The organism is Streptomyces sp. NPDC021749 (assembly GCF_040640655.1).
In the GTDB taxonomy this organism is placed as follows: Bacteria; Actinomycetota; Actinomycetes; order Streptomycetales; family Streptomycetaceae; genus Streptomyces.
Map to the genome: position 1 here is coordinate 1 of NZ_JBFACE010000052.1, position 45027 is coordinate 45027.

The 45027-nt window shown below is 74.6% G+C and carries 33 protein-coding genes and 1 pseudogene; 16 read left to right on the top strand and 18 right to left on the bottom strand.

The window, feature by feature from the left end; all coding sequences use genetic code 11:
- Window positions 1-897 precede the first annotated feature (897 nt).
- The 3 genes from AB0G35_RS33160 (at window position 898) to AB0G35_RS33170 (ending at window position 3568) form a co-directional block, all read left to right on the top strand.
- A complete protein-coding gene (locus AB0G35_RS33160; RefSeq protein WP_360957219.1) occupies window positions 898-1365 on the top strand; it encodes a radical SAM protein in 468 nt (155 codons plus the stop codon).
- The gene (locus tag AB0G35_RS33165; protein WP_360957222.1) at window positions 1362-1802 is read left to right on the top strand and encodes an SPASM domain-containing protein; all 441 of its coding nucleotides are present in this window, start codon (window positions 1362-1364) and stop codon (window positions 1800-1802) included. Before AB0G35_RS33160 ends, AB0G35_RS33165 begins: the two co-directional genes overlap by 4 nt.
- Window positions 1803-2320: 518 nt before the next feature.
- Window positions 2321-3568, top strand: coding sequence for an IS256 family transposase (locus tag AB0G35_RS33170; RefSeq protein WP_360957225.1), 1248 nt, complete (start codon window positions 2321-2323; stop codon window positions 3566-3568).
- 13 nt (window positions 3569-3581) lie between these two features.
- Here the strand turns inward: AB0G35_RS33170 and AB0G35_RS33175 are convergent, their stop codons facing one another.
- The 3 genes from AB0G35_RS33175 to AB0G35_RS33185 form a co-directional block, all read right to left on the bottom strand.
- Window positions 3582-4319: an SDR family oxidoreductase gene (locus tag AB0G35_RS33175; protein WP_360957228.1), complete on the bottom strand. Its 738-nt coding sequence runs from the start codon at window positions 4317-4319 to the stop codon at window positions 3582-3584.
- 290 nt (window positions 4320-4609) lie between these two features.
- The gene (locus tag AB0G35_RS33180; RefSeq protein WP_360957230.1) at window positions 4610-5017 is read right to left on the bottom strand and encodes a CoA-binding protein; all 408 of its coding nucleotides are present in this window, start codon (window positions 5015-5017) and stop codon (window positions 4610-4612) included.
- Between the two features lie 158 nt (window positions 5018-5175).
- Entirely contained in the window at window positions 5176-5967 is a 792-nt protein-coding gene (locus tag AB0G35_RS33185) for a type VII secretion system-associated protein (RefSeq protein WP_360957233.1), read from the bottom strand.
- 263 nt (window positions 5968-6230) lie between these two features.
- On the opposite strand from AB0G35_RS33185, the gene AB0G35_RS33190 reads away from it, so the two are divergent.
- From AB0G35_RS33190 to AB0G35_RS33210, 5 genes are all read left to right on the top strand, one after another.
- Window positions 6231-6875 (top strand): YigZ family protein, encoded by a 645-nt coding sequence (locus AB0G35_RS33190; protein WP_360957235.1) that lies wholly within the window; start codon window positions 6231-6233, stop codon window positions 6873-6875.
- 201 nt (window positions 6876-7076) lie between these two features.
- Window positions 7077-8555, top strand: a complete 1479-nt coding sequence (locus AB0G35_RS33195) for an APC family permease (RefSeq protein WP_360957238.1) — start codon at window positions 7077-7079, stop codon at window positions 8553-8555.
- A 63-nt stretch (window positions 8556-8618) separates the two neighbouring features.
- Window positions 8619-10151, top strand: coding sequence for an alpha/beta hydrolase (locus AB0G35_RS33200; RefSeq protein WP_360957241.1), 1533 nt, complete (start codon window positions 8619-8621; stop codon window positions 10149-10151).
- A 106-nt stretch (window positions 10152-10257) separates the two neighbouring features.
- Window positions 10258-11424 (top strand): exonuclease SbcCD subunit D, encoded by a 1167-nt coding sequence (locus tag AB0G35_RS33205; RefSeq protein ID WP_360957244.1) that lies wholly within the window; start codon window positions 10258-10260, stop codon window positions 11422-11424.
- Complete coding sequence (locus AB0G35_RS33210) at window positions 11421-14603, top strand: SMC family ATPase (RefSeq protein ID WP_360957247.1); 3183 nt, start codon at window positions 11421-11423, stop codon at window positions 14601-14603. The genes AB0G35_RS33205 and AB0G35_RS33210 overlap by 4 nt, the downstream gene beginning before the upstream one ends.
- A gap of 27 nt (window positions 14604-14630) precedes the next feature.
- On the opposite strand, the gene AB0G35_RS33215 is transcribed toward AB0G35_RS33210, so the two are convergent.
- Window positions 14631-15077, bottom strand: a complete 447-nt coding sequence (locus AB0G35_RS33215) for an Lrp/AsnC family transcriptional regulator (RefSeq protein WP_360957250.1) — start codon at window positions 15075-15077, stop codon at window positions 14631-14633.
- 94 nt (window positions 15078-15171) lie between these two features.
- Between AB0G35_RS33215 and AB0G35_RS33220 the strand changes: the two genes are divergently transcribed.
- A complete protein-coding gene (locus AB0G35_RS33220) occupies window positions 15172-15693 on the top strand; it encodes a rhodanese-like domain-containing protein (protein WP_360957253.1) in 522 nt (173 codons plus the stop codon).
- 97 nt (window positions 15694-15790) lie between these two features.
- On the opposite strand, the gene AB0G35_RS33225 is transcribed toward AB0G35_RS33220, so the two are convergent.
- From AB0G35_RS33225 to AB0G35_RS33240, 4 genes are all read right to left on the bottom strand, one after another.
- The gene (locus AB0G35_RS33225) at window positions 15791-17485 is read right to left on the bottom strand and encodes a DUF885 domain-containing protein (protein WP_360957256.1); all 1695 of its coding nucleotides are present in this window, start codon (window positions 17483-17485) and stop codon (window positions 15791-15793) included.
- A gap of 155 nt (window positions 17486-17640) precedes the next feature.
- On the bottom strand, window positions 17641-19038 hold the full coding sequence (locus AB0G35_RS33230) for a GNAT family N-acetyltransferase (protein WP_360957259.1): 1398 nt from the start codon (window positions 19036-19038) through the stop codon (window positions 17641-17643).
- Window positions 19039-19121: 83 nt separating this feature from the next.
- Entirely contained in the window at window positions 19122-20696 is a 1575-nt protein-coding gene (locus AB0G35_RS33235; protein ID WP_360957262.1) for an alkaline phosphatase D family protein, read from the bottom strand.
- Between the two features lie 92 nt (window positions 20697-20788).
- The gene (locus AB0G35_RS33240) at window positions 20789-22042 is read right to left on the bottom strand and encodes a PLP-dependent aminotransferase family protein (RefSeq protein WP_360957265.1); all 1254 of its coding nucleotides are present in this window, start codon (window positions 22040-22042) and stop codon (window positions 20789-20791) included.
- Between the two features lie 94 nt (window positions 22043-22136).
- Between AB0G35_RS33240 and AB0G35_RS33245 the strand changes: the two are divergent.
- From AB0G35_RS33245 to AB0G35_RS33255, 3 genes and pseudogenes are all read left to right on the top strand, one after another.
- Window positions 22137-22532 (top strand): annotated as a pseudogene (locus AB0G35_RS33245) (EamA family transporter); the annotation flags it as partial.
- Between the two features lie 543 nt (window positions 22533-23075).
- A complete protein-coding gene (locus AB0G35_RS33250) occupies window positions 23076-23960 on the top strand; it encodes an RNA polymerase sigma-70 factor (protein WP_360957306.1) in 885 nt (294 codons plus the stop codon).
- A gap of 238 nt (window positions 23961-24198) precedes the next feature.
- Window positions 24199-24945 (top strand): GntR family transcriptional regulator, encoded by a 747-nt coding sequence (locus AB0G35_RS33255; RefSeq protein ID WP_360957268.1) that lies wholly within the window; start codon window positions 24199-24201, stop codon window positions 24943-24945.
- 27 nt (window positions 24946-24972) lie between these two features.
- Here AB0G35_RS33255 and AB0G35_RS33260 read toward each other — a convergent pair whose 3' ends face one another.
- The 3 genes from AB0G35_RS33260 to AB0G35_RS33270 form a co-directional block, all read right to left on the bottom strand.
- Window positions 24973-26130, bottom strand: coding sequence for an ROK family transcriptional regulator (locus tag AB0G35_RS33260; RefSeq protein WP_360957271.1), 1158 nt, complete (start codon window positions 26128-26130; stop codon window positions 24973-24975).
- A gap of 97 nt (window positions 26131-26227) precedes the next feature.
- Complete coding sequence (locus AB0G35_RS33265) at window positions 26228-26887, bottom strand: response regulator transcription factor (protein WP_360957274.1); 660 nt, start codon at window positions 26885-26887, stop codon at window positions 26228-26230.
- Window positions 26888-26914: 27 nt separating this feature from the next.
- Window positions 26915-28141 carry a histidine kinase gene (locus tag AB0G35_RS33270; protein ID WP_360957277.1) on the bottom strand — a complete coding sequence of 409 codons (1227 nt, stop codon included), beginning with the start codon at window positions 28139-28141 and terminating at the stop codon, window positions 26915-26917.
- Window positions 28142-28268: 127 nt separating this feature from the next.
- On the opposite strand from AB0G35_RS33270, the gene AB0G35_RS33275 reads away from it, so the two are divergent.
- Window positions 28269-28724, top strand: a complete 456-nt coding sequence (locus tag AB0G35_RS33275) for a hypothetical protein (protein ID WP_360957280.1) — start codon at window positions 28269-28271, stop codon at window positions 28722-28724.
- On the opposite strand, the gene AB0G35_RS33280 is transcribed toward AB0G35_RS33275, so the two are convergent.
- From AB0G35_RS33280 to AB0G35_RS33310, 7 genes are all read right to left on the bottom strand, one after another.
- Entirely contained in the window at window positions 28718-29734 is a 1017-nt protein-coding gene (locus tag AB0G35_RS33280) for a TolB-like translocation protein (protein WP_360957282.1), read from the bottom strand. The genes AB0G35_RS33275 and AB0G35_RS33280 overlap by 7 nt on opposite strands.
- Window positions 29731-31143 (bottom strand): MFS transporter, encoded by a 1413-nt coding sequence (locus AB0G35_RS33285; RefSeq protein WP_360957285.1) that lies wholly within the window; start codon window positions 31141-31143, stop codon window positions 29731-29733. Before AB0G35_RS33285 ends, AB0G35_RS33280 begins: the two co-directional genes overlap by 4 nt.
- Before the next feature lies 1 nt (window position 31144).
- On the bottom strand, window positions 31145-32089 hold the full coding sequence (locus tag AB0G35_RS33290) for an alkaline phosphatase family protein (protein WP_360957288.1): 945 nt from the start codon (window positions 32087-32089) through the stop codon (window positions 31145-31147).
- A 142-nt stretch (window positions 32090-32231) separates the two neighbouring features.
- Window positions 32232-32789, bottom strand: coding sequence for a G/U mismatch-specific DNA glycosylase (gene mug / locus AB0G35_RS33295; RefSeq protein WP_360957291.1), 558 nt, complete (start codon window positions 32787-32789; stop codon window positions 32232-32234).
- 15 nt (window positions 32790-32804) lie between these two features.
- On the bottom strand, window positions 32805-34238 hold the full coding sequence (purB, locus tag AB0G35_RS33300) for an adenylosuccinate lyase (RefSeq protein ID WP_360957308.1): 1434 nt from the start codon (window positions 34236-34238) through the stop codon (window positions 32805-32807).
- Between the two features lie 87 nt (window positions 34239-34325).
- Window positions 34326-36308 (bottom strand): transporter substrate-binding domain-containing protein, encoded by a 1983-nt coding sequence (locus tag AB0G35_RS33305; protein WP_360957294.1) that lies wholly within the window; start codon window positions 36306-36308, stop codon window positions 34326-34328.
- Window positions 36309-36387: 79 nt separating this feature from the next.
- A complete protein-coding gene (locus AB0G35_RS33310) occupies window positions 36388-37212 on the bottom strand; it encodes an SGNH/GDSL hydrolase family protein (protein ID WP_360957297.1) in 825 nt (274 codons plus the stop codon).
- Window positions 37213-38143: 931 nt separating this feature from the next.
- Between AB0G35_RS33310 and AB0G35_RS33315 the strand changes: the two genes are divergently transcribed.
- The 3 genes from AB0G35_RS33315 to AB0G35_RS33325 all read left to right on the top strand — a co-directional run bounded on the left by AB0G35_RS33315 (window position 38144) and on the right by AB0G35_RS33325 (window position 44937).
- Window positions 38144-38548, top strand: a complete 405-nt coding sequence (locus tag AB0G35_RS33315; RefSeq protein ID WP_360957300.1) for a globin — start codon at window positions 38144-38146, stop codon at window positions 38546-38548.
- A 225-nt stretch (window positions 38549-38773) separates the two neighbouring features.
- Complete coding sequence (locus AB0G35_RS33320) at window positions 38774-42169, top strand: ABC transporter permease (RefSeq protein WP_360957303.1); 3396 nt, start codon at window positions 38774-38776, stop codon at window positions 42167-42169.
- Between the two features lie 56 nt (window positions 42170-42225).
- Window positions 42226-44937: an FtsX-like permease family protein gene (locus AB0G35_RS33325; RefSeq protein ID WP_360957311.1), complete on the top strand. Its 2712-nt coding sequence runs from the start codon at window positions 42226-42228 to the stop codon at window positions 44935-44937.
- The last annotated feature ends 90 nt before the right edge of the window (window positions 44938-45027 follow it).

The following is a 45027-nucleotide window of genomic DNA, read 5'->3' on the forward strand; positions in this document are numbered from 1 at the left end:
TGCGGCATGAGGGCCTTTCTGGTCGCCGGTGCAGATGTCGCAATCCACACCGAGCCAGAAGGCCCTCACCCATTTCAAGATCACACGCCAGTGATTGCTGTCACCAACCTCCGTGGACAGAACAGCTAGTGCGTCCGTACGTCGACCGTGTTCCTGGCGGGTGGCCCCCGGCCCCCACGCGTGCTCGTCCCGGCTACCGCGGCATGATCGTCTATGACCGACTCCCACGGTGCAAGGGTGTCTGCCGCGTGTGCCGGCTGTACGGATACCACCGTGGGTAGGGGCGGTGTCAGTGTGCAAAGCGCGCCCAGCGGCCCGGCAACCGCCCCGCGGACGCACCGAAGTGGATCCGGTGCAGCCTGCCGTACCGGCACGAGCTCTCCCATCACGTCTCCGACCAACCCCGGTGGGGAGTCGTGATCTGGTGGGCGCGATGAAGAAGCAATCCTGAGCACTGCACCTGCCGCCGCAACGATTCTTTTTGTCTGGCGTCGGAGTGTGGCGCTCCTACTAGACCCCCGGCGAACCGAGCGCCGGGAGTGCTCCTCACGGCGGGCCCACACATTCCCACCAGCCCCAGTCCCCTCATTACGAGACGGGGGACGAAGGGGGGAGCACGGCAGCCCCCCGGTCACCCACTGATAAATCCGGGTGGGCGCCAACCCAAGATGCCCAGCTCGGCCAAGAGACCCCCGTCAAGTGGCCTGGAGCTGGGAAACCCACGCCGCCGGAGCCACACGCCGGCGTGTGTGGAAGGGGCCGTCCGGACTCTCCGTCCGGTCCGGACGGTCCACACAAGCCCCCGCCCCGGTCACCTTGAGATCGATCGGTGAGGCACCGGCCGGCGCGGGCTCTCATCGGGCCGTAGGGCCCATCCATCCGCTTCAAGGAGTAGGGATGAGCGCTGTCCAAAATCCCTTACGCTTCGCCTGGCTGGAGGTCACAGGACTCTGCAACGAGCTCTGTGATCACTGCTACGCGGACTCGTCGCCCAAGGGCACACACGGCACGATGACGGTGGCCGACTGGGTACGTGTTATTGACCAGCTAGCTGGAATGGGCGTCGCTGATGTGCAATTCATCGGCGGCGAGCCGACGCTCTACCCGCAGCTGCCCGAGCTGATCGCGCACGCCCACGGGGCCGGGCTCGGCATTGAGGTCTTTTCGAACCTCACCTATGTCCGTGAACCACTGTGGACGACCTTCGTAGAGTGCGGGGTGAGGCTGGCTACGTCGTACTACTCCGATAGGCCGGAGGAGCACGATGCAGTGACGAACCTTCGAGGTTCGCACAGAAAAACCCGAGCGAACATCGAGAAGGCTCGCCGTCTGGGACTTGCCATCCGCGGTGGTGTGGTCGAATGAACGCGCAACAGCGTGTCACGCAGGCCGTGGAGGATCTGACTGCACTCGGTGCGGTGCCAGGGACCGACAGGAACCGGGCTTTCGGGCGAGCCAGCCACGGCGCACGGCCAGCGATCGATGATCTCTGCGGGCACTGCGCACTGGGTCAGGTGGCCATCGGTCCCGATGGGGTCGTGTGGCCCTGTGTCCTTGGGCGGTTCATCACTCTGGGAAACGTCCGCGACACTCGCCTTGCGGAGATCTGGGGCACCGCAGGAACGGCTGAGGCTCGGGCCGAGATTGCCACGACTCACGAGAAGGTGGCTCTTGGACAGGTCTGTACTCCCCCGCAGTTCCTCCCGAGCTGCCAACCGTGCGGCCCCTGCGTCCCCTCGGTGGGGCACTGCGATCCGCGAGAGGCACAGTCTGGCGCCGCTACGATCGGCTCACCCGCGTGAGGCACGGAACTCCTAGGAGCGAGCGCACATGGATCACGGAGACGACTTCGGCCGCTGGATGCAAGAGGGTAGCCCCGAAGCAGTGCAGCGGACCGAAGAGCAGTGGAGCCAGATTGCTCGGTACGTGCGCCATGCGGCAAACAAACTCGGGCCGGCACTGCCCCACTGTCTCCCGGGTGAGCCCCAAGAGTGTGGACGTACCGCGCAGCAGCACGTGTTGGCGTGGTCAGCCCTCATGAAGGCGATGGCACAGAGACTGATCGAGGAGGCTGCGCCATCGCGGGCTCGTGCCGCTCACGGCAGCGGTCCGCTGTACCAGCGGTATCTGTCAGAACTCCGGTAGCACTGAGCAACGCCAGAGAGCCACCTTCGTGAGCCTCCACGGCCCGGGGACGAGCAATGCTCAGGACTTGTGGATCAGCCCCGGGCGGGGACGCGAAGGGCGTACCTTCCCGAATGATCCTGTGATGGTCACCGAGTAGGCCCGCGTTCGCAGCGCGGGTCGGGAAGGCACGTCCGTGCTGAGCGTAGTGAACGCCGACGGCAGTATCGAGTCCGGCTCCCTGATCGATGAGATCGTCCGTGAGGGCGCCCGCCGGATGCTCGCCGCAGCCCTGGAAGCAGAAGTCAACCAGTACATAGCCGAGTTGGCCGCCGAGACCGACGAGCGCGGGCACCGCCTGGTGGTCCGCAACGGCCACCACCGGCCCCGCACTGTGGTCACCGCCGCTGGCCCGGTCGAGGTCACCGCGCCCCGGGTGAACGACCGCCGGGTCGACGAGGCCACCGGCGAGCGCAAGCGGTTCTCCTCGAAGATCCTGGCCCCGTGGTGCCGTAAGTCCCCGAAGGTCTCGGAGGTCCTGCCGCTGCTCTACCTGCACGGACTGTCGTCCGGGGACTTCGTGCCCGCGCTGGAGCAGTTCCTCGGCGGTGCGGCCGGCCTGTCGTCGGCGACGGTGACCCGGCTGACGAAGCAGTGGCAGGACGACCACGCCGCCTTTCAGGAGCGCGACCTCGCGGACCGGGACTTCGTCTACGTGTGGGCCGACGGCGTGCACCCGAAGGTCCGACTCGGGCAGGCGCACTCCTGCGTCCTGGTCCTGCTCGGGGTGCGGATGGACGGCTCCAAGGAGCTGATTGCGCTGGCAGAGGGGCTGCGGGAGTCGACCGAGTCGTGGGCCGACCTGCTGCGTGACTGCCGTCGACGCGGCATGCGCGACCCCGAGCTGGTGGTCGGCGACGGAGCGATGGGGCTGTGGAAGGCCCTGGCCGAGGTGTTTCCTGCTGCCCGTCAGCAGAGGTGCTGGGTTCACAAGGCCCGCAATGTCACGAACTGTCTTCCGAAGTCCGCGCAGCCGGGCGCGACGAAGGCGCTGCAGGAGATCTACAACGCCGAGGACCGCGTGCACGCGGAGAGAGCGATCGAGGCGTTCGCGAAGACCTACGGCGCGAAGTGGCCCAAGGCCGTCGCGAAGATCACCGAGGACCGCGAGGAACTGCTGGCCTTCTACGACTTCCCGGCAGAGCACTGGATCCACCTGCGGACCACGAACCCGATCGAGTCCACGTTCTCCACGGTCAAGCTCCGGACAAAGGTCACCCGCGGTGCCGGCAGCCCGGCCGCAGCCCTGGCGATGGTGTTCAAGCTGGTCGAGTCCGCCCAGGAACGCTGGCGGGCGATCACCGGAGCCTCCCTCGTCGTCCTGGTCCGCTCCGGTGCCACGTTCAAGAACGGCGTCCTGGTCGAGTGCAAGGAAGCCGCGTAGTCAGGACGGCCGATCAGCTTGCGAAACCACCGTTGCTCTTCAGCAGTTGCCCGTTGATCCACTGGCCCTGCGGCGAGCACAGGAACTCTACGAGATGAGCGGTGTCCCGCGGGCTGCCGAGACGCCCCAACGGTGTCTGGCGCAGCACGTGGTCCCGGATGTCGTCGGACATCCAGCCGGTGTCCACCGGTCCCGGGTTGATCACGTTGGCAGTGATCCCGAGGTAGGCGAGTTCGTGGGCAGCGGCCAGGGTGATGCGGTCGAGTGCGCCCTTGCTCGCCCCGTAGGGCAGGTTGCCGACGGTGTGGTCACTGGTGAGGCTGATCACGCGTCCGGTGCCCGGAGTCCCGCGGAAGCGACGGCCGTACTCGCGGATCAGCAGCCAAGTGGCGCGGGCATTGACCGCGAAGTGGCGGTCGAAGCTCTCCAAAGTGGTGTCGAGCAGGCCGGAGTCGACCGACTCACAGTGGCACATCACCAACGCGGTGATGCCCCCGAGGCGACGCTCAGCCTCATCAAAGACCCGCTCCGCTGTCTCTGGGACGGCGAGGTCCGCCTCCACCGCCACCGTGCTGGCGCCCCGTTCCGCCAATTCCTTGGCGATGGCATCCGCAGCACCAGCCTCGACGCCCCAGGGCATGCGAGCGTCGTACGTCGTCCAGTACGTGAAGGCGACGTTCCAGCCCGCCTCGGCCAGTCGGCAGGCGATACCCGCGCCGATCCCGACGGAGCGGCCGACGCCGGTCACCAACGCGACCGGCCTGGCGGCATCAGACAGCGGCTTCTCTCCAACGGTCGTCACAAGGTGCAATCGTTCGGCCTGCTACGTGCGCACCGCAACCTGATTTTCCGATCCACAAGGCTTGACAATTGCTCCCCGGGGGACGGGGCTTGCGCGCTTACCCGTCCCCGACTCGCGCCGGCTGGAGAGGGCCGCCTGAGCCGGCCTGGAGAGCGTGAGAGGGCCCTCCGCGTTGACGACGAGCCAGCCCGCCTTCTGAAGGGGGCCCTGGAGGCGGCGGACGGACCTCGGCGCCCGGCTCAGCCCAAACGCGGTATCTCGATGGCCGGACAACGGTCCATCACCATGTCGAGGCCGGCATCGCGCACGCGGTGCCAGGCTCCCTCGTCGACCACGCCGAGCTGGAACCAGACGGCCTTCGCGCCGGCCGCCACGGCCTCGTCGGCGACCGGCCCCGCCAGCTCGCTGTTGACGAACACGTCGACCACGTCGACCGGGAACGGGACCGCGTCCAGCGAGGGGTAGCCCGGCTCGCCGTGCACCGTCTCGGCCTTCGGGTGCACCGGAACGACGCGCTTGCCGTAGCGCTGCAGCACCTCGGCCACGCCGTACGCGGCACGCCGCTCGTTGTTCGACAGGCCCACGACGGCCCAGGTGTCGCCGAGCTCGGTGAGGATCCTGCGGATCGTACTGGGATCGCCGTACACGCACTGCCTCCTGACCGGGGAAGGTTCTCGTGCGGATCAACGGCCGGCGCCGACGGAAGATTCCCGCGCGCCGCGGCGGGTGCGCCCGTGGACGCAGACGCCCCGCCCGAAGGGGAAGGCGGGCGGGGCGGGTTCTCTGTGGGGCGGGGCGAAGGCGGTCAGCGGCGGCCGCGGGCGACTCCGCTGCCGGCCAGTCCGGCGCCGACGACGGTGCTGCCGTTGGCGGCCCGGGCCGGCTTGCCGATCGCCCGGCCACCGCCCACCGGCTCGGCGCCGCCGGCCCCGGTGCCCGGCCGCAGCGCCCCGTTCGCGGCCGCTTTCCGGGCCTCCTCCGGCGTCTCCGCGGAGGAGGCGGCCAGCGCGGCCCGCAGTTCCTCGGTGTCGACCAGCATGCTCACCGGCCCGGTCGGGTTCAGGTACAGCGCATGGCCTGGAGGAAGCTGGTCGACAAGGTCGGCCACCGGACGGCGGTCGTACAGCAGCCGCCCCACCGACTCCAGGTAGCCCTCCGAGGTGTAGACCGGGATCACCGGGGTGCCCTCGGGCGAGGCGGCGGCCAGCGGCGTGCCGGTCGCGGTGACCAGGACGGACACCTCGGCCCGGGCCAGCGCCTCGGCGACGTCCTGGCCGGGCCCGTAACCGGTCGCGGCCAGCTGCACCGCGCGGTCCACCGGGTCGGCCGGCTCCGACCACTCCAGCATCTGCGGCGACGGCCGGTACTCCGGGTTGTCCCGCCACTCCTCGATCTCGCCGGTCGGCCCGGACCGCCACTGCCCGATCAGCGCCCAGAGAGGCGGCGGCCCCTCGCCCTGCCACGTCAGGTCCACCAGGGCCAGCCAGTGGTCGGGCGCCTCGCGTGCCGCCTCGACGACCTCCGGCGGGGGTTCGGGCATGGCCTCGCCCGTCAGGGGCTCGCCCGCCGTCATCGCCGCCTGTGTGCTCTCTTCCATGCAGCCCTCCGCCAACCCGCCGTTCGGTTCCTGCGCGTACGAGCGGGGCCCCGGAAACACGAGGCTCTCGCACTGGCCTCACAGTGCCCACGGCCGGCCCCGACGTCTCCCCGACGCACCGTGCGGACGGCGCGGATACGCCGCCTGGCCGTGCGGACTGCGCCCGTCCGGCGGACCCCCGTGCCCTTTTGGCGGACGGTCCAGCGCGGCGCGGGCCGCCGGGTCCGGAGCCCGTTGTCACAGGGGCCGCATAGGCTGGAGCGATGCAGGAGCAGTACCGCACGCTCGCGCGCGAGGGTGTCCACGAGATCGAGATCAACAAGTCCCGCTTCCTCTGCGCGCTCGCGCCGGTCGCGAACGAGAGCGAGGCGCAGGACTTCATCGCGCGCATCCGCAAGGAGCACCCCACGGCACGCCACCACTGCTGGGCGTACGTCCTCGGCGCCGACGGCGGCGTGCAGAAGGCCAGCGACGACGGCGAGCCGGGCGGCACCGCGGGCGTACCGATGCTGCAGATGCTGCTCCGCCGCGAGGTGCGCTTCGTCGTCGCGGTCGTCACCCGCTATTTCGGCGGCATCAAGCTCGGCGCCGGCGGGCTGATACGCGCCTACGGCGGCGTCGTCGGCGAGGCCCTGGACGCGCTGGGCACGGTCACCCGGCAGCGCTTCCGGCTGGCCACGGTCACCGTCGACCACCAGCGGGCGGGCCGGGTCGAGAACGACCTGCGGACCACGGGCCGCGCGGTGCGGGAGGTGACGTACGGGGCGGAGGTGCGGATCGAGGTCGGGCTGCCGGAGGCCGAGCTGGAGGCGTTCCGCGCCTGGCTCGCGGATGCGACGGCCGGCACGGCCCGGCTGGAGCTCGGCGGCGAGGTGTACGGGGCGGTCGGGCAGGCCGGGGAGGTCTGACCGGCGGCCGTGCCCCGCGGGGCGGAGGCGGCCGGGCGCGGCGGCCGCGAGGGCAGTTGGGCCCGCGGGCCCGGCGGAAAGTCCGGTCCGCACCGGTGCGCGGCGGCGCCGGGCGTGTCAGCCTGTGGCCCGGGCGGGTGCCGCACCGGTGAGCGGCGGGGGCCGAAGCTCCGCCGTGCCGGCACGAGAAGGGGGCCGCCGATGCCTGAACTCCTCGACGAGCGGGCGGGGTTCGTGCGCCGGATCGGCCTGTTCCAGGCCACCGCCATCAACATGAGCCAGATGTGCGGCATCGGCCCGTTCGTCACCATCCCGCTGATGGTCGCCGCCTTCGGCGGACCGCAGGCGGTCGTCGGATTCCTCGCCGGCGCCGTCCTGGCACTCGCCGACGGGCTGGTCTGGGCCGAGCTGGGCGCCGCGCTGCCCGGCGCCGGCGGCAGCTATGTCTACCTGCGGCAGGCGTTCCAGTACCGCACCGGCAAGCTGATGCCGTTCCTGTTCGTCTGGACGGCCATGCTGTTCATCCCGCTGGGGATGTCCACCGGCGTGATCGGTTTCGTGCAGTACCTCGGCTATCTGTGGCCGGGGATGAGCCGGGGCCAGGGAGACGCCGTCGGGCTGCTGGTCACCGTGGGCATCGTGGTGCTGCTGTGGCGACGGGTGGAGCGCATCGCCCGGCTCGCCGTCGTCCTCTGGGCGGTGATGATCGCCGCCGTCGTCCTCGTCATCGTGGCCGCGTTCACGCACTTCAGCCCGGAGCGCGCCTTCAGCTACCCCGCGCACGCCTTCGACCTGACGGCCGGTCACTTCTGGGTGGGCTTCGCGGCCGGACTGACCATCGGCATCTACGACTACCTCGGCTACCACACCATCGCCTACATGGGCGCCGAGATCCGCCACCCCGGCCGGACCGTCCCGCGCGCGATCATCGCCGCCATCCTCGGCATCATGGCCCTCTACCTGCTGCTGCAGATCGGCACCCTCGGCGTCGTCGACTGGCGGGAGATGCTCGACCCGCACTCCACGGCCTCCTCGTCCGTCGCCTCCGCCGTGCTCGAACGGGCCTGGGGCTCGGCCGCGGCCGGCACCGTCACCGTGCTCATCCTCGTCACCGCCGTCGCCTCCGTCCTCACCGGGCTCCTCGGCGGCTCCCGGGTCCCCTACGACGCCGCCCGCGACCGGGTCTTCTTCCGGCCGTACGGCACCCTCCACCCGCGCCACCGGTTCCCCGTGCTGGGCCTGCTCACCATGGGGGCGGTGATGGCGGGCGGCTTCCTCCTCGGCCGGCACACCGACCTCGCCACCGTCATCCAGCTGCTCACCACCGTCATGGTGCTCGTGCAGTCGCTGGCCCAGGTCGCCGCGGTCACCGTGCTGCGCCGCCGCCAGCCGGCCCTGCACCGCCCGTACCGGATGTGGCTCTACCCGCTCCCCGGACTCGTCGCGCTCGCCGGCTGGCTGGTGATCTACGGCTACGCGGACCGCAACGCGCCCGGCCGGCACCCCATCGAATGGTCGCTGGCCTGGGTGGCCGCGGGCGTGGTGGCGTTCCTCTTCTGGGCCCGCTTCGAGAAGGAGTGGCCGTTCGGGCCGAAGCGGATCGACGAGCGGTACCTGGAAGGGACCGGGGACCGCCACCCGCCCGAAGGGGAGACCAGCGCCGCCGGTGCCGGGGGATAACCCCACCTCGGGTCTCGTGGCTGCCGGATGGGCGCCGGGCCCTGCCTCAACGACCCTTGTCCCATGACCAGTTACCCACGGCGCACCCTCCTCCTCTCCCTCTCCGCCGCAGCGGTCGCGGCCACCCTGACCGGCTTCGCCCCGCCCGCCCCCGCCGCCACCGCAGCGTCCACGCACCTCGCCTGGCGGCCCTGCGACCGGCCCGGCGGCCCCACCGGGCAGGAGTGCGCCGACCTGGCCGTACCGGTCGACTACCGGAACCCGGACGGGCCCCGGCTGACCGTCGCGGTGTCCCGGCTCCGCAGCGACCGGCCCGCCGCCCGGCGCGGGACCCTGCTGCTGATCCCGGGCGGCCCCGGCGGCTCCGGGGTGCAGCGGCTCGCCCAGAAGGGGGAGGCGCTGCGCAAGGCCACGGGCGGGGCGTACGACCTGGTCGGTCTGGACCCGCGCGGGGTGGGCGGCAGCACCACGGCGAGCTGCGGCCTGGCACCCGACGACCGCACTCTGGTGCACCTGCGCTCCTGGCCCGCCCCGGACGGCGGCATCACCGACAACGTCGCCCGCGCCCGGCGCGTCGCCGACGCCTGCCACCGGCACGGCGGGGCCGTCCTGCGCAGCATCTCCACCGCCAACGAGGTCCGCGACATCGACCGCTTCCGGCAGGCCCTCGGCGAGCGGAAACTCTCGGCCTGGGGCGTCTCCTACGGGACGTACGTGGGCGCCGTCTACGCCCAGAAGTACCCGGAGCACACCGACCGTTGGGTGCTCGACAGCAGCGGCGACCCCGACCCGGCGCGGGTCGAGCGGGGCTGGCTGGCGAACATGTCGGCCGCCGCGGACGACCGGTTCCCCGACTTCGCCGCCTGGGCCGCCGACCCGGCCCGCGACAAGGACGGCCTGCGGCTGGCCGCCCGCCCCGAAGACGTCCGCCCGCTCTTCCTCGCACTGGCCGCGAAGCTGGACCGCGCGCCGAGGGAGTCCACCACCCCGTCCGTGCCGCTGACCGGCAACATGCTGCGGCAGGCGCTGCAGAACGCCCTTTACAGCGACACCTTCTTCGCACCGCTGGCCCGGCTCGTCCAGCAGGCCCAGGACCCGGCCGCCCGCCCCGTCCTGCCCGCCGACCTCGCCGGGCCGCTGCCCGACCCCGGCGCCACCGCCATCATGGCGACCCTCTGCAACGACGTGCGCTGGCCCGCGTCGGTCCCCGCCCACCGGCGCGCGGTCGCCGCCGACCGGGCCCGCCACCCGCTCACCGCCGGGATGCCGGCGAACATCACGCCCTGCTCCTTCTGGAAGGACGCGCCGGACGCCCGGCCCACCAGGATCACCGACGACGGCCCCTCCAACGTCCTGATGCTGCAGAACCTCCGGGACCCCTCCACTCCCTACTTCGGCGCCCTGAAGATGCGGCAGGCCCTCGGTTCCCGCGCCCGCCTGGTCACGCTCGACCACGGCGGCCACGGCGCCTACCTCGGCAACGGCACCGCCTGCGGCGACCGCACGGTCACCACCTTCCTCACCACCGGCCACCGCCCGGCACACGACGTGCGCTGCACGGACCGCGCCACGCCGCCCGCGGCCGGAGCCCGGTAGCGGACGGCGGGCCGCCGGCGGCTACCCTGGGCACGGCCGGCCGGCGGACACCGGGCGGCGCAAGAAACGGCCCAGGAGGGGGAAGCGTGCAGGTCGGAGCGGTCGATTGAGGCTTCTGCACACCTCCGACTGGCACCTGGGCCGGTCCTTCCACCGGGTCAGCCTGCTCACCGCCCAACGGGCCTTCCTCGATCACCTGGTCACGACGGTGCGCGACCGGGAGATCGACGCCGTGCTCGTCGCGGGCGACATCTACGACCGGGCGGTGCCGCCGCTCGCCGCCGTCGAGCTGTTCGACGAGGCCCTGCACCGGCTCGCCGAACTGGGCGTCCCGACCGTGATGATCTCCGGCAACCACGACTCCGCCCGCCGGCTGGGCGTCGGCTCGGGCCTCATGGAGCGGGCCGGCATCCACCTGCGCACCGACCCGGCCGGCTGCGGCACGCCCGTACTCCTGCACGACGCGCACGGCCCGGTCGCGCTCTACGGCCTGCCGTACCTCGAACCCGCCATGGTGCGCGACGCCCTCGGCGCGCCCCGGGCCGACCACGCGGCGGTGCTGGGCGCGGCGATGGACACGGTGCGCGCCGACCTCGCCGGCCGGCCGACGGGAACCCGCTCGGTGGTGCTGGCGCACGCCTTCGTCACCGGCGGCGCGGTCAGCGACAGCGAACGCGACATCACCGTCGGCGGCGTCGCCTCCGTCCCCGCGGCCGTGTTCGACGGTGTGGACTACGCCGCGCTCGGCCATCTGCACGGCTGCCAGACCCTCACCGAACGGGTCCGCTACTCGGGCTCCCCGCTGGCGTACTCGTTCTCCGAGGCCACGCACCGCAAATCGATGTGGCTGATCGAGCTGGACGCGGCCGGGGCGGTGCACGCGGAACGGGTGGACTGCCCGGTGCCCCGGCCGCTGGCCCGCATCCGGGGACCGCTGGAGCAGCTCCTCGACGACCCGGCACTGGCCCCGCACGAGGAGTCCTGGGTCGAGGCGACGCTCACCGACAGCGCCCGCCCGCACGAGCCCATGGCCCGGCTCGCCCGCCGCTTCCCCCACCTCGTCAGCCTGGTCTTCGACCCCGACGAAGGACCGGCCCGCTCGCTGGCCTCGTACGCCCAGCGGCTGCGCGGCCGCAGCGACCAGGAGATCGCCGAGGACTTCGTGGCCCACGTACGCTCCGGCCGCGCGGCCGACGCCGGCGAACGGGCCGAACTGCGCTCCGCGATCGACGACGTGCGCGCCCAGGAGACGGCGGCCGAGGGGGCACGATGAGGCTGCACCGGCTGACCGTCACCGCCTTCGGGCCGTTCGGCGCCACCCAGACCGTCGACTTCGACCGGCTCACCCGGGACGGCCTGTTCCTGCTGCACGGGCCGACCGGCGCCGGCAAGACCTCCGTCCTCGACGCGGTGTGCTTCGCGCTCTACGGGTCGGTCCCCGGGGCGCGGCAGAGCGGCCAGGCACTCCGCAGCGACCTGGCCGACCCGCTGACCCCGACCGAGGTCGTCCTCGAACTCACCGTCGCCGAACGGCGGTTGGAGATCACCCGGCTGCCCGAGCAGCCGCGCCCCAAGAAGCGCGGCAGCGGCACGACGAAGGAGAAGGCGCAGAGCCGGCTGCGGGAGTTCGTACCGGCCGGACCGCAGGAGCGGGCGGCCGGCGGCGACGGGCACTGGAAGGCGCTGAGCCGCTCGCACCAGGAGATCGGGGAGGAGATCGGGCAGCTGCTCGGCATGAGCAAGGAGCAGTTCTGCCAGGTCGTGCTGTTGCCGCAGGGCGAGTTCGCGCGCTTTTTGCGGGCCGATGCCGAGGCCCGCGCCCGGCTGCTCGGGCGGCTCTTCGACACCCGCCGGTTCGCCGCCCTCGAAGAACAGCTGACCGCGCGCCGTCGGGCCGCCGCCGAAGAGGTGGCGGCCGGCGACGAGCGGCTGCTGGCGCTGGCGCACCGGATGGCGCAGGCGGCCGGCGGGACCGCGGACGCGGAAACCGGTGACGCCGCCGTCTTCGCGGGGCTGCTGCCCGCCGCGGACCCCGGCCGGCGTACGGCGGCTTCGGTCCCGGCCCAGGGCGGCGCCGCCGGACGGCGTACCGCGGGTGGGGCCGGGCGGACCGGGCGCGGTAGCGGGAAGGCCCCGGCGGAGTCGGCGGACCTGCCCGGGCCGGGCGAGCCGGGATTCGCGGACGCGGTCCTGGCCGGCGCCGCCGTCGCCCGGGTGGCCGCACGGGAGCGGCTGGACATCGCCCGCTCGGCGCTGTACCGCGCCGAAGAAGCGGAACGGACCGCGGCCGGCCGGCTGGCGGAGGCCCGCGAACGGCACCGGCTCCAGCAGCGGTACGCGGACGCCCGCCGCCGGGCCGATGCCCTGGCGGCCCGGGCCGGCGAACGGGACGGGATCCGCGAGCGGCTGGCCCGGGCCCGCGCCGCCGCACAGGTGGCGCCCGCGCTCGCCCTGCGCGACGCCGCCGGACGCGACCTGGACGCCGCCCGGCGCGCCGACGCGGAGTGCCGCAGCCTGCTCCCACCGGAACTCGCCGACGCCGCGGGCGATCAACTCGCCGCCAGGGAACGGGAGTTGCGGGAAGAACTGGGCTCGCTCGGGGCGGCCCGGCGGGCCGAGCGGCGGGCCGCCGAGATCGGCGCGGAGCGGACCGCACTGGACCGCGAGGCGCGCGCCGACGAGCAGACCCTGCTCGACACCGAGGAATGGCTCGCCCAGTGGGACCGGGCCCGCCGCGCCCACCAGCAGCGCATCGAGACCGCACAGGAGGCCGCGACCCGGGCCGAACAGCTCGCCGCCCGCGTCGAACCGGCCGCGGAACGGCTCGCCGCGGCCCGGCGGCGCGACCGGCTCACCGAGGAAGTGCGCACCGCGGAACGGGAGTCGCTCACCGCCCGGGAGCGGTCCGCGGCCGCCCACGAGCACTGGCTCGACCTCAAGGACCGGCGGCTGCGCGGGATCGCCGCCGAGCTCGCGGAGGGGCTCAGCGACGGCGCGGCCTGTGTGGTGTGCGGTGCCACCGAGCACCCGGCCCCGGCCCGGGCCCGGGCCGGACATGTCGACCGCGCCACCGAGGAGGCCGCACTGGCCGCGTACCGGCGGGCCGAGGAGACCCGTCGGCAGGCGGAGCAGCGCTGCCAGTCCGCCAAGGAAGAGCTGGCCGGCGCCGCCGCAGCGGCGGGCGACGCCCCGCTGGCCGAACTGACCGCGCACGTCGAGGAGTTGCGGGCCGACCTGGCCCGCGAGCACACCCGCGGCGCCGATCTGCACGCCGCCCGCGAGGCCCTCGGCCGCGCCGAGCGGGAGTACGAACGGCGCCGCACCGAGCAGCAGCAGGCCGAGCGCCGGGCCGCCGCCCGCACTTCCCGCCGCGAGGCCCTGGATGCCGAACGGGCCGCCCTGGAGCAGGAGTTGGCCCGGGCCCGGGCGGACTGCGCGAGCGTGGCGGAGCGGGCCGGGCGGCTGGAGCGGCAGGTGGCCCGGCTGGCCGCCGCGGCCGAGGCGTCCCGTACGGCGCACGCCTGCGCCGAGCGGCTCAAGGAGGCCGACGCCGCGCTCACCGACGCCGCCTACCGGGCCGGGTTCGACACCCCGCAGGCGGTCGCCGGGGCGCTGCTGCGGGACGACGAGTGGCGGGCCCTGCAGCAGCGGCTCGACGACTGGCAGCGGGAGTCGGCCGCGACCGAGGCGGAGCTGGCCGACCCGGAGGTGTCCGCCGCGGCCGCGCTGCCGCCCGCGGACCCGGACGCCGACCGGGCCGCGCACGAGGAGGCGGCGGCGCGACTGCGCACCGCGGCGACCGCCCACGCCACCGCCCGGGACCGCGCCGCCGAGCTCGACCGGCTCTCCGCGCGGGCGGGGGCCGACGCCCGGGCGCTGGCCCCGCTGCGCGCCGCCCACGAGCGCATCGCCCGGCTCGCCGCCCTGGCCGCCGGCACCTCCGGCGAGAACGAGCGGCGGATGCGGCTGGAGTCGTACGTCCTCGCCGCCCGGCTCGAACAGGTCGCGGCCGCGGCCAGCGCCCGGCTGCACCGGATGTCGGCCGGCCGCTACACCCTCGTGCACTCCGACGAACGGGCCGGCGGCACCCGCCGCTCCGGGCTCGGGCTGCACGTCGTCGACGGCTGGACCGGCCGTGAGCGGGACACCGCCAGCCTCTCCGGCGGGGAGACCTTCTTCGCCTCGCTCGCGCTGGCCCTCGGGCTCGCCGACGTCGTCACCGACGAGGCCGGCGGCACCCGGCTGGACACCCTCTTCATCGACGAGGGCTTCGGCAGCCTCGACGAGCAGACCCTCGACGAGGTGCTGGACGTCCTGGACTCCCTGCGCGAACGCGACCGCAGCGTCGGCATCGTCAGCCATGTCGCGGACCTCAAGGCCCGTATCCCCGCCCAGCTGGAGGTCGTCAAGTCCCGCACGGGCTCGGCGGTACGGCACCACGTACGGCACTGAAGCCCGGGGAGTGCCGGGCGGGGCGGCTCAGTGGCTGACCGGCCGGCGCAGCAGCGGGGACGAATAGACCACGCTGGTGGTCACCGCGCCGAGCGCGCCGATCCGCCCGGACACCTCTTCCAGATGCTTCATGGAACGGGCCGTGACCTTGATCACGAAGCAGTCGTCGCCCGTGACGTGGTGCGCCTCCAGGATCTCCGGCGTCGCCTCCAGCAGATCGTGGAACGGCTTGTAGTTGCCGTTCGGATAGCGGAGCCGTACGAAGGCCAGCACCGGCAGCCCGATGCGCTCCGGGTCGACGACCGCCGCGTACCCCGAGATCACCCCGGCCTCCTCCAGCCGCCGGACCCGCTCGGTGACGGCACTGGCGGACATGTTCACGGCGCGGGCCAGCTCGGCGTAGCCCGCACGGCCGTTGCGTTGCAGGACGTCGAGGATCCGCCAGTCGGTGGCGTCAGGGGAATATCCGGTCATCTGCGCTGTCTAGCAGTGGAATCCCCGGTACGGCAAGGGTTTCGCCGGGGATCGTCACTTCTCGGCCACGGCGGCGGACCATAGATTTACCGCCATGATCACTCAGCAGCCCCGCCCCGCCCCGCAGGCCCCGACCGCCCCCGGCAGCCCCGTACCCGTCAGCCCCGTACTCGCCACCCCGCCGGCCGCACCGGCGGACGCCGCCGCGTACTTCGCCGCCCGGCTCGCCTTCCACACCGACGTCGCCGATGTGCACACCGCCCTCGCGGCCGGAGCCCCGGACTTCGTCGTGGTCGACTCCCGCAGCACGGCCGCCTGGGACCAGGGCCACATCCCCGGCGCCGTCCACCTGCCCACCGCCCGGATCCCCGCGGATGCCCCCCAGCTGCTCGACCCAAAGGTGCCGGTCGTCGTCCACTGCTGGGGTCCCGGCTGCGACGGCGCGACCCGCGCGGCCCTCGCCCTGTCCCGGCTCGGCTACCGCGTCAAGGAAATGCTCGGCGGCATCGAGTACTGGATCCGCGAGGGCTACCCGACCGAGACCCGGCAGGGCACCGAAACCCGCCCCGCCGACCCGCTGACGGCCCCGGTCGGCGAGGGGGAGTGCGGCTGCTGAGCGGGCCGGACGAGAGCCGGGCGGCGGGGCCCGGCGGTCCCGCACCGGGTCCGGCACCTCCCTGCCGGACCCGGCCCCGGTGTACCGCGAACTCCCCTCAGAGCGCCGAGAGTTCGCTCAGCAGGTCGTCCAGGCCCAGGGAGCCCTGGGAGAGAGCGGCCATGTGCCAGGCCTTGAGGTCGAAGTCGGCGCCGTGGCGGGCGCGGGCGGCCTCACGGCCCTGCAGCCAGACGCGTTCGCCGAGCTTGTAGCCGATCGCCTGCCCGGCCATGCCCTGGTAGCGGATGATCTCGCTCTCGACGAAATCGGCCGGGCGGCTGCAGTGGCTCGCCAGGAACTCGTGGGCCAGCTCCGGCGTCCAGCGCTCGCCCGGGTGGAACGGCGAGTCCGCGGGGATCTCCAGCTCCAGATGCATACCGATGTCGATGATGACGCGGATGGCCCGCATCATCTGCGCGTCCAGATAGCCCAGCCGGCGCTCCGGCGTCGTCAGGAAGCCCAGCTCGTCCATGAGGCGTTCGGCGTACAGCGCCCAGCCCTCGGCGTTGGCGCTGACGATGCCCACCGTCGTCTGGTAGCGGGAGAGCGAATCGGCGACGTGCACCCACTGCGCCAGCTGGAGGTGATGGCCGGGCACGCCCTCGTGGTACCACGTCGAGACCAGGTCGTACGCCGGGAAGCGGCTCTCGCCCATGGTCGGGAGCCAGGTGCGGCCGGGGCGGGAGAAGTCCAGCGACGGCTGGGTGTAGTACGGGGCGGCGGCGCTGCCGGGCGGGGCGATCCGGGACTCCACCCGGCGCACCCGCTCGGCGAGTTCGAAGTGCGTGCCGTCCAGGGCGTCGATGGCCTCGTCCATCAGCGACTGCAGCCACTGCCGGGTCTCCTCGACCCCCTCGACCGCCTCGCCGTGCTCATCGCACCAGGCCAGCGCCTCCCACGGGGTCTTCGCGCCGGGCAGCACCCGCTCCGCCTCGGTCTCCATCTCGGCCAGCAGCCGGTGGAACTCCGACCAGCCGTACGCGTACGCCTCGTCCGCGTCCAGGTCGGCGCCGATGTAGTAGCGGGCGAGCCGGGTGTAGCGTTCCCGGCCGACCACGTCCGGTGCGCCCGCGATGGCCGGGGCGTAGACGTCGCGGAACCAGTCGCGCAGCTCCACCAGCGCGCCGGTGGCCACCTCGGCGGCCTCGGTCAGCTCGGCGCGCAGCGTCTCGGGGCCCGGGTCGGTGAAGGCGGCGAACCAGCTGCGGTCGGTGCCGATCCATTCGCCCAACTGGCCGATGACCGTGGCGACCTGCAGCGGGCCGGCGGGCAGGTCGCGCTTGCGGCCGGCGTCCAGTGCGGCACGGTAGCCCTCCAGGGCGGCCGGCACCGCCCGCAGCCGCTGGGCGATCGCCGCCCAGTCCTCCTCGGTCTCGGCGGGGGTGAGCGTGAACGCCTCGCGGACGTGGTGCAGCGGTGAGCTGAGGTTGCTGACCGACCGCAGGCCCTCGCCGGCCTCGTGCACCGCCAGCTCGGCGGTCAGCCGCTCGCGCAGCAGCCGCGCGCAGACCTGCTCGGAGGGGTGCTCCGCACCCGGCCGGGCCTCCGCCTCGGTGAGCTTCTCCAGCGTCGTGCGGGCGAGCTGGGCCACCGCTTCCAGGCCCGTCGGTGAGAAGTCGGGGAGCTTCGAGGAGCTCTCGGGAACGCCGAGGTAGGTGCCGGTGATGGGGTCCAGCTCGACGAGCGCGTCGACATAGGCGTCGGCGACCTGGCGGGGCAGTGGACCGCCGGCGGAAGTAGTGGTGTGGGACATGCGGACCATCCTCGTACGGATCGCCCCGCCGCGTCACCATCAACAGCCCGTACGTTCCTGTCACTTTACGGCGTCATTGCCTTCGCCGGCCCCCGGCGAGCGGCCGGCCGGGCGGCATGCGCCACCCGGCCGGTCCGCGGGCCGTGGCCCCGTCTTCAGTGGCGGCCGGTCGGGTCCTGGAGGCGCACGGCCTCACGGGACTCCCGCCGGGCGGGCAGGCCGGCCGGGCGCGCGGTGATCACCAGCGTGCCCTCCTCGATCTGGTAGTCCAGCGGCAGGCCGAGGCCGCGCATCGCCGCGACCATGCCGGTGTTGGAGGCCTGGGTGATCGCGTACACGCTCTCGCAGCCGGCCTCGGCCGCCATCGCCACCAGCCGGCGCAGCAGCTCGGAGCCGATGCCGCGCTGCTGCCAGGCGTCCTCGACCAGCAGGGCGACCTCGGTCTCCTCGCCGTCCCAGAGCAGATGGCCGAGCGCCACCAGCCGGCCGGACGCCGTCTCCACCGCCAGGGTGCGGCCGAAGCGCGGGCTGAGCAGATGGCCGAGGTAGCGGTCCGCGTCCCCGACCGGGCCGTGGTAGCGCAGCGCGAGGGTCCGCGTCGAGCAGCGGTCGTGCATCTCCCGGGCCGCGGCCAGGTCGGAGGTGCCGGCCCGGCGGACGGTGATCTCGTTGCCCTCGGGCAGGGTCAGTACGTCCCGGCGCGGCGGCACCCGCTGGCCCAGCCGGGCGTCCAGCTCGACCAGTGCCCGCACCCGGGCGAACTCGGTGGGGGTGAACGGCAACTGCGGCCTTTCGATCGTGAGCGAACCCCCGGAGGGGTCGCGGAACTTCATCACATGCTCCTCCAGCACGCCCTCCGCCGGCACCTGCTCGGCGAGCGGCTGACCGGTCAGCGAGCGGGCGGGCACCGAGTGGATCGTGCAGCGCCCCAGCAACTGCCGCAGCACCAGCGGGAGTTCGGCGGAGTCCAGGGCCGTACGGGTGGCCAGGCCGAGCATCCGGGTGGGCGCGTCGACGAGGTCGTGGGCGTCGGCCCGCTCCAGCCAGCCGTGGGTGCCGCCGGCGCCGGCCACCGTGCGGGTGAGCTCCGCGGGCGTCAGCGCCGCCGGCGCCCGCAGCAGGAACTCGTCGACGGTGCCCGCGGACAGCGGGTGGGTCTGCAGGCTGAGGATGTCCACCTGCCGGGCGGCCAGTGCCGTGCACAGCGCGGCCAGACTGCCCGGCTCGTCGCGGACCGTGGTCCGCATCCGCCACAGCGTCGTCTCCTGGCCGGCGGCCCGGGGGGACCCTCCGGCGGGGGACGGCGCCGCGGCGCCGGTATCGGTCGGCGGCGAGGCGTGGTCGTGGCGCCGTGACCACCAGACGTGGAAGCCCGCCGTGGCGAGCAGGGCCACCGCCGCGGCGCACAGCAGCCCGGGGCCGGACGGGCCGTGCGCGACGGTGTTGGCGACCGCGTCGGCCACCGCGACGGCGGTGAACAGGGCGGCCAGCTCGACGAGCTCCCGCCGCCAGTGGTGCCGGCGGGAGGATGTGGCAGAGGTTGCTTCAGTCATGCACACAGCCTCGCCGACAGGTGTTGCCTCGTCGCCAACACATTGTGTCCGACGGGTAAAAGACGCAATCGGGGCATTGGTCCCTACTGTCCTACCCGTCCGGGTTGGAGCACCTTGCTGAACAACACGTCCCCGCCCTCCTGACGCAACCGCACCGTCAGCTCCCCGCTTCCCCCGTCGATGTCGATCTCGCCGAAGTACTGCGGGCTCTCCGCCGGGGAGACGTTCGCACGGTCCGGCGCCTTGAGGAACGCCTGCTCCGGCCCGAACGTTCCATCCAGCTTCAGGGCCTGGAAACCGCCCGCGTTCAGCGGGCCCGACACGAACTCCCAGAACGGTGCGAAATCCTGGAACGCGGCCCGCTCCGGCGCGTAGTGCTGCGCCGAGGTGTAGTGCACGTCCGTGGTGATCCACACCGTGCCGGTCACCCGGGCGTGCTTGATGTGCCGCAGCAGCTCCGCCAGCTGCAGCTCCCGCCCCAGCGGAACACCCGGATCGCCCTGCGCCACCGCCTCGAAGTTCGCCTTGCCGTCCGGGACGACCAGCCCCAGCGGCATGTCCGAGGCGATCACCTTCCACACCGCACGCGAGCGGGACAGCTCGCGCTTGAGCCAGCGCAGCTGCTCCGCCCCGAGGATGCCCTGCGGGTCGTCGGTCTGCCGGTCCGGCGAATTGGCGTTGCGGTAGCGCCGCATGTCCAGCACGAAGACGTCCAGCAGCGGGCCGTGGTGCACCACCCGGTAGACCCGGCCGGTGCCGTCCGGCCGCAGCGTACGGATCGGGAAGTACTCGGCGAAGGCCCGCAGCGACCGCGCGGAGAGCACGTCCGTGCGCTTCTCCGTGTACCGGTCGTCGTCCAGCAGTTGCCCCGGGTACCAGTTGTTGTGCACCTCGTGGTCGTCCCACTGCGTGATCGTCGGCACCTGGGCGTTGAACCGGCGCAGGTTGTCGTCCAGCAGGTTGTAGCGGAACGCGCCGCGGAACTCCGCAAGCGTCTCGGCGACCTTCGCCTTCTCCTCGGTCGTCACGTTCCGCCAGATCCGGCCGTCCGGCAGCGTCACCCGCTCGGTGATCGGGTTGTCGGCGTAGATGTTGTCGCCGCTGCACAGGAAGAAGTCCGGGTTCCGGCGCCGCATGTCCTCGTAGATGCGGTAGCCGCCGCGGTCCGGATTGATGCCCCAGCCCTGCCCGGCCAGATCACCCGACCAGAGGAACCGCACGCCGGCGCGGCGCCCCTCGGGAGCGGTGCGGAAGGTGCCGGTGACCGGCTCGCCGGTGCGCCGCGGATCGTCCGGATCGGCCAGCAGCACCCGGTAGTGGACCTGCTCGCCGGCCGGCAGACCGTGCAGCGGGGTGACGCCGGTGAAGTCCGTGCCCGCACCGAGGACCGGTCCGCGCCACGTCCGGGCGTTGCGGAACGACTCGGTCGCCGCGGTCTGCACCACCATCCGGGCCGGCCGGTCGGAGCGTACCCACACCAGGCCCGAGGAGGTGGTCACATCGCCGACCTGTGCGCCCCAGTCGGCGCTCGGCCGCCCGCCGCGGGCCAGCGCCGGCGCGGCCCCGGCGACCGCGGGCAGCGCCAGCGCCGCGGAACCCGCCGCCGCGCCCCGCAGCACCGCCCGCCGCCCCCAGCCACCGCCGGATCCCTGCGCCATCTCCAACCTCCCTGCTCGACCGACCCACTGACGTCCCGTTCGTATCGCTGTTCGGTGCCCCGCAGTCGAACACCCGTTGAACGCCGGGTGGTTCACGGGTGAGGCACGAGGCACCGACCCGCGAGCACGCCCGGGCCGGGGCCATGGTCGCAAGGCCGGGGTCCGACCGCCAGGACACCGCCGCGACGATGACGGATCCCGTACGCGCCGCCCAAGAACAGCAGCACGCCGCCAGACCGGCACAGCGCATGGTCCAGCTCGGTGGCGAACCGGATCCCGCGGCCCGCAACGGAACGCGGGGCCGGCGGCCCGGCGGCCCGGCCGACGTCGTCGGCCAGCCACTCGGGCACCACCAGCCAGCCCAGCCGCAGCCCCGGCGCCAGCGACTTGCTCACCGAGCCGGTGTACGCCACCCGGCCCGGGTCCAGGCCCTGCAACGCGCCGACCGGCGCCCGGTCGTAGCGGAAGCCGCCGTCGTAGTCGTCCTCGACGAGCAGCCCGCCGGCCGCCCGCGCCCAGCGCAGCAGCTCCGCCCGGCGGGCCGCCGACACGGCCGTCCCGGAGGGGAACTGGTGGGACGGCGTCAGCACCGCGGCCCGCGCCCCGGAAGCCGTCAGCGCCGCCATGACCGGGCCCTCGCCGTCCAGCGGCACCGGTACGGACGCCAGCCCGGCGGCGGCGAACAACCGGGCGTGCTCGGGGCTGCCCGGGTCCTCCACGGCCACCGCCCGGTGCCCGGCCGCGCGCAGCGTGAGGCCCAGCAGCGTCATCGCCTGCGCCACGCCCGAGCACACCACCAGCCGCTCCGGATCGGCGGCCACACCGCGCCGCCGGGTCAGCAACCGGGCCAGCTCCCGCCGCAGTTCGGGCAGACCGCGCGGATCCGGGTAGCCGAGGGCGCGGTGCGGCAGCCGGTGCAGCGCCCGGCGGTGGGCGGCCGACCAGGCGGCCCGGGGGAACAGCGAGAGGTCCGGGGTGCCGGGTGTGAAGTCGACGAGCGGGGCGCCGGAGGCGGGCGCCGCGGTAGGTTTGGGCGGCCCGGCGCCGCGCACCGCACCGCCGACCCAGGTGCCCGCGCCGCGCCGGCTGTGCAGATAGCCCTCGGCGGTCAGCTGCTCGTACGCCTCGGTCACCAGACCGCGGGAGACCCCGAGATCCGCGGCCAGCTCCCGGCCCGACGGCAGCCGGGTGCCGGCCGCCAGGCGCCCGGAGCGGACCGCCTCGCGCAGTGCCTCCTGGAGGGCGCGGCCGACGCGCCGGCGCCGCGGCGCGTCGGCCGTCGGCAGCAGCAACTCCCAGGCGGCGGTCCCACTCCCGCCGCCGGCACGTCCGTTGTCGTCCGGCATCGCACGCCCCCCGTTCCGCCACGCCAAGTGGTCCCTTACACAGCCCCTGAAGTGGACCTTAAGTCGGTCCGCCGCTCTCCCTAGCGTCCGTCCCATGAACCGGACTCCGCTGCACGGCGCGCTCTCCGCCGCCTTCGTGGGCGGCTCCTTCACCGCCAACAGCCTGCTGGGCGACTACCCGTGGGCGGGCGGCCAGGCCCTGCGCTACGGCCTCGCCGCCCTGATCCTGCTCGCCCTCGTCGGCCGCCGGGCCGGCCCGCCGCTGCGCGCCCTCACCCGCCGCCAGTGGGGACGCCTGGCCCTGCTCGCCGCCCTCGGCATGCTCGGCTTCAACCTCGCGATCCTGGCGGCCGAACGCACCGCGGAACCGGCCGTGCCAGGGGTGTTCGTCGGCTGCGCCCCGGTGGTCGTCGCCTTGTTGGTGCCCGCTCTGGCGGGGCGCCGGCCGAGCCCGGCGGTGGTGCGCGGCGCTCTCCTGGTGGCCGCCGGCGCCTGGGTCGTCCAGGGGTGGGGACGCACCGACGCCATGGGGCTGGTCTGGTCGCTGGCCGCACTGTGCGGAGAGGTGGGCTTCGCCGTACTGGCGGTGCCCGTCCTGCCGTCGCTCGGCCCCCGGCTGCTGTCGGCGGTGGTCAGCGCGCTCGCCGCGGTGGAGGCCACCGTCGTCGGCACGGTCACCGGGGGCGCCCACTGGTTGCGGATGCCGGACGCGGTCGAGGCGGCCGCCCTCGGCTGGCAGGCCGTCGTCGTCACCGTCGTCGGCTTCGTCTGCTGGTACGCCGGCATCCAGCGGATCGGCGCCGAACGCGCCACCCTCTTCTCCGGCCTGATACCGGTCTTCGCCGCGCTCACCGCACCACTCGCCGGAACCGGCGGATACGGCCCGGCCCAACTGGGCGGCAGCCTGCTGGTGGGCGCGGGCGTCGGGCTGGGCGCGGGGGTGCGGCCGGGGCCGGCCCGCAGGGGCAGTGGTGTGCCTCGCACCGCGCCGTTTCCGCTGGACAACGGCCGGACCGCCCGGTGGGATGGACGGGTGCGAAGCGATACCGTGACCGATGTCTTCGAAGAACACCGGCCCGTCCTGTTCGGGGTGGCCTACCGGATGCTCGGCCGGGTGGCCGACGCCGAGGACGTGGTGCAGGACGCCTGGCTGCGCTGGGCCGGCGCGGACCGCGCGGAGGTCCGCGAACCGCGCGCCTTCCTCGTACGGATCACCACCCGGCTGGCCATCGACCGGCTGCGCCAGGTCCAGTCGCGGCGCGAGTCGTACGTGGGGCCCTGGCTGCCCGAACCGCTGGCGACGGACGCGGCCGGGAGCCCGCCGGACGGCGCGGAGCGGGCGGTGTTCGCCGAGACCGTCACCCTCGCGGTGCTCGTCGTCATGGAATCGCTCTCCCCTCTGGAGCGCGCGGTGTTCGTGCTGCGTGAGGCGTTCGGCTACCCCTACGCGGAGATCGCCACGGCCCTCGACCGCAGCGAGGCGGCGGTGCGCCAACTGGCGGGCCGGGCCCGGCGCCACGTCGAGGAGGGCAGCCCGCGCTACGAGGTCGATCCGGAGCGGCAGCGCGATCTGACCGAGCGGTTCCTGGCCGCGGCGGCCGGTGACGACCTGGAGGGGCTGCTGAGCCTGCTGGCGGCGGACGCCCGGCTGGTCGGCGACAGCGGCGGCAAGGCCAAGGCGCCGCTGCGGATCATCGAGTCCGCCGACAAGGTCGCCCGTTTCCTCCTCGGCGTCGCCAAGTCCCAGCCGGCCGGCCTGGATTTCCGGCTGTGCGACCTCAACGGCAGGATCGCGGTGCTGCTGCACCTGGACGGCGTACCGGACACCGTGGTCCAGCTCGGCATCCAGGACGGCCGGATCCGGACCGTCTACCTCGTGCGCAACCCGGACAAGCTCGGGGCGCTGGCCGCCGGTTGAGCCGCGGCCGCGGATCCGGCGGTCCAGGGGGCGTGCCCGGCGCGCGGTGCCGTGCCGATCGGTGACGGGATTGGTCTTGACCAAGGGTGGGGGCGGCCATATCGTCGGGATACTGCAACAACCTTTAATAAAGAAGCGCTCATAAAGGGTGCGCGGGCGGGCCTTCGTAAGGCCCGGGCGCGGGCCCGGATCCCATGGGGGCGCTGCCCCGCGGGCAGCCGCCAGTGCGGAGGACAGGGTGGGGACCACGCAACTCGACACGGTGCCGGAACCGAAGTACTGGCACCTCAAGACCGTGCTCAGCGAGGCGCTGGACTCGGAGTTCGCGGTCGGTGAGGTTCTGCCCAACGAGCGTGAGCTGGCGGCCCGGTTCGGGGTCGCCCGGGCCACGCTCCGGCAGGCGCTCGAACAACTGGAACTGGAGGGCAGACTCCAGCGCCGCCGCGGCGTCGGCACCACCGTCGCCCCACCGCGCGCTGACGTCGCCGTCGACCCCGTCCGGCACACCTGGCCCGGCACCCCCGGCGACGACTGGCAGCCGGTCGACGCCGCCGAGAGCGACACCGTCCCAGCCGAGGTGGCGCGGCTGCTGGAGACCGCCCCCGGCGAGCCGGTGCACGTCGTGCGCCGCAGCCGGGTCACCGACGGCCGCCCGGTCGCCGCCGAGCTGCTCTACGTGCCTGCGGCCGCGGTCCCCGGATACGACGCGGAGGCCGCGCTCAGCGCCCCCGGCCGGGCCCGTGCCGTGCTGCGCGCACTCCAGGAGCGGCAACTGGAGGGCCAGGACCGCACGGTGGAGCTGGGTTCCGCCCGGGCCGAGGACGCCAAGCAGCTCGACCGGCTCCCGGGCGCGCCCGTGCTGGTCGTCACGACCCGCTACGTCTCCCAGGGGCGCCCGACCGCGGTCGCGGTGTCGACGTACCGTGCCGACACCTGCCGGCTGGCCTTCGGCGAGCGCGACGCGGTGGCCCTGCTGGCCGGCTGACCCGGCGGCACGGCGACGGGTGACGGCTCACCGACGGGCCGTCACCGTCCCCTGCACCGCGAAGAGTTCCCCCTCGACGTGGTCCAGCGCCAGCCGCAGCGCGCCGGTCGCCACCGCCGCCTCGCCCAGCTGGGACAGCACGACCCGCGGCGGACGCAGACAGTAGCGCGCCAACTCGTCGCGCAGCGGCTCCAGCGCACCGGCCAGCCCGGTCGCCCAGCCGCCGATCACCACCAGCTCCGGATCCAGCGCCAGCACCAGCGCCGCCACGTCGTGCACCAGCCGCCGGACGAACCGGTCCACCGCGTCCCGGGCCCGCGCATCGCCCCGCCCGGCCGCCGCGAACACCGCCGCGACCTGCTCCTCGTCCAGCGGGTGCAGCGGCTTCCCGGTCGTCGACAGCAGCGCCTCCGGGGCCGCCTCCCGCCCGAGCAGATGCAGCGCGCCGATCTCCCCGGCCGCTCCGCCGAACCCGCGGTGCAGCCGCCCGCCGATCAGCGAACCGGCACCCGGGCTCAGCCCCGCCAGCACGAAGACGAGGTCGTCCGAGCCGGCCGCCGCGCCCTGCCAGTGCTCGGCCACCGCCGCGGCGTTGGCGTCGTTCTCGACCAGCACCGGACAGCGGAACGACCGCCGCAGCCGGTCACCCAGCGGCAGACCCGTCCAGCCGGGCAGCGCGGTGCCCAGCCGCACCGTGCCGTCCGCCTCCACGATGCCCGGGCTGGCCACGCCGACGGCCCGCAGGCTGCGGCGCGGCACGCCGGTGCGCCGCAGCAGATCGGCCACCACGGTCCGGACCCGGTCCAGCCGGTCGTCGGCCGGTGCGCCCGCCTCGACGGTGCGTTGCGCGGTGTCCAGCACCCGGCCGCTCAGATCCGACAGCAGCGCCACGATGCGGTGCGGCCCGATCTCGATGCCCAGCAGATGACCGGCCTCGGTACGGAACCGGAAGCGGCGGGCCGGGCGGCCCTGGCGGCGCGCCTCGCCCTCCTCGGCGGGCACCTCGACGACCAGTCCGCCGTCGATGAGCCCCTCGACCACGCCCTCGACGGTGGGCCGCGACAGGCCCGTCACCTGGACGAGATGGGTGAGCGTGGCGGAGTCCGCGGCGCGCAGCGCGTCCAGCACCACCGCGGAGTTGATCCGCCGCAGCAGCGAGGGGTCCCCGCCGGTGAGCCGCCCCAACGTCCGTCTCCCTCGCTTCGCCGTGTGTGGCGGATCGTAGCCGGTCAGACGGTGTGCGGCGAGCCCTGCCCAGGGGCCGCGGCAGCTTCCCGGCCCGCTACCCGACCGTCCCCGGCGTCACGAACCCGGACTCGTAGGCGGCGATCACGGCCTGGGTGCGGTCCCGGGCGCCCAGCTTGGCCAGCACCGCGCTGACGTGCGTCTTGACCGTCTCGGCCCCCACCACCAGCTCCGCGGCGATCTCCGAGTTCGACAGCCCGCGGCACATCAGCCGCAGCACCTCCCGCTCCCGGCCGGTCAGCGCGGCCCGCTCGAACTCCGCCCGCGCCCGGTCGCTGCGGCGGTCCGCGGCGATGGCCCGCAGCGACGCCGGGAACAGCAGCGAGGAGCCCTCCGCGACCAGCCGCACCGCGTGCACGATCTCGGCCGGCCGGGACCGCTTGAGCAGAAAACCGTCCGCGCCCGCCCGCAGCGCCTCGTAGACGTACTCGTCCGCCTCGAAGGTGGTGACGACGAGGATCCGCGGCGGGTCGGCAATCGTCCGGAGCACCGCGCGGGTGGTCTCGATCCCGTCCAGCAGCGGCATCCGCACGTCCATGGCGACCACGTCCGGCCGCAGTCGCCGCACCAGCGGGACCACGGCGGCCCCGTCGGCCGCCTCCCCCGTCACCTCGATATCAGGCTGCGCCTCCAGAATGGCGCGCAGCCCGGCGCGCACCAGCGGCTCGTCGTCGACCAGGAGTACGGATATCGGCACGGGAACAGCCTAGTTGGCGGCCGCGGGTCACGTGGGCAGCGGCAGGCGGACGCTCACTTGCCAGGTGCCGTCCGCCGGGCCGGTGCGGGCCTCGCCGCCGAGCAGCGCGGCGCGTTCGCGGATGCCGCGCAGACCGCGGCCGCCGGTGCCGGGGCCCGAGGGGGCGGCCGATAACGGGTTGCGGACGTCCAGTTCCAGTACGCCGCCGCCGGCCGCGATGCGTACGGACACCGGCACCGGGCCGGCGTGCCGCAGCACGTTCGTCAGGGCCTCCTGCACCATGCGGTACCCCTCCCGGGAGACCGGACCGGGCAGTTCCGCCAGCGGGCCGCTGAGCTCGGCGCTGACCGTGGAGCCGGCGGCACGGGCGGACTCCAGCAGCCGGTCGGCCTGGGTGAGCAGGGGCCGGCCGGCCGGGCGCGGCGCGTCCTCACGCAGCAGCCGCAGCGCCCGCTCCAGTTCGCCGAGCGCCTGCCGACCGGTCTTCTCGATGGCGGCCAGCGCCCGGTCGGTGAACTCCGCCGTACCGGCGGCGCGGGCGGCCCCCGCCTGCACCACGGTCACGGTCAGCGCGTGCCCGATCGAGTCGTGCAGCTCCTGGGCCAGCCGGTTGTGCGCCAGCAGCCGCTCCGTACGGGCCTCCAGCGTGGCCAGCCGTTCGGCCGCCGAGGGGCCCAGCAACAGCCGCGCGGCGCGGGCCATCAGCGCCCCCGCCCCGAGGGCGACGGCCAGGAGCAGCACGAGGGGGACCGGCACGAGCAGGCCGTACCACCAGTGGGGCGCCTCGATGGCCGGCAGGCCCTTCAGATGGCTGGGCCGGCCGGCCGCTGCCATGGTGAACACGAATGCCAGCGTGGGAAGTTGGACAGTCAGGGCGCTCACGGCGATGCCCGTCTCCAGCCGCAGCAGCAGCCAGCCGGCGGTACGGAGACGATCACGCCAGCAGGCCGACGGGGTGGTGGCGATGCCGGACGCGGCCCGCTGCTCGGGGCCGTGCGGGCCCGGCGTCAGCAGCAGCTGGGCCTGCAGCCCCTCGAACCGTCGGGCCACCGGCACCAGGGCTGCCACGAGGAGCAGGGGGGCCGGCAGCACCGCCATCCACAGCCAGGGCTCCCAGGCGCCCGTCCGGAACGTCCGCGGGTACAGAAAACCGGTCAGCATCCCGGCGACCGTGGCCATGAGCAGGTGCAGCCAGCGGGTGTAGGTGACGGGCCGGCCGAGGCGGCGGACGACGGGGGTGAGCGAGGCGGTCACGCCGCCATCGTGCCAGCGCGCGACCGGGTGCCACCTCCCCCCGGTGGGGGAGGTCGGGCGGGCTGGCGCGGCCCCGCGGGGACCGGCGGCACGGCCAATTGTCAGACCCCCGCGTTTTACTGACGGTATGAGGCTTGACGAGCAGCTGACCACCATCGACCTGCTGCGCCGGCGGGAGTTCCCGGCGCAGCGGGTGCGCTCCACGCCGGTCGAGAGCGGGCCGGGCTTCCACATAGCGGATCTGCGGGTGAGTCAGGACTTCTGGGATGTGGACCTCACCGAGCTCGCCGAGGTCGAGGAGGAGTTCGAGGCCGCGCTGACCGCGCTGGTGCAGGCGCTGTCCTTACGGTGGGGCGAGCCCGAAGTGGTCGATCTGACGGACGTGTTGGAGCGTACGGCACAGGGGCTGCCGGTCCCGCCGCCGCTGGACGTCCTGTGCGGTTTCGTGCCGCTGATGTACGGCTGGCGGGTGGACGGCCGGTGGACGGCCGTGGGCGTCGGACAGGGCGACCGGGAGCTGCCGTTGCAGCTGCTGGTGGCCGTGGGGGAGGAGGAGGTGGCGCGGATGGCCGGCGGTCAGTGAGGGAAGGCCGGGGCGAGCGCGGCGGTGGCGAGCCGGTGCGGGGTGCCCGAGCCGTCGGCGGGCACGGTCCACAGATCGGCGCCGTAGTCGCCCGGCAGCGCATAGACCAGGGTGTGGCGGTCCCGCCAGACGGCCTGGTCGTCGATGGTGCGGTGCTCTCCGGTCGCGGTCTCGTGCAGGGTGCGCAGATCGAGCACGTAGAGCCGCCAGGGGGCGTCCGGATCGGCGCCGGTGACCCGCTTCTTGTACGCGAGGCGGGTGCCGTCCGGTGACAACGAGGGGCATTCGACGTTGGTGTGCAACGAGCGCAGGGTGCGGGCGGTGCGGTCGCCGCGGACGAGGTAGGTCTTCCCGCCGGTGCCGGCGGTGGCGTAGAAGTGGTCGTCGTCGGCGAAGGTGACGCCCCAGACGTTGATGTCGGCCGCGTGCACCCGGTGTCCGCCGACGGTCAGCGCATAGCTCTCCAGGCTGGCGTCCAGGTGCCCGGTGCGGGTGTCGAGGACCGAGGTCCGGGTGGAGAAGGCGGTGCCCGCGTAGGAGTCGCCGCTGACGAAGACGGTCCAGGCGACGGTGCGGCCGCCGGGGGAGACCCGGGCGCGGGTCGGGGTGCCGGCCAGGTCGTAGTGGCGCCGCTCGTGCAGCCGGTCGTCGAGGACCACCGCCCGGTAGGTGTCGCGGAGTTCGCCGTGCACGGCCTGCAGGCAGATGCCGGTGCCGGCGGCCGCGTGGAAGCGCAGGCAGCGGACGCCGGAGGCGGTGCGCGGGCCGGAGAGCCGGCCGGCCGGCACGGCGGTGATCTCGTCGCGGTGCGGGCCCCAGGCCATGTTGCGGAAGAGCGCACGGTGCGGATCGCTCAGCCGCACCGTACCGGGGGTGACCGGGGGCCCGCCGGCCTGGGCGCGGTCCTTCTCGGCGGCCCGGTCGGCGGCGCGCAGGGTGGCGCCGACCGCGATGCCGCCGAGCAGGAGGACGGTGACGAGCAGGACCAGGAGGCGGGCGGTGCGGTTCACGGGGCGGGCTCCGAAGGGGTGGGGGCGGCGGTCCGGGGCGGTCGGGGTGCCGGGGCGGGGCGCAGCAGCCGGGCGCTGACCGCGGCGGCGAGCGCCAGACCGGCCGCGGCGAGACCGAGCGCCCAGCGGTCGCCCCAGGCGGTCCAGGCCGCGCCGAAGGCCAGCGAGCAGCCGAAGCGGGCCGCGGCCTGGCCGGTCTGGACGACCGCCAGCCCGCTGCCGCGCAGCGCTTCCGGCACCGCGTCGGCGGTGGCCGCGGCGAGCACGCCGTCGGTGGACGCGTAGAAGCCGCCGTGCAGGACGAGGACCAGGCCGGTCAGCAGCGGCGAGGCGGCGAACGGGGCGAGCAGCACGCCGTAGGCGCCGAGCAGAGCGAGATGGCCGAGCAGGAACAGCCGGCGGCGGCCCCACCGGTCGGCGACCGCGCCCAGCGGCACGGCCAGCAGCAGGAAGGCCGCTGCGGTGCCCAGGGGCAGCAGCGGGAACCACGCCCCGGACAGCCCCAGCCGGCGCTGGAGGGTGAGGTAGAGGAAGGAGTCGCTGACGGTGGTCAGACCGAGCAGCACGGCGCAGCCGGTCAGCCGGAGCAGCGCGGGCAGACGCAGCAGCGGCCGCAGCGGCGGCGCGGACGCCGGGCCGCGTGGTGGGGAGGCCCCCGGGCCGCGCGCCCGGACGGACGCCGTGCCGTGCGCCGGCGACGGGCGCGGGCCGCGTGCCGGCGAGGGGAGCGGGCCGGCGGCCTGATCCGGCACCCGGCCGGTGGTCCGGATCCGGCCGGGGACGAAGAGCAGCAGGACGGCCACGCCGAGCGCGGCCACGCAGCCGCTGACCGTGAACACCGCGTCGTACCCCTCCGCCGCGGCGCGCAGCACGAGGAAGGCGACCAGCGGGCCGAGCAGCGCGCCCGCGGTGTCCATCGCCCGGTGCACGCCGAACGCCCGGCCGCGCACCGCCGGTTCACCGGCCAGCGAGATCATCGCGTCGCGCGGTGCGGTACGCAGCCCCTTGCCGGTGCGGTCGGCGGCCAGCACGGCACCGATCAGCGGAAGGGTGTGCACGCACAGCAACAGCGGCTTGCACAGGGCCGAGAGACCGTATCCGGCCACCGCGACGGCTTTGTGGCCGCCACCCCCGCCGCGGTCCGAGACCCGCCCGCCGATCAGCCGGACGAGCGCGCTGACGCCGTTGTACACCCCGTCCAGCAGCCCGAACCCCAGCGGGGACAGGCCGAGTTCGGCGACGAGGTACAGCGGCAGGACGGCGGTGACCATCTCCGAGGAGACGTCGGTGATCAGGCTGACGGTGCCCAGCACGAGGACGGTGCCGGGGACCGCGGCCCGGACCGGCCGGTCCGGGCGGGTGCCCGGACCGGCCGTCGTGGGGGTGGCGCGGCCGTCCGCGAGGTACACGTCAGCTCGCCCAGATGCCGGTGATGTCCTTGGCGTCGGCCGCCTTCCCGGCGTGCGAGGTGCCGTACATGTCCTCAAGGGTGCGCAGCACGTCGTAGTGGTTGTAGGTGGTGTCCGAGGTGGCGCCCGGCTGCACCGGCTGGCCGTACAGGACGGTCGGGATGCGGTTGCCGCTGAGGCGGTTGTCCTCGTCGAAGGTGACCAGCAGCAGGCTGTTGTGCGTCTTGGCCCAGTCTGCGTAGCTCTTGAGGTGGTTCTTCAGCCAGGTGTCGCCGGTGGAGACCGAGCAGTCGTGCATGTCGCCGCAGAGGTTCGGCACGACGTAGGACACCGTCGGCAGCCGGTCGAAGTCGGTGGGGAACGCGTCGAAGGTGTGCGCCGTGTTCGTGGGGACGTTGCCGAAGCCGAACCAGGGGTTGTGCTTCTGCGCGTACTTGCCGCTCTTGCAGGTGGTGGAGCCCTCGGACGGCAGCGACTCGTTGTAGCTCGCCCAGGACTTGCCGGCCGCGGTCACCTCGGAGGCGAGGTTGGGGGCGGAGCTGAAACCGGGGGTGACGCAGCTGTCGTCGGTGACGCCCTGGGTGTCGCCGGAGAACATCGCGTAGTAGTTGGGCTGGCTGGGGTGGGTCTCGGCGTACGAGGCGGTGAGGCTGGCGCCGTCGGCAGCCAGGGAGTTGATGTACGGGGCGCGGGAGCTGCCCAGCACCTGGCCGTAGGCGTGGTTCTCGAAGACCACCACGACCACGTGGTCGGGGGTGGGCACCCCGGCCGCGGCGGGCTCGGCGCCGAAGCCGTTGCCGGCCCAGATGCCGAGTCCGGCGGCGGCGAGGCCGAACGCCCCGGCGAGCGCGGTGAGCCGGTGGCGGCGCGAGCGGCGGCCGCGGTGGTCCGCGGAAGCCGCCGCGGCGGAGGGGGAAGCGGAAGGCGGGGAGGACGGAGTGGGCACGACTGCCTCCGTACGGAAGTGTGGGGGCGTGCACGGGCGGCGACAGAGTAGAGCCCCCAGCGTGACATGTACACGCCTTCAAGGTGACGGTTGGCCGAACGCCCGCCGTCCGCACACCGCACGGTCCCGAAAGCCGGACCCGCTACCCCTGCCCGTCCTCTGCGAACGCCGCCGCACGCAGCCGCCCGTACTCCTCCGCCATCGTCGCCGGCGTCCAATGGGCGTTCAGCCCGCTGGGATTGGGCAGCGCCCAGATCCGGGTGTCCCCCAGCGTGCGCGGCTGCGGCCCGACCACCGCGCGCTTGTCGTCGAAAGCGACGCGGTACGCCGTGACCCCCGCGACGGCGAGCCAGCGCGGCCGCAGCCGGGCCACCTTCTCCGCCAGCAGCCGGCCGCCCTCGCGGAACTCCTCCGCGGTCAGCTCGTCCGCCCGGGCGGTCGCCCGCGCGACGACATTGGTGATCCCGACCCCGTGCACGAGCAGCTCCTCCTGCTCGTGGGGGTGCAGCCGCCGGGGGGTGAAGCCGGCGGCGTGCAGCACCGGCCAGAACCGGTTGCCGGGCCGGGCGAAGTGGTGGCCGGTCGCCGCCGACATCAGCCCGGGATTGATCCCGCAGAAGAGGACCCGCAGACCGCTCGCCGCCACGTCCGGGACGAGGCGGTCACGAGCGGCCTGCAGCTCCTCCGGGGTGAAGCGCACCTCACGGCTCCCGGGTCAGAGGATCGCGCCCGGGGTGTAGGCGGCGGCCTCCGGGTGCTGCTTGGCGATCTCCTCGATCCGGGCGACGACCGACGCCACCTGGTCCGCGGCCGCACCCGTGAACGACAGCTTGTCCGCCATCAGCGCGTCCAGCTGCGCCCGGTCCAGCGGGATCCGGGCGTCCGCCGCCAGCTTGTCCAGCAGCTCGTTGCGCTCGGCACCCTGCTCGCGCATGGCCAGCGCCGACGCCACCGCGTTCTCCTTGATCGCCTCGTGGGCCTCCTCGCGGCCCACCCCGGCGCGGACCGACCCCATCAGCACCTTCGTCGTGGCGAGGAACGGCAGGTAACGGTCCAGCTCACGGGCGACGACGGCGGGGAACGCGCCGAACTCGTCGAGCACCGTCAAGAACGTCTCCAGCAGCCCGTCCAGCGCGAAGAACGCGTCCGGCAGGGCGACCCGGCGCACCACGGAGCAGGACACGTCGCCCTCGTTCCACTGGTCACCGGAGAGCTCACCGGCCATCGAGGCGTAACCGCGCAGGATCACCATCAGGCCGTTGACGCGCTCGCAGGAGCGGGTGTTCATCTTGTGCGGCATCGCCGACGAGCCGACCTGGCCGGGCTTGAAGCCCTCGGTGACCAGCTCGTGCCCGGCCATCAGCCGGATCGTCTTCGCCAGCGACGAGGGGGCGGCGGCCAGCTGCACCAGCGAGGTGACCACCTCGTAGTCCAGCGAGCGCGGGTAGACCTGCCCGACGGACGTGAAGGCCTGCCCGAAGCCGAGGTGCGCCGCGATCCGCTGCTCCAGCTCGGCCAGCTTCGCCGCGTCCCCGCCCAGCAGGTCCAGCATGTCCTGGGCGGTACCGACCGGGCCCTTGATGCCGCGCAGCGGGTAACGGGAGAGCAGCTCCTCCAGCCGCGCGTACGCCACCAGCAGCTCGTCGGCCGCGGTCGCGAACCGCTTCCCCAGCGTCGTGGCCTGCGCGGCGACGTTGTGCGAGCGGCCCGCCATCACCAGCTCGGCGTGCTGCGCGGCCAGCGAACCCAGGCGCGCCAGCACGGCGACCGTGCGGTCCCGCATCAGCTCCAGCGACAGCCGCACCTGCAGCTGCTCGACGTTCTCGGTCAGGTCGCGGGAGGTCATGCCCTTGTGGACCTGCTCGTGCCCGGCCAGCGCGTTGAACTCCTCGATCCGCGCCTTCACGTCGTGCCGGGTGACCTTCTCACGCTCGGCGATCGACGCCAGGTCGACGTCCTCCAGGACCCGCTCGTAGTCGGCCAGCGCCTCGTCGGGGACCGCCACCCCCAGGTCCTTCTGGGCACGCAGCACGGCGAGCCACAGCTTCCGCTCCAGCTTGACCTTGTACTCGGGGGACCAGAGCACGGCCAGCTCCGCGGAGGCGTAGCGGCCGGCCAGAACATTGGGGATGCGAGGCTTCGCAGACACAGCAGTCACGTGGTCAGATTCTACTGGCGATTCGCGCAGGCCAGCGCCCCGGTCCCGGCTGTGCGTTCCTACAGGCGCTGCGGGCCCCTACACGCCCTCGTTGACGGCCGCCCGCTGCACCGCGCAGTCCTCGACGTGCCACCGCTTGAGGATCCCGGTGTACTCGCCGCTGTGGAGGAGGCGGTCGAGGGCTCCCCGCACGGCGTCACGCAGCGCCGGTTGATCCTTGGGCACCACGATGCCGTAGAGCACGGGGTCGAGTTGTCCGCCGACGAGTTCGAGGACGCCGCCGCCCGAGAGGGTGGCGGCGGTGTGCGCCGCCACCGGGAAGTCGTCCAGACAGGCCGAGGAACGGCCCTTGGCGACGTCGTCGTAGACGTCGGCCTGCGCGTCGAACTCCCGGATCGTGATCTTGCCGACCTTCCGGCCGAGCTGGTCCACGGTGTCCCGGGCCACGGAGCCGCGCTGGACGGCGACCGTCCTGCCGGCCAGGTCCTCGGGCTTCTTGATGTCCTCCGGATTGCCCGTGCGGACGACCAGCACGAGCCCGGCCCTGAAGTAGTCGACCATGTCGACGCCGCTGCCGGTCTTCTTCCCCTCCGCGAGCCCCTGCTGTCGTTCCTTGGTGTCCGCCATCGCCGACATGACCAGGTCGAAGCGGCCCGTGGCCAGGCCGGCGAGCAGGGTGTCGAAGACGGCGTTCTCGAACGTGACGCGCACGCCCAGTTCGCGACCGAGGGCGTCCGCGAGGTCCACGTCGACTCCGGCGGGCCTGCCGTCCCTGACGAACTCCATGGGCGCGTAGGCGATGTCCGAGCCGATGGTGACCTTGCCCCTGTCACGGATCTCCGGCGGCAACCGGCCGGACGGTTCCGTGGCGCGGGCGGGCGGGTCCTCGGCGCTCTTCCCGTTGCCGCCGCGGCCCCCGCCCTCCGGCCACAGCGCCCAGCCGAGCGCCCCGGTGCCGGCCAGGCCCCCGACCACGGACAGCGCGGCGAGCACCCGGCGCCGGCTCGGCCCCGGGGGCGCGGGCAGCGGGGGCGTGGCGGTGTGCGCGGGCCAGGCCGGCGTCGCACCGTGCGACGGCGGGGGCGGCGGCCCGTCCGCATGCGTACGGGTCGGCAGCTGGTCGAACGGGACGCCGGCCGGCCCCTGCGCCGGCGGCCGCGGCGCGACGGCGTCCGGGGACCTGGGATCGGCGAGCCGCGCGGCCAGGCGGCGGAGCTGGACGGCGACGGGGGCCGGCAGCCAGTCGCCGTACGGGCCGGGCGCGCCCACCCGCGCCATCAGGTCGGGCAGGGCAGGACGCCGCCCCGGCTCCTTGGCCAGGCAGGCCGCCGCCATCTCCTTGAGCCCGTCCGGGAGACCGTCGAGCCGCGGTTCCTCGTGCACCGCGCGGTACATCAGGATCTGCGGCTCGGCGCTCCCGTACGGGCCGCCGCCGGTCGCCGCGAACACGATCACCCCGCCGAGCGCGAACACGTCCGCCGCGCCCGTGACGTTCGGACCCGCCATGACGAGCTGCTCGGGCGCCATGAACCCCGGTGTGCCGAGGGCGGTGCCGGTCATCGTCAGAGCGGTGTCCGCGGCCGAGTACGCGATGCCGAAGTCGATCACCCGCGGCCCCTCGGCCGTGAGCAGGACGTTCGACGGCTTGAGGTCGCGGTGCACCAGGCCCTGCGTGTGCACCGCCGACAGCGCCTGCAGCAGGCCCGCGGTCAGCAGCCGCACCGCCTGCTCCGGCAGCGGCCCGCAGTCGTGCACGGCATCGCTCAGCGAGACCCCCGGCACGTAGTCGGTCGCCATCCAGGGCACGTCGTCATGCGGCGCGGCGTCGACCACCGGCGCCACGAACGGCCCGCCCACCCGCCGGGCGGCGGCCACCTCACGGGCGAAACGCGTCCGGAAACCCCGGTCGTCGGCGAGTTCGGACCGCGCGGTCTTCACCGCCACCGTCCGCCCGTCCGCCGCACGGCCGAGATACACCCGGCCCATACCGCCGCCCCCGAGCAGCCCGATGATCCGGAACGGTCCGATCTGCTGCGGATCGTCCTTGGTCAACGGTCGCATCCACTACCCCCACCCCGTGCCCGCACTTGTGCCGGGCAGTATTCCGCACGCCGTGCGGTGCCCGGTGGCTGCGCCCGCGTCACGCCCCGACCGGGGACCAGCCCGTGACGGGGCCGGGGTCCGTGTGGTCCGCAGGGCCGACCCAGAAGGCCGTGCCCAGCTCAGGGCTCACATGGGCGCCGGTCCGGCCGTCCCCCGAGGAGCGGCCGGTCAGTCGCCGCCCTATCCAGGGCACCAGGTGCTCGCGGGCGAACCGCAGGTCCGCGGTCCGCCGGGCCCGCCAGCCCGGCGGTGCGGCCGCCGGCAGAGGGGCGTCCCAGTCCGACTCGGCGGGCAGCCCGAGCGCCTGCCAGACCGCCTCGGCCACCCGGCGGTGCCCCTCGGCGTTCAGATGCAGCCGGTCGTCCGCCCACATCCGCGGGTCGGCCAGCGCCTTCGACGCGTACAGGTCCACCACCAACGCGCCGTGCCGCGCTGCGATCTCGTCGATCCGCGCGAAGAGTTGCTCCATCCGCGGCCGGAACCGCTCCAGTACGGGCCCCTGGCGGCCCGGGCTGCGCATCAGCACCAGCTGGCCACCGCCCTTCACCAGCAGCTCCGCCGCGGTCTCCAACTGCGCGCACACCCGCGCGACGTCGCACTTCGGGCGCAGGACGTCATTGAGCCCGCCCACCAGCGTCACGAGGTCCGCGCCCATCGAAGCGGCCGGGCCGCACTGGTCGTCCAGGATCTGCCCGATCAGCTTGCCGCGCACCGCGAGGTTGGCGTACCGAAAGCCGGGCGCCCGCGCGGCCAGCCGCGCGGCGAGGAGGTCGGCCCACCCACGATAGGAGCCGTCGGGGAGCCCGTCGGACATTCCTTCGGTGAAGCTGTCGCCGACGGCTACGAAACTGGTGTACGACACATGCGGATGCTATACGGCCCCACGTACTCGGCTGCAGCGCCGTGGTGGTTGCTCGCCGGTGCGCGCTTGGCGGTGCCGCGCACGTACCCGTCTGTCCCGCCGTGGGGGTTTCTCGCCGTTTCGCTGCGCTTTGCGGTGCCGCGTACGTTGTCGGCTGGCCCGCCGTGGTGGTTTCTCGTCGTGGCGCCTGCGGCGGGCGGGGTGTTGTCGGGTGCGGTGACGGTCCTCCGGGGCCTGGTGTGTGGACTGCTTCGCTTTACGTCCACACACCAGGCCCCTCCGGCCCGTCCCCTCCCGTGGGTGGAGTGGGAATGCGGTGAGTGGGGGCGGACGTTGGGGCATGCAAGGGGGCTTGCGGTCCCGTAGGGGAGGCTCGAACAGATCCCGTAAGGGGTGCGAGGGCCCCCTGCGGGGCCACAACCCGACAGGCCGGGGCAGGTATTCCCGACAGCGCACAACGAAAGGCACCGCCGAAGGCGGCCGGACGACGACGCCCGCACCCACCGGCCTCTCCCCCCCCCCACCCCCGGGAGGGGACAGACCGGAGGACGAAGTCTGGAGGGCTGTCACCGCACCCGAAAACACCCCGCCCGCCGCCAGGCGCCACGGCGAGACGACCCGCGGCGGGACGGCCGCCAACGTACGCGGCGCCGCATGCGCGCAACGGCGAACAAGCCCCACGGCGGGAAAGCCGAGTACGCGGGAGGCGCCGCAAGCGCAGCACCCCGCGGCGGGCAAGCCAGGCACGTGGAAGGCACCGCAGAGCGCAGCGCCCCCGGCGGGCAAGCCAGGCACGTGGAAGCCACCGCAAGCGCAGCGCCCCGGCAGGACAGCCAGGCACGTGGAAGGCACCGCAGAGCGCAGCGCCCCCGGCGGGCAAGCCAGGTACGTGGGAGGCCGGCCAAGCGCAGCGCCATGTCACCATGGAGCCGTGAACGAGATTCCACGCGGCACGCTGCAGGAGCAGACCTTCTACGAACAGGTCGGCGGCGAGGAGACCTTCCGGCGCCTCGTGCACCACTTCTACCAGGGAGTCGCCGAGGACCCGCTGCTGCGGCCGATGTACCCGGAGGAGGATCTGGGGCCGGCCGAGGAGCGGCTGGCGCTGTTCCTCATGCAGTACTGGGGCGGCCCCCGCACGTACAGCGACGGCCGCGGACACCCGCGGCTGCGGATGCGGCACGCTCCGTTCACCGTCGACCGGGCCGCGCACGACGCCTGGCTCCGGCACATGCGGGACGCGGTGGACTCGCTCGGCCTGGCCGAGGAACACCGGACGCAGCTGTGGAACTACCTCACGTACGCGGCCGCGTCGATGATCAACACCCCGGACTGACGACCGGCGCGAGAGATACGTCACATCTCCCCGTCCTTGCCCGGCCGCGGGCGGGCGAGGGTCACCTCCGTCACGATCCGGTCAAGGTGGCCCGGAAACCGCTTACCGGACGCCTCGCACTCTGGCAGCATCCGTGCCATCCGTTGCGTCGATCACTCGTATGAATCCGTTCGACCGACCGCGAGCGAGTGACCGCGAGCGACGCTGAACACGGCAGGGGGGACCGTGGCCGGCTATGCCGTACTGCGTGTGCGGGCGCACCGTCTGCTGCTGGTCGCCGCCCTGCTGTCGGTGCTGCTGACCGGGACGGTGCTGGCGACTCTGGCGGCGTTCTCGGAGTCGGTCGGTGACGCGGGGCTGCGGCAGGCGCTGCGGACCCGTTCGGCGGCCGCGGCCGCGCTCCAGGTGAAGGCTCAACTCCCGCCTGCGGCAAGGGTGTCGGCGGACCGTGCGGTCGCCGCGGCGGCCCGGCGGGCGTTCGACGGGCTGCCGTACACGGTGCGGACGCTGACCCGTTCCGGGCCGTATGCGCTGCCGCGCACGCCCGCGCCGGCCGGGGCCCGCACCGGTGAACCGGACCTCACCCAGCTCGCGGCCCTGGACCGGTCCCGGCTCGCCCTCGTCAAGGGCCGCTGGCCCACGGCGGAACGGCACGGTCCGCTGCCGGTCGCGCTGCCCGAGGCCGCGGCCGCCCGGCTCGGGGCCGGGCCCGGACGGCGGTTCACCCTCGACAACCGGCTGTCCGGGCCGTCGCATCTGACCGTCGTGGTCTCCGGCGTCTACCGGCCCGAGGACCGGACCGACCCGTACTGGAACCTCGACGAGCTCGGCGGCCGAGGGGTGCGCACGGTCGGCTTCACCACCTACGGGCCGCTGCTGGCCGACCCTGCGGCGTTCCGCGACGGGCGGCTGGTGCAGGACTCGGTGGGCTGGCTCGCCACCGCGGACTTCCGCACGCTGACCGCGGACCGGCTGCCGGCCCTCGGCGCCGCGGCCGGCCGGGCCCCCACGGCACTGATGGCCGATCCGGCGTTCGCCGGGCACGCCACCGCGAGCACCGATCTGCCCGCGGCGCTGGGGCAGTTGCGGCGGGCGCTGCTGGTGAACCGTGCCACGATCCTGATCGTCGCGCTCCAGCTGGTGCTGCTCGCCGGGTACGCCCTGCTGCTGGTCGCCCGGATGCTGAGCGGTGAACGGGCCGGCGAGACGGCCCTGTTGCGGGCCCGCGGCGCTTCCCGGCGGCAGCTGGCCGGGCTGGCCCTCGCCGAGTCGCTGCTGCTGGCGGTGCCGGCCGCGGTCGCCGGGCCGCTGCTGTCCGGGCCGCTGATCCGCCTGCTGGCCGCGCACGGCGCGCTGGCCCGGATCGGGCTCCCACTGGACACCCGGCTCACCGGCGCGACCTGGCTGACCGGCGCCGGCGTGGCCCTGGGCTGCGCCCTCGCGGTGGCCGCCCCGGCACTGCTGCGGACCGGGTCCGACGCGCCGCGCCGGCGGCGGGCCGGTGCGCTGCCCGGTGCCGCACGGGCCGGCGCGGACCTGGGACTGCTGGTGATCGCCGGGGTCGCGTACTGGCAGTTGCGGCAGCGGACCGCGCACGGCGGGGCCGGCGGCGGGGTGCTGACCGGCGACGGGACCGGCGCGCTGGGTGTCGACCCGGTGCTGGTGGCCGCCCCGGCGCTGGCGCTGCTCGCCGGTACGGTGCTGACGCTGCGGCTGCTGCCGCTCGCCGCCCGGCTCGCCGAGCGGGGCGCGGCCCGCGGCCGGGGGCTGGCCGCGGCGCTGGCCGGCTGGCAGATCAGCCGGCGCACCGCCCCCGGCGCCGGGGCCCGCGCGGGCGGCGGGTACGCGGGGCGGGGCGCCGGGCCGGTGCTGCTGCTGGTGCTGGCCACCGCGCTGGGCATGCTGGCGATCGGCCAGCGGGCGTCCTGGCAGCGTTCGCAGGACGACCAGGCCGACTTCCGGGCGGGCGCGGCGGTACGCGTACTGGCCAGCAGGACACCGGAGTTCGGGCAGGGCGGCGGCTATGCGGCGGTGCCGGGGGTGGCGGCGGCGCTGCCGGTGGGGCTGGTGAACCTGGACCTGTCGGGCGGCCGGTCCTCCGCGCTGCTCGCGGTGGACTCCCGGAGGTCGGCGGGGGCGCTGCTGCTGCGCGGCGACCTGGCGGGCGGCGCCGCGGACCAGTCGGGCGTGGCGGACGGGGTGCTGCGGGCGGTGGCGCCGAAGGACGACCGGAGCGTGGGCCTTCCTCTGCCGCGCGACGCCGACGCCTTGCGGGTGACGGCGGAGCTGCGGTCCGTCAAGGCACTGCCGCGGGTGGCCGACCCGCGGCCCGGCGACCCGGGGCCGGACACCGGCCCGGTGCCCGCGGCCCTCTCGGTCCAGGTCACCGACCGGTTCGGGGTGCCGTACACGCTGCCGCTGGGCCGGCTCGCGGCCGACGGCCGGCCGCACACCCTCCGGGTGGATCTGGCCGGCCCGGCCGGTCCGCCGGCCGGGCGTCCGGCCGGGCCGCTGCGGGTGACCGGTCTGCTGGTCGACATGGACCAGTCGTCGGTGTCGTACCGGCAGCGGCTGACCGTGTCCGCCGCGCAGGCCGTCACCGCCGGCGGGGCGGTCCGCCCGCTCACCGCGCCGGCCGGGCCGGGCTGGCGGGCCCGCCTCACCGACAAGAGCAGTTCCCTGGGCCTGCCGTCCGGGCCGCGAGCGGGCCGGACCGAGGTGCCCGCGGGCGGGCTGCTGGCGCAGACCTACGACACCGGGGCCCGGCCCGACGCATGGGGTGCGGCGGTGACGACCGTGCGGATCACCGCCGCGCATCCGCCGCTGCCGCCGCTGGCCGCCGTGGCCACCGACGCGTATCTGCGCGACAGCGGCTCCAAGGTCGGGTCGGTGGTCGATCTGCCGGTCGGCGGGCAGCAGGTGAAGGCGCGGATCGTACGGGCGGTGCGGGCGCTGCCAGGCCCGGCGGACGGCCCGCCGGCCGGTGGCGGGCTGCTGGTCGACTTCGGGGCCGTCAACGCGGCGCTGTCCGACCTGGGTGCCGCGCCGCTGACCGCCACCGAGTGGTGGCTGCGCCCCGGGCCGGGTGCGGGGGCCCGGGTCGTCGAGGCGCTGCGGGCCCGCCCGGACACCGACCCCGGCCAGGTCCTGGCGCGCGCGGAGATCGCCCGGGAGTTGCACGACGATCCGCTGGGGCTCGGCCCGCAGACCGCGCTGACCGCGGCCGCGGTGGTCGCGGTGGCCCTGGCGGCGGTCGGTTTCGCGGTCGGCGCCGCCGGGTCGGTACGCGAACGCGACCGCGAGTTCGCGGTGTTGCGGGCACTGGGGGCGCCGCGCCGGCAGATGGCCCGGATGCTCGCCGCCGAACAGGGGGTGCTGATCGTGCTGGCGCTGGCCGTCGGCGGGGTGCTGGGGGCGGTGCTGACCCGTGCGGTGGTGCCGCTGGTCGTGCTGACCGGGCAGGCCACCCGGCCGGTGCCGCCGGTGCTGGTGGAGCTGCCGGCCGGCCAGGTGGCCGGGCTGCTGGCGGCGGTCGCGGCCGGGCCGCTGCTGGTCGTCGCGGCCCTCGGGCTGCGCCGCGGCGACCCGGTGGCGGCGCTGCGCGGGCAGGGGGTGCGGTGACGGTGTCGGCATCGGCGGCCCGGCGGGCGGGTGACCGCCGGGGGAACGCGCTCACCCTGCCGGGCTGGCTGGGCGTCCGGTTGCGGTCCGCGCGCGGCGCGGCGCTGGCGCTGGGCGCGCTGGTGCTGGTCACGGCGTTCCTGGCGGCGGCGTTCCCGCGCGGGGTGACGCAGTACGAGACGGACGGGCTGCGCCATGCGCTCGCCTCGGCGCCGCCCGAGCAGCGGGCCGTGGAGATCTCCGCCGGCCAGGCGGACGCCACCGGCAGGGACCCGGCGGGCGGCTGGGCCGCGGCGGTGCTGGACCGTCAGGACCGGGCGCTGCGCGGCCTGTTCCGGGCCCCGCTGCGGACCTCGGCGGCCGACGCGGTGCACGGCGTGCGCACCACGCAACCGCTGGCGGCCCGGGACGCCTGGCTGCCGCGGCCGGACGGCGTCGATCCGAAGCTGTCGCTGTACGCGGCCTCCGGCCTCGCCCGGCACGCGACCGTCACCGAGGGCCGGCTGCCGCGGGCCGCGGCACCGGGGGCGGGCACGCTGGAGGCGGCGGTCACCACGGCCACCGCCCGCACCCTGCACTTGCGCACCGGCCGCACCCTGCACCTGGACGGCCTGACCGTACGGATCTCCGGGCTGCTCGCGCCGCGGGCGCCGGACGGCGACCACTGGGCCGCGGATCCGCTGCGGGCGGCGCCCCGCCGGGACGTGACCGAGGGGATCCCCGCGCAGAGGTTCTGGCGGGCCGGGCTGCTGCTGGCGCCCGGGGACGGGCCGGCGCTGCTGTCCACCGACGGGAAGGCGGAGAAGTTCTGGCACTATCCGGTCGACGCCGGTGCGCTGACCGCCGCGGACGCCCCGTTGTTGCGGGAGCGGGTGCTGTCCGTCGAACACGGTGCGACGCTGGCCCGGTTGCGTGCCGTGGTGGGCACCGGCGCGCTGGCGGACAGCGCGGTGGACGGGCTGCTGGACGGCTACGCACGGACCCGGGCGGCGATCGCCCCGGTCATCGCGGTGGCCGCGTTCGGCCTCGGCACCGTCGCGGGGATCGTGCTGCTGATGGCCGGCGCGCTGACCGCGGAGCGCCGGCGCCCGGAGCTGGCGCTGCTGCGGGCCCGCGGCGCGTCGCTGGCGGGCCTGGCCGGGCGGCTGGCGGCGGAGACCGCGGTGGTGGCGCTGCCCGCCGCGGCGGGCGGCGGTGGGCTGGCGCTGCTGCTGGTGCCCGGTGAGCGGGTGGCGCCGGCGCTGCTGGCGGCGGCCGGGGCCGGGCTGCTGGGCACGCTCGCGCTGCCGCTGCGGGCCGTCGCCGCCCACCGCCGTCCCCGTCCGGCCGTCCGCGCCGATCCGGCCGGGGCCCGCCCGTCCCGGCGCCGGACGGTGGCCGAACTGACCGTGCTGGTCCTGGCGGTGGGTGCGGTGGTCACGCTGCGCCGCCGCACCACGGCCGGCGGGGGCGTGGACGCCCTGGTCAGCGCCGCCCCGGTGCTCGTCGCCGTGATCGCCGCGCTGGTGCTGCTGCGGCTCTGGCCGCTGCCGCTGCGGCTGGCGGCCCGCCCGGCCGCCCGCACCTCCGGGCTGACCGGCTTCCTCGCGCTGGCCCGCGCCGGCCGCGCCCCGGCCACCGCCGGCCTGCCGCTGCTGGCCCTGCTGGTCGCGCTGACCACCGCGTCCTTCGGCGGCTCGGTGCTCGCCGGGGTCGCCGCGGCCCGGGACCGTGCGGCGCTGACCGCGGTCGGCGCGGAGGCCCGGATCTCCGCCGAACGGCCGCTGCCCGCCGCGCTGCAGCGCGCCGTGGCCCGGGTGCCGGGCGTGGAGGACGCGGTACCGCTGCGGATCAGCGTGCAGACCGCGGACGACGGCGGCGCGCCGCTCTACCTGGTGATCGCCGAACCCGAGGCGTACGCCCGGCTCGCCCGCGCCACGGGACTGGGCGCCTTCCCCGCCGCCGACCTCGCCGACCCGGGCGGCGACCGGCCGCTGCCCGCGATCGTCTCCCCACGGGTGCGCACCCGGTTCGGCGACGCCCCGATGGCGCTGCAACCGGAGTACGGCCAACTCGTCGTCCGCCCCCGGGCGGTGCGCGCCGACACCCCGGCCCAGCCCGGCGGCGACTTCATGCTGCTCAACGCCCGGAGCGTGGCCCGGCTGCATCCCGACACCTACGCCGAGGCGGACAACGGCCCCACCACGATGCTGCTGTCCGGCCGCGGGCTGGACGCCGGGGCGCTGCGGGCCGCGGTCCGCGCCCACACCCCGGCGTCCCTCGCCGTCCGTGTGTCGCTGCGCTCCGCCGAACGCGCCGAGCTGGCCGATTCGCCGCTCCAGCAGGGCGCCGAACGGCTCTACACCGCCGCCGTCGTGGCCGGTGCCGGGTTCGCGCTGCTCGCCCTGCTCCTCTCCCTGCTGCGGACCGCCCCGGAACGCACCCGCCTGCTGGCCGGGCTCCGCACGATGGGGCTGCCCCCTGGCCGGGGGCGGCGGCTGATGGTGCTGGAGGCGCTGCCGCAGGCGCTGCTGGCGGCGGTCGGCGGGGTGCTGGCGGGGGCCGCCGCGATCCGGCTGCTGGGCCCCGGCACGGACCTCACCCCGCTCGCACTGCCCGGCGCGGCCGGCGGCGGGCCGGGCACGGTACGGCTGCAGACCGATCCCGCGTCCCTGCTGCTGCCGTCGGCGGGCGTGGTCGTGCTGGCCCTGGCGGTCGCCCTGGTCCAGGCGTGGGTGGCCGAACGTCGGCGGGAGAGCAACGAGTTGAGAGCGGGGGACCCCTCATGAGTTTCCTGAGTCAACCCCTATGCCGCCAAGGGCGTGTCGGCGGCCATGTTGATCTTGTCGTTGGCTTGGTGGATGGCGGGGTCGTAGCAG

Excerpts from the sequence above, each read along its gene's own strand:
- AB0G35_RS33160 (WP_360957219.1), top strand. The coding sequence starts at position 898 with ATGAGCGCTGTCCAAAATCCCTTACGCTTCGCCTGGCTGGAGGTCACA.
- AB0G35_RS33165 (WP_360957222.1), top strand. The coding sequence starts at position 1,362 with ATGAACGCGCAACAGCGTGTCACGCAGGCCGTGGAGGATCTGACTGCA.
- AB0G35_RS33185 (WP_360957233.1), bottom strand. The coding sequence starts at position 5,967 with ATGGAAGAGAGCACACAGGCGGCGATGACGGCGGGCGAGCCCCTGACG.
- AB0G35_RS33190 (WP_360957235.1), top strand. The coding sequence starts at position 6,231 with ATGCAGGAGCAGTACCGCACGCTCGCGCGCGAGGGTGTCCACGAGATC.
- AB0G35_RS33195 (WP_360957238.1), top strand. The coding sequence starts at position 7,077 with ATGCCTGAACTCCTCGACGAGCGGGCGGGGTTCGTGCGCCGGATCGGC.
- AB0G35_RS33200 (WP_360957241.1), top strand. The coding sequence starts at position 8,619 with ATGACCAGTTACCCACGGCGCACCCTCCTCCTCTCCCTCTCCGCCGCA.
- AB0G35_RS33210 (WP_360957247.1), top strand. The coding sequence starts at position 11,421 with ATGAGGCTGCACCGGCTGACCGTCACCGCCTTCGGGCCGTTCGGCGCC.
- AB0G35_RS33215 (WP_360957250.1), bottom strand. The coding sequence starts at position 15,077 with ATGACCGGATATTCCCCTGACGCCACCGACTGGCGGATCCTCGACGTC.
- AB0G35_RS33220 (WP_360957253.1), top strand. The coding sequence starts at position 15,172 with ATGATCACTCAGCAGCCCCGCCCCGCCCCGCAGGCCCCGACCGCCCCC.
- AB0G35_RS33225 (WP_360957256.1), bottom strand. The coding sequence starts at position 17,485 with ATGTCCCACACCACTACTTCCGCCGGCGGTCCACTGCCCCGCCAGGTC.
- AB0G35_RS33230 (WP_360957259.1), bottom strand. The coding sequence starts at position 19,038 with ATGACTGAAGCAACCTCTGCCACATCCTCCCGCCGGCACCACTGGCGG.
- AB0G35_RS33235 (WP_360957262.1), bottom strand. The coding sequence starts at position 20,696 with ATGGCGCAGGGATCCGGCGGTGGCTGGGGGCGGCGGGCGGTGCTGCGG.
- AB0G35_RS33240 (WP_360957265.1), bottom strand. The coding sequence starts at position 22,042 with ATGCCGGACGACAACGGACGTGCCGGCGGCGGGAGTGGGACCGCCGCC.
- AB0G35_RS33275 (WP_360957280.1), top strand. The coding sequence starts at position 28,269 with ATGAGGCTTGACGAGCAGCTGACCACCATCGACCTGCTGCGCCGGCGG.
- AB0G35_RS33305 (WP_360957294.1), bottom strand. The coding sequence starts at position 36,308 with ATGCGACCGTTGACCAAGGACGATCCGCAGCAGATCGGACCGTTCCGG.